50 protein-coding genes are annotated in these 44,591 nt (G+C 31.5%); 27 read left to right on the top strand and 23 right to left on the bottom strand.

Annotation, left to right across the window (positions count from 1 at the left end; all coding sequences use genetic code 11):
* The first annotated feature begins 157 nt into the window (after positions 1-157).
* The 17 genes from QZ260_RS00680 to QZ260_RS00600 all read left to right on the top strand — a co-directional run bounded on the left by QZ260_RS00680 (position 158) and on the right by QZ260_RS00600 (position 12,419).
* Positions 158-343, top strand: a complete 186-nt coding sequence (locus tag QZ260_RS00680) for an aquaporin (RefSeq protein WP_295981601.1) — start codon at positions 158-160, stop codon at positions 341-343.
* A 171-nt stretch (positions 344-514) separates the two neighbouring features.
* On the top strand, positions 515-1,171 hold the full coding sequence (locus QZ260_RS00675) for a TetR family transcriptional regulator C-terminal domain-containing protein (RefSeq protein WP_295981599.1): 657 nt from the start codon (positions 515-517) through the stop codon (positions 1,169-1,171).
* A gap of 6 nt (positions 1,172-1,177) precedes the next feature.
* Entirely contained in the window at positions 1,178-2,488 is a 1,311-nt protein-coding gene (locus QZ260_RS00670) for an AarF/UbiB family protein (protein ID WP_295981596.1), read from the top strand.
* Positions 2,488-3,123, top strand: coding sequence for a flavin reductase (locus QZ260_RS00665; RefSeq protein WP_295981592.1), 636 nt, complete (start codon positions 2,488-2,490; stop codon positions 3,121-3,123). Before QZ260_RS00670 ends, QZ260_RS00665 begins: the two co-directional genes overlap by 1 nt.
* Before the next feature lie 53 nt (positions 3,124-3,176).
* A complete protein-coding gene (locus QZ260_RS00660) occupies positions 3,177-4,604 on the top strand; it encodes an SDR family oxidoreductase (protein ID WP_295981589.1) in 1,428 nt (475 codons plus the stop codon).
* Positions 4,605-4,692: 88 nt separating this feature from the next.
* Positions 4,693-5,121 (top strand): hypothetical protein, encoded by a 429-nt coding sequence (locus QZ260_RS00655; protein WP_295981587.1) that lies wholly within the window; start codon positions 4,693-4,695, stop codon positions 5,119-5,121.
* 226 nt (positions 5,122-5,347) lie between these two features.
* Entirely contained in the window at positions 5,348-6,043 is a 696-nt protein-coding gene (folE, locus tag QZ260_RS00650) for a GTP cyclohydrolase I FolE (RefSeq protein WP_295981585.1), read from the top strand.
* Positions 6,044-6,047: 4 nt separating this feature from the next.
* A complete protein-coding gene (locus QZ260_RS00645; RefSeq protein WP_295981582.1) occupies positions 6,048-6,263 on the top strand; it encodes a hypothetical protein in 216 nt (71 codons plus the stop codon).
* 140 nt (positions 6,264-6,403) lie between these two features.
* Positions 6,404-6,619: a hypothetical protein gene (locus tag QZ260_RS00640; RefSeq protein WP_295981579.1), complete on the top strand. Its 216-nt coding sequence runs from the start codon at positions 6,404-6,406 to the stop codon at positions 6,617-6,619.
* A 21-nt stretch (positions 6,620-6,640) separates the two neighbouring features.
* On the top strand, positions 6,641-7,324 hold the full coding sequence (locus QZ260_RS00635) for an SDR family oxidoreductase (protein ID WP_295981576.1): 684 nt from the start codon (positions 6,641-6,643) through the stop codon (positions 7,322-7,324).
* Between the two features lie 3 nt (positions 7,325-7,327).
* Complete coding sequence (locus QZ260_RS00630; protein ID WP_295981573.1) at positions 7,328-7,867, top strand: glutathione peroxidase; 540 nt, start codon at positions 7,328-7,330, stop codon at positions 7,865-7,867.
* 5 nt (positions 7,868-7,872) lie between these two features.
* Complete coding sequence (locus QZ260_RS00625; protein ID WP_295981571.1) at positions 7,873-8,049, top strand: Lacal_2735 family protein; 177 nt, start codon at positions 7,873-7,875, stop codon at positions 8,047-8,049.
* Positions 8,036-8,497 (top strand): TspO/MBR family protein, encoded by a 462-nt coding sequence (locus tag QZ260_RS00620; RefSeq protein WP_295981569.1) that lies wholly within the window; start codon positions 8,036-8,038, stop codon positions 8,495-8,497. Before QZ260_RS00625 ends, QZ260_RS00620 begins: the two co-directional genes overlap by 14 nt.
* Position 8,498: 1 nt before the next feature.
* Entirely contained in the window at positions 8,499-8,960 is a 462-nt protein-coding gene (locus QZ260_RS00615) for an SRPBCC family protein (RefSeq protein WP_295981568.1), read from the top strand.
* The gene (locus tag QZ260_RS00610) at positions 8,961-10,268 is read left to right on the top strand and encodes a deoxyribodipyrimidine photo-lyase (protein ID WP_295981567.1); all 1,308 of its coding nucleotides are present in this window, start codon (positions 8,961-8,963) and stop codon (positions 10,266-10,268) included.
* Between the two features lie 294 nt (positions 10,269-10,562).
* On the top strand, positions 10,563-12,230 hold the full coding sequence (locus QZ260_RS00605) for a formate--tetrahydrofolate ligase (protein ID WP_295981563.1): 1,668 nt from the start codon (positions 10,563-10,565) through the stop codon (positions 12,228-12,230).
* A 108-nt stretch (positions 12,231-12,338) separates the two neighbouring features.
* The gene (locus tag QZ260_RS00600; RefSeq protein WP_295981611.1) at positions 12,339-12,419 is read left to right on the top strand and encodes a pentapeptide repeat-containing protein; all 81 of its coding nucleotides are present in this window, start codon (positions 12,339-12,341) and stop codon (positions 12,417-12,419) included.
* Between the two features lie 57 nt (positions 12,420-12,476).
* Here QZ260_RS00600 and yajC read toward each other — a convergent pair whose 3' ends face one another.
* The 3 genes from yajC to nusB form a co-directional block, all read right to left on the bottom strand.
* Positions 12,477-12,773, bottom strand: a complete 297-nt coding sequence (yajC, locus tag QZ260_RS00595) for a preprotein translocase subunit YajC (protein WP_271559507.1) — start codon at positions 12,771-12,773, stop codon at positions 12,477-12,479.
* A gap of 11 nt (positions 12,774-12,784) precedes the next feature.
* Positions 12,785-13,267: a DUF1573 domain-containing protein gene (locus QZ260_RS00590; RefSeq protein WP_295981560.1), complete on the bottom strand. Its 483-nt coding sequence runs from the start codon at positions 13,265-13,267 to the stop codon at positions 12,785-12,787.
* A gap of 105 nt (positions 13,268-13,372) precedes the next feature.
* The gene (gene nusB, locus QZ260_RS00585) at positions 13,373-14,320 is read right to left on the bottom strand and encodes a transcription antitermination factor NusB (protein WP_295981558.1); all 948 of its coding nucleotides are present in this window, start codon (positions 14,318-14,320) and stop codon (positions 13,373-13,375) included.
* Between the two features lie 204 nt (positions 14,321-14,524).
* Here nusB and QZ260_RS00580 point away from each other — a divergent pair, with 204 nt between their 5' ends.
* Positions 14,525-16,288, top strand: coding sequence for an ABC transporter ATP-binding protein (locus tag QZ260_RS00580; protein WP_295981555.1), 1,764 nt, complete (start codon positions 14,525-14,527; stop codon positions 16,286-16,288).
* A gap of 153 nt (positions 16,289-16,441) precedes the next feature.
* Positions 16,442-16,831 (top strand): PUR family DNA/RNA-binding protein, encoded by a 390-nt coding sequence (locus tag QZ260_RS00575; RefSeq protein ID WP_271559515.1) that lies wholly within the window; start codon positions 16,442-16,444, stop codon positions 16,829-16,831.
* 52 nt (positions 16,832-16,883) lie between these two features.
* Here QZ260_RS00575 and QZ260_RS00570 read toward each other — a convergent pair whose 3' ends face one another.
* From QZ260_RS00570 to QZ260_RS00560, 3 genes are read right to left on the bottom strand one after another with little or no spacing between them, the layout of a single operon-like run.
* Entirely contained in the window at positions 16,884-17,915 is a 1,032-nt protein-coding gene (locus QZ260_RS00570; RefSeq protein WP_295981546.1) for a lysophospholipid acyltransferase family protein, read from the bottom strand.
* Positions 17,912-18,817, bottom strand: coding sequence for a bile acid:sodium symporter family protein (locus QZ260_RS00565; protein WP_295981543.1), 906 nt, complete (start codon positions 18,815-18,817; stop codon positions 17,912-17,914). Before QZ260_RS00565 ends, QZ260_RS00570 begins: the two co-directional genes overlap by 4 nt.
* 3 nt (positions 18,818-18,820) lie before the next feature.
* Positions 18,821-19,156: a tRNA-binding protein gene (locus tag QZ260_RS00560; protein WP_295981540.1), complete on the bottom strand. Its 336-nt coding sequence runs from the start codon at positions 19,154-19,156 to the stop codon at positions 18,821-18,823.
* 47 nt (positions 19,157-19,203) lie between these two features.
* Between QZ260_RS00560 and QZ260_RS00555 the strand changes: the two genes are divergently transcribed.
* Positions 19,204-19,761: a thioredoxin family protein gene (locus tag QZ260_RS00555; RefSeq protein WP_295981539.1), complete on the top strand. Its 558-nt coding sequence runs from the start codon at positions 19,204-19,206 to the stop codon at positions 19,759-19,761.
* Here the strand turns inward: QZ260_RS00555 and QZ260_RS00550 are convergent.
* From QZ260_RS00550 to QZ260_RS00535, 4 genes are all read right to left on the bottom strand, one after another.
* On the bottom strand, positions 19,758-20,243 hold the full coding sequence (locus tag QZ260_RS00550; RefSeq protein ID WP_295981536.1) for a GNAT family N-acetyltransferase: 486 nt from the start codon (positions 20,241-20,243) through the stop codon (positions 19,758-19,760). The genes QZ260_RS00555 and QZ260_RS00550 overlap by 4 nt on opposite strands.
* A complete protein-coding gene (locus tag QZ260_RS00545; RefSeq protein WP_295981533.1) occupies positions 20,244-20,789 on the bottom strand; it encodes a YfiT family bacillithiol transferase in 546 nt (181 codons plus the stop codon).
* Between the two features lie 224 nt (positions 20,790-21,013).
* Positions 21,014-21,163 carry a hypothetical protein gene (locus tag QZ260_RS00540; protein WP_295981530.1) on the bottom strand — a complete coding sequence of 50 codons (150 nt, stop codon included), beginning with the start codon at positions 21,161-21,163 and terminating at the stop codon, positions 21,014-21,016.
* Between the two features lie 202 nt (positions 21,164-21,365).
* Positions 21,366-22,298, bottom strand: coding sequence for a peptidylprolyl isomerase (locus QZ260_RS00535; RefSeq protein ID WP_295981609.1), 933 nt, complete (start codon positions 22,296-22,298; stop codon positions 21,366-21,368).
* Between the two features lie 189 nt (positions 22,299-22,487).
* Here QZ260_RS00535 and QZ260_RS00530 point away from each other — a divergent pair, with 189 nt between their 5' ends.
* On the top strand, positions 22,488-22,925 hold the full coding sequence (locus QZ260_RS00530) for a hypothetical protein (RefSeq protein WP_295981528.1): 438 nt from the start codon (positions 22,488-22,490) through the stop codon (positions 22,923-22,925).
* 213 nt (positions 22,926-23,138) lie between these two features.
* Here the strand turns inward: QZ260_RS00530 and QZ260_RS00525 are convergent, their stop codons facing one another.
* Positions 23,139-25,343 (bottom strand): ATP-dependent DNA helicase RecQ, encoded by a 2,205-nt coding sequence (locus tag QZ260_RS00525; protein ID WP_295981526.1) that lies wholly within the window; start codon positions 25,341-25,343, stop codon positions 23,139-23,141.
* 196 nt (positions 25,344-25,539) lie between these two features.
* On the opposite strand from QZ260_RS00525, the gene QZ260_RS00520 reads away from it, so the two are divergent.
* The 4 genes from QZ260_RS00520 to lptB all read left to right on the top strand — a co-directional run bounded on the left by QZ260_RS00520 (position 25,540) and on the right by lptB (position 28,483).
* Positions 25,540-26,505 (top strand): KpsF/GutQ family sugar-phosphate isomerase, encoded by a 966-nt coding sequence (locus QZ260_RS00520; protein WP_295981523.1) that lies wholly within the window; start codon positions 25,540-25,542, stop codon positions 26,503-26,505.
* The gene (gene tatC, locus QZ260_RS00515; RefSeq protein ID WP_295981521.1) at positions 26,505-27,332 is read left to right on the top strand and encodes a twin-arginine translocase subunit TatC; all 828 of its coding nucleotides are present in this window, start codon (positions 26,505-26,507) and stop codon (positions 27,330-27,332) included. Before QZ260_RS00520 ends, tatC begins: the two co-directional genes overlap by 1 nt.
* On the top strand, positions 27,325-27,672 hold the full coding sequence (locus QZ260_RS00510; protein WP_295981519.1) for a carboxymuconolactone decarboxylase family protein: 348 nt from the start codon (positions 27,325-27,327) through the stop codon (positions 27,670-27,672). Before tatC ends, QZ260_RS00510 begins: the two co-directional genes overlap by 8 nt.
* Before the next feature lie 70 nt (positions 27,673-27,742).
* On the top strand, positions 27,743-28,483 hold the full coding sequence (gene lptB / locus QZ260_RS00505; RefSeq protein ID WP_295981516.1) for an LPS export ABC transporter ATP-binding protein: 741 nt from the start codon (positions 27,743-27,745) through the stop codon (positions 28,481-28,483).
* Between the two features lie 95 nt (positions 28,484-28,578).
* On the opposite strand, the gene QZ260_RS00500 is transcribed toward lptB, so the two are convergent.
* Positions 28,579-29,475: a DUF808 domain-containing protein gene (locus tag QZ260_RS00500; RefSeq protein WP_295981514.1), complete on the bottom strand. Its 897-nt coding sequence runs from the start codon at positions 29,473-29,475 to the stop codon at positions 28,579-28,581.
* Positions 29,476-29,480: 5 nt separating this feature from the next.
* Positions 29,481-30,227: a CDP-alcohol phosphatidyltransferase family protein gene (locus QZ260_RS00495; RefSeq protein ID WP_295981512.1), complete on the bottom strand. Its 747-nt coding sequence runs from the start codon at positions 30,225-30,227 to the stop codon at positions 29,481-29,483.
* A 200-nt stretch (positions 30,228-30,427) separates the two neighbouring features.
* Between QZ260_RS00495 and QZ260_RS00490 the strand changes: the two genes are divergently transcribed.
* Together QZ260_RS00490 and QZ260_RS00485 are read left to right on the top strand one after the other, a co-directional pair.
* Positions 30,428-31,414: a PorV/PorQ family protein gene (locus QZ260_RS00490; protein ID WP_295981606.1), complete on the top strand. Its 987-nt coding sequence runs from the start codon at positions 30,428-30,430 to the stop codon at positions 31,412-31,414.
* A 10-nt stretch (positions 31,415-31,424) separates the two neighbouring features.
* Entirely contained in the window at positions 31,425-32,600 is a 1,176-nt protein-coding gene (locus QZ260_RS00485) for a DUF4105 domain-containing protein (RefSeq protein ID WP_295981508.1), read from the top strand.
* A gap of 10 nt (positions 32,601-32,610) precedes the next feature.
* Here QZ260_RS00485 and QZ260_RS00480 read toward each other — a convergent pair whose 3' ends face one another.
* The 10 genes from QZ260_RS00480 to QZ260_RS00435 all read right to left on the bottom strand — a co-directional run.
* Positions 32,611-34,002 carry a sugar transferase gene (locus QZ260_RS00480; protein ID WP_295981505.1) on the bottom strand — a complete coding sequence of 464 codons (1,392 nt, stop codon included), beginning with the start codon at positions 34,000-34,002 and terminating at the stop codon, positions 32,611-32,613.
* A 58-nt stretch (positions 34,003-34,060) separates the two neighbouring features.
* Positions 34,061-35,071, bottom strand: coding sequence for a glycosyltransferase family 4 protein (locus QZ260_RS00475; protein WP_295981503.1), 1,011 nt, complete (start codon positions 35,069-35,071; stop codon positions 34,061-34,063).
* Between the two features lie 25 nt (positions 35,072-35,096).
* Positions 35,097-36,464: an O-antigen ligase family protein gene (locus QZ260_RS00470; RefSeq protein WP_295981501.1), complete on the bottom strand. Its 1,368-nt coding sequence runs from the start codon at positions 36,462-36,464 to the stop codon at positions 35,097-35,099.
* Between the two features lie 2 nt (positions 36,465-36,466).
* Positions 36,467-37,543: a glycosyltransferase gene (locus QZ260_RS00465; protein ID WP_295981499.1), complete on the bottom strand. Its 1,077-nt coding sequence runs from the start codon at positions 37,541-37,543 to the stop codon at positions 36,467-36,469.
* A complete protein-coding gene (locus QZ260_RS00460; RefSeq protein ID WP_295981497.1) occupies positions 37,544-38,662 on the bottom strand; it encodes a glycosyltransferase in 1,119 nt (372 codons plus the stop codon).
* A 20-nt stretch (positions 38,663-38,682) separates the two neighbouring features.
* A complete protein-coding gene (locus QZ260_RS00455; RefSeq protein ID WP_295981494.1) occupies positions 38,683-39,633 on the bottom strand; it encodes a hypothetical protein in 951 nt (316 codons plus the stop codon).
* Positions 39,633-40,625 (bottom strand): glycosyltransferase, encoded by a 993-nt coding sequence (locus tag QZ260_RS00450; RefSeq protein ID WP_295981492.1) that lies wholly within the window; start codon positions 40,623-40,625, stop codon positions 39,633-39,635. Before QZ260_RS00450 ends, QZ260_RS00455 begins: the two co-directional genes overlap by 1 nt.
* 2 nt (positions 40,626-40,627) lie before the next feature.
* Positions 40,628-42,157 carry a glycosyltransferase gene (locus QZ260_RS00445; protein WP_295981489.1) on the bottom strand — a complete coding sequence of 510 codons (1,530 nt, stop codon included), beginning with the start codon at positions 42,155-42,157 and terminating at the stop codon, positions 40,628-40,630.
* Positions 42,154-43,326 carry a glycosyltransferase family 4 protein gene (locus tag QZ260_RS00440; RefSeq protein WP_365968940.1) on the bottom strand — a complete coding sequence of 391 codons (1,173 nt, stop codon included), beginning with the start codon at positions 43,324-43,326 and terminating at the stop codon, positions 42,154-42,156. The genes QZ260_RS00445 and QZ260_RS00440 overlap by 4 nt, the downstream gene beginning before the upstream one ends.
* A gap of 62 nt (positions 43,327-43,388) precedes the next feature.
* Positions 43,389-44,591, bottom strand: a 1,203-nt coding sequence (locus QZ260_RS00435; RefSeq protein ID WP_295981486.1) for a CDP-glycerol glycerophosphotransferase family protein, incomplete at its 5' end; no start/stop codon positions are given.

The following is a 44,591-nucleotide window of genomic DNA, read 5'->3' as shown; positions in this document are numbered from 1 at the left end:
TCCGCTATATCTTTTGCTAAATAGCAAAAGGATGCCGATGCTATCCCTAACGCAAAAAACAAACTACAATGAAACCATACATATCCGAAATCATAGGAACATTTGCCTTGGTATTTTGCGGCTAGCTATTTTAGAATTTTTGCTCACCTTCTTTTAAATGATGGCTATTGTAAACGTTTCCAAAGGAAGTAAAGAAATTGGTACTATGCCAGTTATTGCATTTGGTGGTGTCATTTTACTAGATGCTATGTTCGCTGGCCACATGACTAAGGCATCTATGAACCCTAGTCGTTCCATTGCTCCTGTGCTATTTACAGGGAATTTTCAATATCTATGGCTCTAAATTAGCGCCCCTATTTTAGGTGCTATTGCAGCTGTATCTCGTTGTAAATTTGTTAAAAATGAGCCGTGTTGTTAACACTATAAGACCATTCTATGATATTGTCTAAAATTTTGTTTAACTTTTTTTAATTATCGTTAAACATTTTGTATATTTGCTTTAAATGTATTTATTATGGCAAAGGAAAAGTCAGTATCCAAAAACGACATTATCACTTATTACATGGATTATGTGCTTGAGCATGACCATAATCCTAAAACAGTTTTTGCATTCTCCAAAATGAATAACTTTGAAGAAGCTCTATTTTACACGCACTTTTCTTCTTTTCAAGCTATTGAAAAAGGCATCTTCGAAGCTTTTTTTGAGAATTCCATTAACGCCTTAAACGAAAGTGAGGATTATAAAATATTTGATGCTAGAAACAAGTTATTAAGTTTCTATTATACCTATTTTGAAATTCTTACCGCCAACAGAAGCTATGTGAAGCATGTTTTAGACAAATACCAAGGAGACCTTAAAGGCTTAAAAGTATTGTCTGGTTTAAAACAACACTTTACCGCATACATCAATACGCTTGAAATTCAAATGTTAGATATTAAACAAGAACAACTTGAGAAGATTCAAGAAAGAGCTCTTAAAGAATCTGCGTGGTTCCAATTGTTATTGACCATGAAATTTTGGTTAGATGATACGTCTTCTTCTTTTGAAAAGACGGACATATTTATAGAAAAATCAGTCAATACAACCTTTGATGTAATAGACATTGCACCTTTAAAGAGTGTTTTAGATTTGGGTAAATTTTTATTCAAGGAAAAATTTCAAATGAACTAAAGGTTTATGAAAACGATTGATAAAATACCAACATCAAAAATACAACGGGCTACCAAATTGGTTTCTACCGGAGCCAAAGTTGGTGTGAATTATTTAAAATATTTCGGAGATAAAATTGTAAACACTGAGCCGGAAGCAAAAGAGCGTCTTAATAAGAACAATGCAACAGATATTTACGACGGACTAAAACAATTAAAAGGTAGTGCATTAAAAGTGGCGCAAATGCTAAGTATGGAAAAGAGTATTTTACCGCAGGCCTATGTTGAGAAATTCTCACTAGCTCAATTTTCTGTACCACCATTGTCACCACCTTTAGTTATAAAAACATTTAAAAAATATTTTGGAGAACATCCAAACGACATATTTGATACTTTTAACGCAACTTCTGTAAACGCTGCTAGCATCGGTCAGGTGCACATTGCAGAAAAGAATGGGAAAAAACTTGCTGTGAAAATCCAATATCCAGGAGTTGCGGAAAGTATTGCATCAGATTTAGCTATGGTAAAACCTATAGCCATGAGTATGTTTAACATAAAAGGAAAAGATTCTAATAAATACTTCATGGAAGTAGAAAACAAATTAGTTGAGGAAACTAATTATGTTTTAGAAATTGAACAAAGTAAACAAATTGCTAAGGAGTGTGCACACATTCCCAATTTAATCTTTCCTAAATATTATGAAGAATACTCTTCAGAGCGGATCATTACAATGGATTATATGGAAGGCGAACACCTTTCTGAATTCACCGCTTACAACACAAACCAAGAAAAATCTAATACCTTAGGGCAAGCCCTTTGGGACTTCTTCATGTTCCAAATTCATGATTTGAAAAAAGTACATGCAGACCCGCACCCAGGAAATTTTTTGGTAAATAAAAAAGGAGCACTAATAGCCTTAGATTTCGGATGTATGAAAACCATTCCTATGGAATTTTATAAGCCCTATTTCGAATTAGCCAAACCAGAAAACATCAGCAATAAAAATTATTTCGTCAAAAAACTTTACGAACTTGAAATACTCAGGGAAGATGATTCAAAAGAAGAGTTAGCCTTTTTTACAGCGATGTTTCATGAAATGTTAAGCTTATTTACACAACCATTTCACCAAGAATCTTTCGACTTTTCTGATGCTAAATTCTTTGGGAAAATAGCAGAATTAGGAGAGCGCTATGCTAAAAATGCAGATTTAAAAAAGATGAATGGAAGTCGGGGTTCTAAACACTTTATTTACATAAATAGAACGTTTTTTGGACTCTATAATTTAATGTTCGATTTAAAAGCGCAAAACATAAAAATTAATAATTATTTAAAATTGTAATGACATACTTTAACGAGTCAGATATTGATAACCTCCACCTCATTTATAAAATAAATTTAATAAATAGCTGTTCGGGATACAAATCAGCTAATTTAATAGGTTCGAAATCTAAAGACGGTTTTGAAAACGTTGCCGTATTTAGTTCGGTAACACATATTGGTTCAAGCCCTGCCATGTTAGGTTTTTTTCTAAGGCCAACTACAGTTCTTAGAAATACCTATGAAAACCTAAAAAACACAGGATATTACACTATAAATCATATCCATAAAAGCATCATTAAAGATGCACATCATACATCAGCAAAGTATGACGATTCTATTTCAGAATTCGATGCAACAGATTTAGAATCTGAATTTAAAACAGATTTTCATGCTCCATTTGTAAAAGATGCCCCTATTCAATTGGCAATGGAATTTGTAGAAGAATATGAAATCAAAGCAAATAACACTATATTAGTAATTGGTAAAATAGTTGGCTTGTATGTAAACGATAATCTCATTGAAAAAGATGGTTTCATCAACTTGTCAAAAGCGGAGGTCGCTGCCATTAATGGATTAGATGGCTATGCTATTCCTGAGAACAAAACACGGTTTGGTTACCAAAGACCAAAAGTGTTAGAAACTAAAAGCGAATAAACTAATTAGTATTAAAACTTTCTTTTGGAAAAATTCTGAAAGATAAAAGAGCTATGAAAATTCTTGTTACAGGTGCAACCGGATATATAGGTAAACGCCTTATACCCTTTTTACTCAATGAAGGGCATACTGTTGTTTGTGTTGTACGAGATATACTTAGAGCAGATAAAAGTTACTCTGAAGATGAAAATGTTCATGTTATTGAAGTCGACTTTTTAAATCCAGAAACACTAAAAAACATACCAAAAGATATTGATGTTGCGTATTACTTAATACACTCAATGTCCAACTCTTCCAAAGACTTTACGTCTCTAGAAGAACGCTGTGCTATTAATTTTAAAGGTACTATTGAAAACACAGATGCCAATCAAGTTATTTATTTGAGCGGTATTACCAATGAAGATAAACTTTCCAAACATTTACAATCTAGAAAAAATGTAGAAGAAATTCTTGCGTCAAAAAATTATGCGCTTACTGTTTTCAAAGCAGGGATAATAGTAGGTTCGGGTAGTTCTTCTTTCGAAATTATCAGAGATCTAGTAGAAAAGCTACCTTTTATGATAGCTCCAAAATGGTTGAATACAAAAACACAACCACTCGCCGTAAGAGATGTTCTTGCGTTTTTATTGGGGGCTGCAGGGAATGAAACTGTTTTTAATAAAAGTTATGATGTTTTTGGACCCGAAATTCTAACTTATAAAGAGATGCTTTTACAATTTGCGGAAGTTAGAGGACTTAAACGTTATATTTTAACGGTACCAATAATGACTCCAAAACTATCATCATACTGGTTGTATTTTGTAACCTCCACTTCTTATAAATTAGCCACATCTTTGGTGGATAGTATGGGTATTCAAATTGTTGGTAAACCAAGTGATGTCAATGAGGTTCTAAAAGTAAATCCACTGACTTACAAAGAAGCCGTATCATTAGCCTTTGAAAAAATAGAACAAAATAGTATTGTGTCTAGCTGGAAAGACTCTATGGTGAGTAGTGGCAGACTCGGAAATCGATTGCATAAATATATAAATGTTCCAAAATATGGTTGCTTTAAAGATTATAAAGAACGCCCTGTAATAGATACCGAAAGTACTATTAATAAAATTTGGTCTATTGGTGGTCATACAGGTTGGTATTATGGAACAATTTTATGGCGCATTAGAGGCAATGTTGATAAATTGTTTGGAGGTATTGGCTTAAGAAGGGGACGAACAAGTCCAACTGAATTAGATGCTGGTGATGCTTTAGATTTTTGGCGCGTAATTTTTGCAGATAAAACACAAAAAAAACTTTTGTTATATGCAGAAATGCGTTTACCTGGTGAAGCTTGGCTAGAGTTTAAAATTGAAGATAATTTACTCAAACAAACGGCAACGTTTAGACCTCGTGGTCTTTGGGGAAGGCTCTATTGGTATAGTGTACTGCCATTTCATGGGTTTATTTTTAGAGGTATGATAAACAAACTTTCGGACGCCTCATAAATTCTTCTTGTGGTTCTATAAAATATTTTGTTTAACTTATTCTTAAATATGGTAAACATTTTGTATCTTTGAATTATCAAAATTCGTTATGATACTCGATTCAACATACAAGAATAAAGATCACAAGCAACTTCTATTAGATGTTGTTGGCGAGCCATTTACGTTTTTAGAATCTTTAAAAATGAAAGGCATAGGTTCTAAACGCATGATTATAAACGATGTAAGCCCTAATCTAAACACTTACTTGAATACGGTTTCAGATATCAACTATGCCAATATAGAACTACGTAAGAGCGGTATACTCATTTTTATAAATAAAGGGTTACAAAATTTTACATGGGCTATTCCGTATTATCAGTTGGTTATATATAAAACCAATGGTGCAAGCATTCATGCTCAAGGTAAGTTTGTTCATTTTAAAAACAACATAACATTTAAAGAAAATAAACTTTTTTTTAAAAAAATGTTAGATCAGAAAATTAAATACGACGCCGAATATAATTTCCAGCCCTTTTGATATTATTATTTGAAGATAGAGATAGAGTAATTGAAAGGTCTTGGGAAGATCGAACTAAAGAGAAAATGTGTTCAAGGTAAAAAAACGAAACAAAAAAAATTAAGAGGTTTTGAAAAAGGCCGTTCTAAAAGTATTAGACAGATACAAATAACACATAATAAATATCAAAACGCTAACGTGCTTTGATTGATTTTTAATAATCGAGACAGCACATAAAAAAGAATACATGCAAACAGAAAAATTAAAGACGAATAAAAAAGATAATAAATTAAATGGATTTTCTATTGAAGACATTGGTGACGATCATCTTCATACAGGACTAGAAACTCCTATGAAAGCTGATGCTTTCAAATTAAGTGATTCAGAAAAAAAGGAGCGTATTGCTATTTTGTTTGAAGAAATTATGGATGTCATGGGTTTAGACTTAACCGATGACTCTTTACAAGGCACACCTAAGCGTGTTGCTAAAATGTATATAGACGAAATATTTTCTGGATTAAATCCAGAGAACAAACCTAAAGTCGCTTTATTTGATAACAAATACCAGTACAATCAAATGTTGGTAGAAAAGAATATTACATTTTATTCAAACTGCGAGCACCATTTTGTACCTATCATAGGAAAAGCTCATGTTGCTTATATATCATCAGGAAAGGTAATTGGGCTTTCAAAACTAAACAGAATTGTGCAGTATTACGCCAAACGTCCGCAAGTACAAGAACGGTTAACAAACCAAATCGCAAACGAATTAAAATTGATTTTAGATACTGAAGATGTAGCCGTTATTATTGATGCAAAACATCTATGTGTTTCATCCAGAGGTATAAAAGACGATACCTCATCGACGACTACTGTTTACTACGGTGGAAGATTTAATTCTTTAGAAAAAATATCAGAATTACAAAATTATATAAATAGTTAATATTATGGATGTAATTAACAGGGCATTAGAATTTGAGCAAACAAAAATGAGATCATTATCAACTAGTGATCGTGTTAAAATTGTGAGAGAAGCCAAAGCGTTAATCTTAGAGTTAAATGAAGTCTATAAAGTCGAAAAAGATGAGGAAATCATGGATATTATGAAGCGCTTAACAGTTATAAAAAGAAAAGTCGAAAAGCGTCTAAAAGGTAGGCCCTAATAGTAAAATTAAAATAAACAGATATTAAATATTACCTAATAATTCTATATAAAAATAGTTAATCTAGCATAATTTATTATATTGCCAAATTGGTACGCTATTTGTACTAAGTAAGTTAGATTAAAGATTAAAAAAGAATTATGGAAATTATTGATAAAGCTTTAGCATTTGAGCAGCGCAGACACACTTTTAAAACAACAAGTGAGCGTATCGAATCGTCTAGAGAAGTAAAAAGTTTAATATTAGGATTAAATGACGTTTATAAAATAGAAAAGAATCCTGAAATAATGGACCTTATGAAACGTTTGACCGTCATTAAACAAAAAATAGAAAAAAGGCTAAAGGGCAGGCCATAAAAATAAAATGCCCTGAAACCTATGAAGACAATAATAATAGTTGGTGGAAGTAAGGGTATTGGAAAAGCATTAGTTGAAAAACTATTAACGAATTGCAATGTTATAAACATTAGCAGAACTATTCCAGAGATATCGCATAGCAACTTCACTCACCATAATTGCGATGTTACTCAAGATGAATTACCAGAAATTGAAACGGCAGATGGTTTAGTTTACTGTCCAGGAAGTATCAATTTAAAACCTATTTCTAGATTAAGTATTGATGATTTTAAAAATGATTTTGAAATCAACGTCCTAGGTGCTGTAAAAGTGATTCAAAAATACCTTCCAATTCTTAAAAAAAGTGATAAACCCGCCATAGTGCTATTTAGTACTGTAGCTGCAAAATTAGGTATGCCGTTTCATGCAAGTATTGCAGTGGCAAAATCTGGAGTTGAAGGTTTGGTAAAATCTTTGGGTGCAGAATTGGCGCCTACGCTTCGCATTAATGCCATTGCTCCTACAGTTACAGATACAGAATTAGCTTCTAAACTACTTAGAAACGAAAAGATGATTGAAAATATCACCGAAAGGCATCCTTTGAAAAAATTTCTATCTCCAGAAGAAGTTGCAGATATGGCTGAATTTTTACTATCAGATAAAGCTGCATCAATTTCTGGACAGATATTTCCAATGGATTGTGGCATTGTCAGTTTTAAAATTTAAGTTATGAATCCACTAAAAGCGTTTCTGGCTACTTTAAGTTCAAAAAGTAATTCGGCTAAAAAAATGAATGTAGATTCTATTTATGACATAAAAATTAATGCTATAAATGGAAAGCCTATAGAACTATCTCAATTTCAAGGAAAGTACATATTATTTGTAAATGTGGCCTCTAAATGCGGGTTTACACCTCAATATAAAGGGCTACAAGAATTATACAATACGCATCAAGATAAACTTCAAATCATTGGGGTGCCGAGTAATCAATTCGGAGGTCAAGAACCTGGTAATTCAGAAACCATAGCATCATTTTGTGAAGTTAATTACGGCGTTACATTTCTTATTACAGAGAAAATTGATGTGAAAGGCAAAAACCAACATCCACTATATACCTGGTTAACTCAAAAAGTAAATAACGAAAAAAAAGATTCAACTGTAAAGTGGAATTTTCAAAAGTACTTAATTAACCCAAATGGTCACTTTTTAGATTATTACTTATCTACAACTAATCCTTTAAGTTCAAAAATTACGAAACATTTAAAATAAAAGCTATGTTCGGATTATTTAAAAAGAAATCAAAAATAGAAAAATTAGAAGAAAAGTTTAAAAAGCTCATGCAAGAGTGGCATAAATTATCAACGATTAACAGATCCGCTAGCGATCAAAAATACGTTGAAGCTCAATTAGTTGGAGAGCAAATAAATGCATTAAGACATGAGGCTGCTTAAGTATATCAGTATATTCTTAATTATAAATTTTGGTGCATTAGCTATAGGTAGTTTACTTATGGATAATGGCCCACAAACGAATTGGTACATCAATTTAAACCAAGCACCTTGGACACCTGTTGGTTGGGTTTTTGGTGTTGCATGGACAACAATAATGTTCTGCTTTTCAGTTTATATGGCGTATTTATACAAACTAAAACCCACTAATATGGTTATCGCATTATTTACTATTCAATTCGTATTTAATGTGATATGGAACTATGCTTTTTTTAATCAACATTTTATTGGCATCGGATTTATAATAATTTTATTACTCACCTGTATCGTGGCTACTTTTACCTTTCTTTTTAAAAAAGAAATGGGCTTAAAAACAATTTTGATACTGCCCTATTTAATATGGCTTTGTATTGCAACTTCCTTAAACGGTTATATTTTACTAAACAACTAGAATGAAAATTTATACATATCACAAAAAACAGAATTTACCAATTACCCTTGATGAGGCTTGGGATTTTCTGTCGGATCCAAGAAACTTAAAAACTATTACTCCTGAATATATGGGGTTTTATATTTTATCTGGAGCAGATAGACCTATGTTTACTGGTCAAATAATTCAATATATTGTAACGCCTATTTTAGGTATAAAAACCAAATGGGTAACAGAAATAACCCATAAGGTAGACAAGCATTATTTTGTTGACGAACAACGATTTGGTCCTTATACACTATGGCACCATAAACATTTTATAAAAGAAATTGATGGCGGTGTTGAAATGGAAGATATTATTGATTACAAGGTTCCTTTTGGTTGGCTTGGGCAATTAGTTCATCCTATTTTAGTCAAACCTAAATTGGAAGAAATTTTCAATTACAGAACTAAAAAGTTAGAAGAATTATATGGCAAATATTAGATGAAACAACCTGTAACTATTTTTTGGTTTCGCCGCGATTTAAGATTAAACGACAATGTTGGTTTATATGAAGCCTTAAGAGGTGATCATACCGTATTACCTATTTTTATTTTTGATTCTGATATTCTAGAGAAACTTCCTGAAGATGATGCCCGTGTAACTTTTATTCACGATACACTCCAAAATATCCAATCAACGTTAAAAGAGGAGCATAATAGTAGTATTGCTATGTTTCATGGAAAACCAATAGACATCTTTAAACATTTAGTTGATTCATATGATATTGGTGAGGTACATACAAATCATGATTATGAACCTTATGCTAAAGCGCGTGATGAAAAGATTGCCTCTTTTTTGAATGAGAACCATATTGAATTCAAAACTTTTAAAGATCAAGTTGTTTTTGAAAAAAATGAGATAGTTAAAAAGGATGGCAATCCTTATATGGTCTATACGCCATATATGAAACTTTGGAAGTCTACATTTAGAATCCTTGATTTTAAAGATTTTCCGTCAGAAATGATATTAAAAAATTTAATCCCGACTACTAATCTACCTAATTTAAGCTTATCAGATATTGGTTTTATAAAATCACAACAAGAGATAAAACCATATTTAGTGACGTCTAGTTTAATTCAGAATTATGAAGCTACTAGAAACTTCCCTTCGCAAGATAGTACATCCAAATTAGGTCCGCATTTACGTTTTGGAACTGTTAGTATTAGAAAAATGGTTAAAAATGCTATTGCTGAAAAAAATGAAATATTTTGGCAAGAATTGATTTGGCGCGAGTTTTTTACACAAATACTTTGGCACTTTCCGTATACTAAAAATGACAGTTTTAAAGCTAAATACGATAGAATTGAGTGGCGTAATAATGAAACTGAGTTTAAAGCGTGGTGCGAAGGAAAAACGGGTTACCCTCTAGTTGATGCAGGCATGCGCCAACTAAACGAAACTGGGTTTATGCATAATCGTGTACGCATGCTTGTTGGGAGTTTTTTATGCAAACATTTATTGATAGACTGGAGATGGGGTGAAGCCTATTTTGCTGAAAAGTTGCATGATTACGACATGGCGAGCAATGTTGGTAATTGGCAATGGGTTGCCGGGTGTGGTGTAGATGCAGCTCCCTATTTTAGGATTTTTAATCCTACAACACAAATTCAAAAATTTGATAAGGATTTAAACTACATCAAACAATGGGTTCCAGATTTTCAAGAACTTACTTATCCAATGCCTATTGTAGACCACAAGTTCGCAAGAGAACGTTGTTTAGAAACTTACAAAACTGCTTTAAATAGTTAAAAACCCATGCTTTCCTTGGAGTGCTTACTCGTGCGTTTACGATTGTAGCCGCATCCTTTTTTGCCATTAAAAGCAAAAAAGATACAGCGGAAAGCGTGTTAAAATACCCTAATTTTATTCTTTAAAAATTATAAATGCTAATTAAGATTTGTTTTCTATTAAACCTCAGTTTCGATTGAGGTTTTTGCTTTAATAAAATGAAACCTAAGTGTATGATAAAAATCACAATTTCTGAAATCTAAATTTCATACTTTTAAAAATCATTAATAATCCTATAATTAAAATTAATGCTTTATGACTGATTTACAAATTGCTAAAACTGTAACACTTAAACCAATAACTGAAATTGGGAAAAAATTTGGTGTTGATAGTAATAACATTGTAATGTATGGAAAGTATAAAGCGAAATTACCACTGACCTCCATTGATAAAGATAAGGCCAACAAGAGTAACCTCATACTTGTTTCTGCCATCTCACCCACACCCGCGGGTGAAGGAAAAACAACCATGTCGATTGGATTATCTGAAGGTTTAAATCGTTTAAATAAAAAGACTACCGTGGTATTAAGAGAACCTTCATTAGGCCCAGTTTTTGGTATTAAAGGTGGTGCAACGGGTGGAGGTTATTCTCAAGTACTCCCTATGGAAGACATAAATCTTCATTTTACAGGTGATTTTTCGGCTATCGAAAAGGCTCATAATTTATTGGCTGCCATAATTGATAATAATATTCAAAGCAAAACAAATTCTTTACATATTGATCCTAGAACCATTAGCTGGAAACGTGTGGTAGATTTAAATGACAGAGCACTAAGACGTGTTATTGTAGGTTTAGGTGGAACAACATCTGGCGTTCCTAGAGAAACTGGATTTGATATTACGGCGGCTTCTGAAATAATGGCTATTCTTTGTTTAGCAGAAAATTTAATGGATTTAAAAGAACGACTAGGAAATATTTTTGTTGGCTATACTTTTGACAAAATTCCTATTTATGCTAAAGATTTGAAAGCTCAAGGTGCTATGACAGCACTTATGAAGGATGCTATAAAACCCAATTTGGTTCAAACTATAGAAGGAAATCCAGCCATAATACATGGTGGCCCTTTTGCTAATATCGCTCAGGGAACTAATTCCGTAATTGCCACTTTAATGGGTATGACGCATTCTGAATATACCATAACAGAAGCGGGTTTTGGATTCGATCTAGGTGCTGAAAAGTTCTTTGATATTAAATGTCAAAGTGCAGGATTAAAACCTAAAGCTGTAGTTTTAACCACTACCATAAGAGCATTAAAATATCATGGAGGTGCTGACTTAAAATTGCTTACTGAACCAAATTTGGAGGCTTTAGAGAAAGGACTACCAAATTTAGAAAAGCATCTTGAAAATATTGATAAATTTAATGTCGCGCCTATAATAGCCATAAATAAATTCGCTTCTGATAGTGATGGAGAAATTGACTTGATTATAGAATTCGCAAAATCTAAAGGTATTAGAGTTGCCCTAGCTAATGTTTGGGGACAAGGTGGTGGAGGTGCTTTAGAATTAGCAAAGCAGGTCATAGAAGTTGTGGAAGAAAACAAATCAAACTTCAAACCACTATACAAATGGGAATCTAGTGTGAAAGACAAGATTGCTAAGATAGCGACTGAAATTTATGGCGCTGAACATGTCGATTACACTGCTAAAGCAAAAGCCCAATTGAACAAAATAACCAAGCTTGGTTTGGATCATCTTCCAGTCTGTATTGCAAAAACTCAAAAGTCGTTATCAGACAACCCAAAGTTATTAGGGCGTCCTAAAGATTTTATCATAACTGTTAGAGAAATAGAAATTGCATCGGGAGCAGGTTTTTTAATTCCTATTACTGGCGAAATTATGCGTATGCCAGGGTTACCTGCTCATCCATCATCTGAGAATATTGACATTGATAAAAATGGAGAAATTACTGGATTGTTTTAATTATATATAAAGTGAAGTGAAAACTTAATGGCATAAAACTTTACCGTAGAAGAAACATTCGAAAATAAGACGTTCTCTAAACACGAATTTGTAAAAGGTGAATATGAGTTGTGCACTTTTAAAAGCTGTAATTTTACAAATTCAGATTTATCGAACACACGTTTTATTGAGTGTGAATTTTCAACTTAAAGCCATAAAAAAAGCTTCCTAATGGAAGCTTTTTTCTATTGTATTCTAATTAATATTTTATTTCTTAACTGCCGCAGGTGCGTTAAGTTTAGAGCTCATTTCCAAAGAAAGAGCTGATCTATCAAACTTTAGTTTCCCAGCCATAGTTTCTATAACACAACTGTTGTCCTTATCATTTAACTCTGCAATTTTACCGTGTAAACCACTTTTAGTAATTACTTTATCACCACGTTTTATTTCGGCTGCAAATTTCTTTTCCTTTTTTGCACGTTTCATTTGTGGCGCAATCATAAAGAAATACACAACAACAAACATTAATACAAATGGTAATAAACTACCTATTCCTTCTCCCATTATAAATATATTTAGCTTTTAGCTGGTAACACTTTGTTTACTTTATTAGGATCTGGTTTTACAAATGCTGTTATTTTAACAACTTCAGAACCTTTTTCAGTATTAGCAGTAACCGTTATAGTTTTAGTGATTTTATTAGCTCCACTACCGTTAAATTTAACTGAAAATTTTCCAGATTCTCCAGGTGCTAGTGGTAACCTACTCCAATCTTGAGGTACTGTACAGCCACAAGAACTTTTAATATCTGTAATTACTAGAGGCGCATCACCAGTATTTTTATAATTAAATACAGTTTCTACTGCTGTTTTAGCTTCAATTTCTCCAAAATCGTGTTCTTTTTTATCAAACTCAAGCACAGGGAAATTAGATGCAACAGCATCTCTTTCTGCCGCAGCAACAACATTACTTTCTTCAATTTTTTTGGCAGCGTTTTCTTTACAAGATACAAATGCAATTAAGCACATGGCACTAAGTCCTAACATTATTTTCTTCATAATAAATGTATTTAATTTTTTTTGATGAACAAAAATAGTAATTATTTAAACGATTAAAAATTTTTTACTTCTTTCTTAACAGTAATTTGTAATTTTCATTACTATTTACATCAATCCTCTACCTACTTTATTTAATTCCCCAGAAGCTTCATATTCTTTAACGAGCTTATCTAAAATACCGTTAATAAAGATGCTGCTTTTTGGAGTTGAATATTCTTTTGAAATCTCTAAATACTCGTTGATAGTAACTTTTACTGGTATTGACGGGAAGTTTGACAACTCACAAATAGCCATTTGCAACAATACATAATCCACTTTCGCTATACGCTCTGAATCCCAATTTTTTGTTTTCTGAGTAATCTCTGTTTTAATAGCAGTTTGATTTAAAAGTGTTTTCCTAAATAAATCTATAGCAAACTGCTTATCGTCAATATCCTTATATAATTTAGGAGAAAAATAACCTTCAGATGCATTTTCCTTTACTTTTCTAAGCAGCTTTAAAATTGTGGTATTAACCGTTGGAAGATCATCTAACCAAGTTAGATTTTTATCTTCCATATAATCATAAAGCTTATCATTTGGAGCAATAATCTCTTTAAAAACATCAACTATAAAGTCTTTGTCTTCTTTAAAATCCGACACCCTAGTATTCATATAATTTTTATACAAGTCACTAGCAATAATATTCTTAAAAATAATATCAACGTATTCACTATCCAAATCCCAATTGGTAATATTATGGGCTTCGAGTTTTCCTTTTAATTGATCGTTATCCTTTAAAAACTTTAATAACTGATTATTTACAAACTTTCGGTTAGGATCTTTATCCTCTTTAGTGGCAAGATGCTTTTTTTGTTTCTTTTGTAAATCGCTTTCAGCTCTTTTTTGAACTTCTATTAGTAGAGATAATAATAACAAATACAAATTGTACATATTATCAATACTGAAAAGTAAAAATTTTTGATCTTTACTAAAATCATCACTTTCACTACCTTTAAAGGCATACATGGTTTGCATTACTTTCACACGTATATGTCTTCTATTTAGCATCATTACAAAGAACTTTAATTAAAAAGATGAACTATTTTCATTATTTTTAGTGGGACAAAAATAACACTATATTTAAAAAAACAAGAGTTATTCCTTATTTAATTATCAGATGAATCTTTAAGCTATATTTAACAATTAGCTTACAGTATAAATCATCTTAATTAGCATTAATGCGCTATATTTGCTATCCAATTTCTTAGAGATTAAATGAAAGAATTAAGGCATTTAAATAAATACTTTTTTAAATACAGAAGGAATCTTATAATTGGTTCTATCATTACTATTATAGCTCGTTTGTTTTTGCTTTACACCCCCCGTTATGTAAAAAAAATATTCGTTGCTATTGAACAATATTATGATAAATCTATCACCGAAGATGTTTTTAGAGCCGATTTATTAGAAGCTATCTTATATATTATTGGTGCTGCTCTTATAGCCTCGGTTCTTACGTTTTTTATGAGGCAAACTATTATAAATGTATCGCGCTATATAGAGTTTGATTTGAAAAATGAAATTTACGCTCAGTACCAAAAACTTTCATTGAATTTTTACAAAAAGAATAGAACTGGTGATTTAATGAACCGAATTACTGAGGATGTTTCAAGGGTTCGCATGTATGGTGGTCCTGCACTTATGTATAGTATTAACACTGTTGCTTTAATTGTGATCGTTGTTATTTACATGATTAATGCTTCACCAAAACTAACCTTATATACCATTGTACCGCTTCCTATTTTATCAATCATTATTTATAAATTAAGTAAAGAAATACATAAACGAAGCACTATTGTACAAGAATACCTATCAAAACTTTCAACATTTACTCAAGAATCTTTTAGTGGTATTTCTGTAATCAAAGCATATGGTATTGAGCCACAAACTTCAGTGAATTTTAAATCGCTTGCAGCTGAAAGTAAAGAAAAACAAATAAACTTAACCAAAGTACAAGCTTGGTTTTTTCCCATGATGATATTACTTATTGGTACAAGTAATTTATTAGTTATTTACTTTGGTGGCATGCAATATATTAATGGAGAAATTGAAAGTATTGGCACTATTGCAGAGTTTATTATTTATGTAAATATGCTCACATGGCCAGTGGCAACTATTGGCTGGGTGACTTCTATTGTGCAACAAGCTGAGGCTTCGCAAAAGCGAATCAACGAGTTTTTAAAAATTGAGCCTGAAATTAAAAATATCGTAAATAATCATACAGAAATCACAGGAGATATTGTTTTTAAAGATGTTTCTTTTACCTACGATGACACAAATATCCAAGCGCTTAAAAATATAAGTTTCCAAATTAAAGAAGGTGAAACTTTAGCTATTTTAGGAAAAACTGGGTCTGGAAAATCTACGATATTAGATTTAATTGGAAGGCTTTACGATATTGACAAAGGCTCTATTACAATTAATAGCACAGAAATTAATAACCTAAATTTAAACGACTTACGTGATAGTATAGGATACGTTCCGCAGGATGCCTTTTTGTTTTCTGACACTATAAAAACCAATATTAAATTCGGGAAGCAAGATGCTACCGATGATGATGTTATTGATGCAGCAAAAAATGCCCAAGTACACAAAAACATAATCAAGTTTAACAAAAGCTATGAAACAGTTTTAGGAGAACGTGGAATTACATTGTCTGGTGGACAAAAACAACGTGTCTCCATAGCTCGGGCTATTATCAAATCACCGAAAATTTTATTGCTTGATGATTGCTTATCGGCAGTTGATACTGAAACCGAAGAGAAAATTTTAAAAAATCTTAGTAAAATCTCAAAAGACAAAACATCAATTATTGTGAGTCATAGAGTGTCTTCCGCTAAAAATGCTAATAAAATTATAGTATTAGATGATGGAGAAATTGTACAACAAGGAACTCATGATACGCTAATTGGTATAGATGGATATTATAAACACTTATACTTAAAACAACTGAGTGAAACAACATCCAATAATTTATAAATCTAAAAACATCAGTGCATAGAGCGATTTTTCATGCAAATAAATGTAGAGAAGTCTAATGTTTTGAAAAGAAAATTCAGGATTTATTGGTTAGTATCGTTTTTTTTTTAGATTTTTGATAATACAATAAGACAATTAAATTTCAGTATAATTATGTATAATGATAAGATGGAGAAAGAGGAAATTTTCTCAAAAGTATTAAGAGCAGGTAGACGAACCTATTTTTTTGATGTAAGAGCGACTAAAGCTGAAGATTATTACTTAACGATTACAGAGAGTAAAAAATTCACTAATGATGACGGGTCTTTTCATTATAAGAAACACAAAATATACATCTACAAAGAAGACTTTACCGAATTTAAGGAGATTTTAGCTGAAATGACCGATTACATCATCACTGAAAAAGGAGATGAAGTTATAAGTGAGCGTCATCAAAAAGATTTCAAAAAGGAATATGAAGATGATGGATCTAAAGTTACTGAAGCAGACTTAAAAACTCAAACTCCGGAAAGCTTTACCGATATAGATTTTGATGACATCTAATTAATCTTCAAAACAATAAACAAAAACCGCAGCTAACCGTTGCGGTTTTTGTTTATAGCTTAACGGCTAATAGCACTAAGCAAATACTGGTTATTAAATAGCTTGTCGCCACTGCCCAACCTAGCGTAATCACAAATGCTGTAAATAAACTAATTAACCATAATGGACCCAGAGTAATTGCCATGGCAAACCTAAAGGTTGATAGAAATTCTATTTCTTTTATTTTTGGTTTTGCTACAAATTTCCAAATTAAAAAAGGAACAATAAAAGCACAAATTAACAATGCTTTAAAAATTTCCTTAATAAAATTATTGCTTTGTACTTCTTGCAATTTACAGTCTTGAAATTTTGATTTCACGCATGTGTTCGCCACATTAGGATTTAAAAAATCGACATTTAATCGTTCTAATTCGTATAAAGTTTCGTGATAATGCTCTTCAGGTATATCCGTAGTCAATTTAGATATGTCAGATTGAATTTTAGCTTTAAGCCTAACTACATCCTCATTTTTATTTCCAGAAATATAGTCTTTTGCTACTAATGGTGTTCCAAAATAAATTGACGTACTGTCTGGAAACTTTTCAGCATTTGTATAATTCACTCCAACTGATAGTAGCTGTAAATCCATTTCTGGATAGTTTTCTACTGATTCTAGTATTATTCTTGTAAACCCCTTACTTAAAGGCCTAACCATACGTTTAAGGTTATGATTGCCCTCTGGAAATATGACAATACATTCCTTGTTGTTTAGAAGTTTTGAGCAATTCTCAAAAATAGCATTGTTATTCGCTAGATTCCCCCAACCATCTCGTATTCTGTAAATAGGAAGCATCTGTAAACTTTTCAAAATTTTAGAAATAAACGGCTTTTTAAAAACAGCCGCTCTAGTTAAAAAGTAAGAAAGTCTTCCACACTTTGTTGCAATCAACAACGCATCTAAAAGTGCATTTTGATGATTACTTAATAAAAAAACAGGTTTATTTTTTGGAACATTTTTAACATCATAAATTTTTATTCTTCTAAAATAGAAAAACATCCCAACGCTTATATACGTTCTTACAAAGTGTAGCCAAATTAGTTTCAAATTATTATCGTTTTTTTTCTTGACCAAAAGAAAGCTAATAACAAACCAGATACGATATGCCATATTCCCCAAAAGGCGGCTAAAATTGCCATCCCTCCTAACCCATTAAAAAAAGAAAAAATCAACAACAATCCTAATCCTGAATTTTGTATTCCAGTTTCAATTGCTAAAGTTTTTTGATTTTTAAATGATAGCCTAAACATTTTTGCAACAAGAAAGCCCAGCGTTAACGCTATTAAATTATGAGTCACTCCTATAGCAAAAACATAGTGTATATAATTATTAAAAACATCAATGTTATTTGAAAAAGCAATCACTATTATAACAACAAAAACTACGATTGACAAAGGTTTTAATAACTTAGAAAGTTTCAAAGCTAAAGCAGCATTCTTATGCCTTAATAACATGCCAAATAGTAAAGGCACACCCAATATTAAAAGAACAAGTTTTACTAACCCAAAAGAATCAAGTTCTACCGTTTTTATAATTTGAGCGGTAGGTTCGTATAATTCACTATAAAAACTAAAGTTAAAAGGCATCATAAACATAGCCAAAAAAGTAGCAAAAGCAGTGAGACTAACAGATAAAGCTGTATTTCCTTTAGCTAAATGAGTCATGAAATTTGAAATATTCCCTCCAGGGCAAGCAGCCACCATAAACATACCCAAAGCTATACTGGGTTGTGGTTTTATTAAAATTACTAAAAGAAAAGTCACTAGAGGCAAAAGCACAAACTGTAACAAAACACCAATTAAAACCAATTTAGGTTGTTTTAATAATTGTTTAAAATCATCAAAAGTAATTCCTAGTGCAACTCCAAACATAACAACAGCAAGTGCTAGATTTAAAACCCATAAGCTATTGTAATCAAAATTTATTTGAACCTTATCTAATTCTTGCATAAATCAATTTACAGGCGTGCCATTTTTAACTTTATTCTCTGGATTTAAAAGTATAACATCGTTTTCCTTTACAGCACCTAAAACTAAGCATTCACTCATGAATTTGGCAATTTGTTTTTTAGGAAAATTAACTACTGCAACTATCTGTCGTTGTAGTAAGTCTTGTTTTTTATAAAGCGTTGTAATTTGAGCAGACGATTTTTTAATTCCTAATTCTCCGAAATCAATAGTTAATTTATAAGCTGGCTGTCGAGCTTCAGGAAAATCATGAACTTCAATAATAGTTCCTATGCGTAAATCCACTTTATTAAAATCCTCAAAAGATATTGTATTACTCATTTTTTAAAAATACAAATAATTACGAACTTTGAATAAAACTTTTGATTATGGCCATGACGCCCTCAAACATGCTTTTATTAGGAACAAAAGCACCCGATTTTTCTCTTACTGACACCATATCAGATACTGTTTTAAGTCTTAACAAGCTTAAAGGTGACAAAGGTACGGTTATCATGTTTATATGTAACCACTGCCCTTTTGTAATTCATGTAAATTCTGAGTTAGTAGATATGGCAAACGCTTACGCGGAAAAAGGGATTGGTTTTATTGCTATTTCAAGTAATGATGCTATTAATTACCCGCAAGACTCCCCTGAGAAAATGAAAATTCATGCGCATACTGAAAATTATCCTTTTCCTTACTTATATGATGAAACACAAGAGGTAGCTAAAGCTTATGATGCAGCCTGTACTCCTGATTTTTATATTTTTGATGATAATCTAAAACTTGTTTACAGAGGGCAATTGGATAATTCCAGACCAGATAACGGCCAGCCTCTTACAGGCAAAGATTTAAGACAGGCATTAGATTGTCTGATTGTAGGTGAAGAAAACACCAAAACCCAAAAACCGAGTATTGGTTGTAATATTAAATGGAAAACTTAGTCTAGTTTTAATTGCCAAATACCAACATTCTGCCATTCACCAAATTTCAACCCTACTTCTTTTAAGTTAGCAACTTGCTCGAATCCAAATTTCTCATGCAGTTTAATACTCGCCTCATTAGGGATTGTTAAAACACCAAGTACAGTATGTAAGTCCGTTTCTTTGAGTAATTTTATCAATTCAGCATATAATTTTGAGCCTATTTGTTTCCCATGTGCTGTATGCTTAACATAGACTGTAGACTCTGCAACGTAATTATAAGCTGCTCTTGGTCTAAACCTACTTCCGTAAGCATAGCCTAATATTTCATTGTTTTCCTCAAAGACAATAAAAGGGTAATCTGCAGTAATAATATTTAATTTATCTAAAAATGTTTTAAGTGACAAAGGCTCAATATCAAAATTGACCGTCGTATTTATAACATAATAATTATACATCTCAAGTAATTCTTGAGCATCATGTATATGCACTGGTCTTATCATTTAATGCCAACCTTTACGTTTCATCAAACTTTCAATATGCGCGTAGTGATGGTTACTGTGCCACGCATAATTACCAACACTATAACTCAGCGAAAACTCACTATTGGTTTCTGGATGAATAAAACATTTGTTTAAATTATCTTCTGATAGTGTTTTTAATAGATACACCAACTTAATATGAATAACTCTTAAGTGATTTAAAGACATGTCTATAGGTGCTAACTTAGAATCCATTAGTTCTGCCCAACGATCTTCATAATAAGCTTTAATAAGGGGTTTGTCTTCTGTTAACGCCCATTTAAAACGCGTATAACTATGGTGATGGCTATCTGAAACATGATGAACAACTTGCCTAATAGTCCAACCATCTGGTCGGTATTGAGTATCTAATTGCTGATTTGATAAATCTTTAACCAGATTCTCTAAGCGGTTAGGGAAGTGCTCCAAAATAGAAATCCAGCTTTCAATATGTTGTTTAGAAATATTATTGGGACACTCAAATTGGCCGATAGGGTATTTTAATTTTTCTAACTCTTGCTCTGTCATAAGTAAATATAAAAAAAGCACCTTAATTAAGATGCTAAATTCATGTAAATCACAAAGAACTAGTAAAATTATTTCTTAAGCTTACTATCATATTTGTTTACAAATTCTTTCGCTCGATTATTTCTATTATCATAATTGAAAGCCATTTTATAATTATTATACGCTTGTAAACTATCGCCGGACAACAAATATGCTTCAGCTAAATTATCATAAACATTTGAGCTTTAAGGGTACAATGCGACATTGATTTTAAATATTCCCACAGCATCAGTATATTTCTTACCTCTAATGAAATTATAGCCTAAACTATTAAAATACCCTTCTTCCAAAATAGTACTTGTAGAATCTTGTTTTTGTATGTTTAAATACCCCAAAAGTGCTTTATCATAATCTATAAGCTTTATATAAGCACTAGGGATTTTAAAAGAATCTTCAACTTTAATATAATCGTAAGAAATAATGTCTTTGTATTCATTTGGATTGAGTTACATCATTTGAATAAAACACAAAAAAATCGCCTCATTATAAATGAGACGACTATTTCTAATATTTGTTACTTTATTATAGTAACTAACTCTATTTCACATCCATCAACTCTACGTCAAATACAAGCGTAGCATCTGGTGGTATAACACCTCCAGCACCAGCACTGCCATATCCTAAATGACTTGGTATAACGAGTCTTGCTTTATCTCCAACTTTTAATAATTGAATACCTTCGTCCCATCCTGCAATAACCTGACCAACACCTAAAGGAAAATCAATAGGCGCGTTACGTTTGTATGAAGAATCAAAAACAGTTCCGTCTGATAATTGACCTTTGTAATGCACAGAAACCGTTTGTCCTTTTTCTGCTTTTACACCATTTCCTTTTTGAATGATTTGATAACGCAATCCACTTTCAGTTTTATCAAAACCTGTAGCTAATTTATCTAATTCTGCGTTTGCTGCGGCTTTAACTTCTGCTTCTCTTTTTTCTCTTGAACCTTCAAAAGTTCTGAAAGCCTCAACAGCATTGTATGCTTCAGCATCAGCCCCTGCACGAACAATTTCTAAACTTTCAATTTTATCGCCTTGTGCAATGGCATCAACAACCTCTTGACCGTATTCTACTTTTCCAAAAACGGTATGTTTATTATCTAACCAATCAGTTGCAATATGTGTTATATAAAACTGACTTCCATTTGTTCCTGGTCCTGCATTTGCCATAGCTAATACTCCTGGTCCGTCGTGTTTTAAATCTGGATGAAACTCATCATCAAATTTGTATCCTGGATTTCCAGAACCTGAACCTTGTGGGCACCCCCCTTGAACCATAAAATCTGGAATAACTCTATGGAATTTTAAACCATCATAATATGGTGTTCCTTGAGGTTTTACTGAATTTTCTAGGTTTCCTTCTGCTAAAGCTACAAAGTTACCTACTGTTCCAGGTGTTTTTTTGAATTCTAAAGCAACGAGAATTTCTCCTTTTGTTGTATTAAATTTTGCGTATAATCCGTCTTGCATTTTTCTAATTTTATTTGAAGATGCAAATATATGAAACATACATAACTAAAACTTAATACTTAAACAAAATCATAAAATGTATGCCGCATGTGTCATTGTACAATAATAAATACAATCACATGAAATGATTTACGATTATAATTTTGTGCATTCTAATTATAATTCTAGTTTTACAAAAATCATTTCTTTATGAAATTTAAGTTAAATAAAATCTTAAACGCTTTTGGGAATACGCCTTCCTTAGAGCCAACTCATGATGATAATTATATTAAAGATATTATTAAATCTATTGATGAAGAGGCCTTTGCTGTTTCAGAACAAAATGTTCTATTTGCAAAAGTTTCAGAATTGGGAGGTTATTATTATGTAATCACTATAGTTGTAGGCCGGTTTAAAATTAAAACTAAAAATGGTGGCAATCTTAGTATTGAAGGCAAAAAATTTAATTTAATACTAAATTCTGATATGGATGAATTTGAATCCAACCATTCAAGTGTATCAAATAGTTTTATTACAAGAATAGATTTTCAAATTGAAAAGGAAGACGTTTCTAAATTTGACAAAAAGAGTATTACATCTTTAAAGTTATCTGCCAAAAAACAAGAAGTTATCTTTACTACACTATAAGTTAATGGGTTTTTACGGCGTGGCGATCTGTGCTTAGTTAACGTCATTGCGAGAAGTTTTTACTAAATCGCAGTCTGTTTGAAATCCTCGTAATTACGTTTGAAAAACTTAATGGGATACTGAAACAAATTCAGCACAAGTAAGATTGTAACGAAAAACGCAACACTCCGGTAACCATGATACCAGCTGGCTAGCGCCCAAATTACAGCATAATTAGTTAGCTACTTCACTAATAAATTTTATTCGGTATAAGCGAAGTTCTTCGTCATCATAATCGCCATCAAACTCGTCAATTGCTGCGTCAATATCATCAGATTCAGATTCCATAAAGTATTCATGAATTTCCTCTTGTTGGTCTTCATCTAAAATATCATGCAGCCAATAGTCTATATTCAATTTAGTGCCTGAATACACAATAGCTTCCATTTCTTTTATAAAATCTCCCATAGACATCCCCTTCGAGGAAGCAATATCATCAAGTGGTAATTTTCTGTCTACATTTTGAATAATGTATAATTTATTAGCAGAATTAATGCCAGTTGATTTTACAACTAAATCGTCTGGACGAACAATATCATTTTCCTCAACATACTTTTCTATTAGTGCCACGAAATTTTTTCCATATTTCTTAGCTTTCCCTTCTCCTACGCCATGAACATTACTTAATTCGGTTATGTTAATAGGATATTTTAATGCCATATCCTCCAAAGATGGGTCTTGAAAAATAACAAAAGGTGGTACACCTAGTTTTTTAGCACTGCTTTTACGTAGATCTTTCAGCATACTCATTAATACAGTGTCGGCAACTGCGCCCCTTCCTTTTTCAGCAGTAATTATGCTACCATCTTCTTGCTCGCCTTCAAATATGTGATCTTCGGTCATCATAAAAGAAACTGGTTTTTTTATAAAGGCGCTACCCTCATCTTGTAACTTGATAACGCCGTAAGTTTCAATGTCTTTTTTAAGAAAACCAGAAACCAATACTTGCCTTAACAGAGCCATCCAATATTTATTGTCTTTGTGTTTTCCATCCCCAAAAAAGGGTTGTTCGTTCGTTTTATGAGAATTAATCAAGGCATTCTCTTTACCAATTATGACATTTACCAAATCCTTAGACTTGTATTTTTCGTTGGTTTTATCTATCGTTTCAAGAAGTATTTTAACATCGCTTTTGGCTTCAACTTTCTTTTTTGGATACCTAATATTATCATCCATATCGCCACCTTCGCCAGTTTCAGTATCGAACTCTTCACCAAAATAATGAAGAATAAATTTTCTTCTAGAGATAGACGTTTCTGCGAAAGCAACAACCTCTTGCAATAAGGCCTGCCCTATTTCCTGTTCTGCAACAGGTTTACCAGACATAAACTTTTCTAATTTCTCAATGTCTTTATAGGCATAATACGCCAAACAATGGCCTTCGCCTCCATCACGCCCTGCTCTGCCGGTTTCTTGGTAATAACTTTCTATACTTTTAGGAATATCATGATGAATTACAAAACGTACATCGGGTTTATCAATTCCCATACCAAATGCTATAGTAGCTACTACCACATCTACATCTTCCATCAAGAATTTATCTTGATGACTTGAGCGTGTTTTGGCATCTAACCCAGCATGATAAGGCACTGCATTTATGCCGTTTACCTGAAGTACTTGTGCTAACTCTGTAACTCGTTTTCTACTCAAACAATAAACAATACCAGATTTCCCATCATTCTGCTTTATAAAACGAATGATATCAACATCTACATTTGTAGTTTTTGGACGTACTTCATAATATAAATTAGGTCTGTTAAAAGATGCTTTAAATGTTTTAGCATCTCCAATACCCAAATTCTTAATAATATCTTCTTGAACTTTAGGTGTTGCTGTAGCAGTTAAACCAATAATTGGAATGTTATCACCTATACGTTTTATAATATGACGTAAGTTTCTGTATTCTGGTCTAAAATCATGTCCCCATTCGCTTATACAATGCGCCTCATCAATGGCCATAAAGGATACCTTTACAGACCTTAAGAATTCAACATTCTCTTCTTTAGTTAATGATTCTGGAGCTACATAAAGTAATTTTGTAATGCCGTTAACGATATCCTCTTTAACCTGTTTTATTTCTGTTTTGTTTAATGAAGAGTTTAAGACATGCGCAACACCATGCTCCTTAGAAATACCTCTTATGGCATCTACTTGATTTTTCATCAAAGCAATTAAAGGAGAAACTACAATAGCTGTTCCTTCTTGCATAAGTGCAGGTAATTGATAACATAACGATTTACCTCCGCCTGTTGGCATTATTACGAACGTGTGTCTTCCTAATAATAAACTTTCTACGACACTTTCTTGAAGTCCTTTGAATTTACCAAATCCAAAATATTTTTTTAGCGAAGCATGCAAGTCGCTTTTTGTTATTGACATGAATTGTATAAAATTATTGTTTGATTAAATCTCTAGACATGCAAAAATTTTGTTTGATTAATTTCGTTTAGCATTTAGAGAACCCTCATATTTTTTTTCGTTAGTTTTGTAACGAATTTTCAAATTACAACAAAATTCAATTTGATTAACACTAAAGATAACAAAATCTTTAAATATCAACTCAAAAAAACAAACTTTGAAAGACAAAAAATCCATTATTGACATTGCGAAGCATACTATCGAAATGGAAGGTCAAGCCATTTTAAACTTGTCTAGCTTGATAACAGATGATTTTGCAGATGCTACACAACTCATTTACAACTCTAAAGGACGAGTTATCATAACAGGTATTGGAAAAAGCGCCATTATTGCTAACAAAATTGTAGCGACACTAAATTCTACTGGAACACCTGCTATTTTTATGCACGCCGCAGATGCTATTCATGGTGATTTAGGTTTAATTCTTGAAGATGATGTGGTCATTTGTATTTCTAAAAGTGGAAACACACCAGAAATTAAGGTACTTGTTCCTCTTATAAAAAGTGCAAAAAATAAAATGATTGCCATTACTGGTAATACAGAATCTTTTTTAGGACTGCATGCCGATTTTGTTTTAAATGCCTATGTTGAAAAAGAAGCTTGTCCAAATAACCTAGCGCCTACTACAAGCACCACTGCCCAACTTGTTATTGGTGATGCACTTGCTGTATGTTTGTTAGAATTACGTGGTTTTTCTAGCAACGATTTTGCTAAATACCATCCAGGTGGAGCTTTAGGGAAGAAATTATATTTGCGTGTTCTAGATATTTCCTCGGTAAACGAAAAACCAAAAGTGTTGGCAAACACCAGTATTAAAGATGTGATTATCGAAATTACTGAGAAAATGTTAGGTGTTACTGCGGTTATTGAACAGGATAAAATTATTGGTATTATTACAGATGGTGATTTACGTAGAATGTTAAGTCAAGTTGATGATTTTTCTGGATTAACCGCAAAAGATATAATGAGTGCCAACCCAAAACGTATTGAAACTGAAGCTATGGCTATTGATGCTTTGGAGGTTATGGAAACTAATGAGATATCTCAACTACTAGTTGAAGAAAATGGTACATATGCAGGCGTGGTACATTTACACGATTTAATAAAAGAAGGCATTATATAATGGCAAAAAAAGAAATTAATGAGATGTCTTTTTTAGATCATCTTGAAGATTTACGCTGGCATTTGATTAGAATCATAACGGCTGTTGTTATCGTAGGCACATTTGCCTTTATTTTTAGCCGATTTGTTTTTGACGAAATAATTTTCGCACCACTAGACATGGGCTTTCCAACTTATGATATGTTATGTCGAACCGCAAATTTTATTGGCTTAAACACGACATTCTGTGCTGAAGAAATGCCAATGATATTACAAAACAGAACTATGGCAGGACAGTTTTCTGCTGATATTTGGACAGCCATTTTAGGTGGATTTATTATTTCCTTTCCATACGTCATCTATCAACTATGGAAGTTTATTAGTCCTGGTTTACATGGTAATGAGCGTAAACATTCGCGTGGTTTTATTATTATTTCATCGCTTTTATTTTTCATAGGTGTACTATTCGGATATTATATAGTAACGCCCCTGTCTTTAAACTTTTTAGCTAATTATAGCATTTCTACAAAAGTGGACAATCAAATAGATATAAGTTCTTATATAGCGTTGGTAAGATCTTCTGCTTTGGCTTCAGGGTTAATTTTTGAGTTACCAATTATTATTTATTTTTTAACTAAAATAGGATTGGTAACGCCACAAATATTAAGAAAATATAGAAAATATGCTTTGGTAGTTGTGCTTATTCTATCAGCCATTATTACACCACCAGATATTGCAAGTCAAGTCATAGTAGCCATCCCAATTTTAATATTATACCAAGTAAGTATCTATATTTCTAAAGTTGTCATTAAAAACCAAAAAAGAAAAGAAAAAGAACAACATGTCTGATATTGTTAAAGAATTCAACGACTATCGTGCTAAAATGAATAATAACATTTTAGCTGATAACAATAAGGTGATTAAACGTATTTTTAATTTAGATACTAACGCTTTTTCGGAAGGCGCCTTAGATGTTAAAACAAAAGAACTTTTAGGATTAGTCGCGTCAACCGTTTTAAGATGTGATGATTGTGTTAAATACCATTTAGAATCAAGTTATAAGGTTGGATTAAAAAAAGAAGAAGTTGTTGAAGCTTTAAGCATTGCTACTTTAGTTGGCGGCACTATTGTTATTCCGCATTTACGTCGTGCCTACGAATTTTGGGATGCTTTAGAATCTCAAGAGTAAACATAAATTAAAAATTCTGCTATAATAGTGTATATGATTTTACTATTTTTAGCGTTCAGTATATAAAATTATGATTTTAAGAGCCGAAAATTTAATGAAGTCCTATAGCGGACGAAAAGTAGTAAAGGATGTTTCTCTTGAAGTAAATCAGGGTGAAATTGTTGGACTTTTAGGACCTAATGGTGCCGGAAAAACAACGTCTTTCTATATGATTGTAGGTTTAATAAAGCCTAACGGCGGTCATATTTATTTAGATAATACAGAAATCACAAAATACCCGATGTACAAACGTGCGCAAAATGGTATTGGATATTTAGCTCAAGAAGCTTCGGTATTTAGAAAATTAAGTATAGAAGATAATATTTTGAGTGTACTTCAACTTACTAAATTGAGTAAGAAGGAACAGATAGACAAAATGGAATCCTTAATTGAAGAATTTGGTTTAGGTCATATTCGAAAAAGCCGTGGGGATTTATTATCTGGTGGTGAACGTCGTCGTACTGAAATTGCTCGTGCTTTAGCTACCGACCCTAGTTTTATACTTTTAGATGAACCTTTTGCAGGTGTAGATCCAGTTGCTGTTGAAGATATTCAGCGCATAGTAGCGCAACTTACCAAAAAGAATATTGGTATTCTTATTACTGATCATAATGTACAAGAAACACTAGCTATTACTGACAGAACTTACTTAATGTTCGAAGGAGGTATTTTAAAACATGGTACTCCTGAAGAATTAGCTAATGATGAAATGGTACGTAAAGTGTATTTAGGACAAAACTTTGAACTTCGTAAAAAGAAGATTCGCGATTAGACACTTAGCGTCATTTGATTATTTTATTATTGTTTTTGGTTTGTCATTCCTAAAAAGTTAGGATCCACTTTTAAAAACAGGTTTCACTTCTTTTCCTACTGTTTCTTCTTCAATAACTTAGTCTTAATAAAAATAAAGGCTTTTACTAGAAAAAATGCCAGAGACCCAACAATTAAACCTACAACAAAATCTTTAATAAAACTTGGGAGTATTTCTAAAAAATGATGCAAAAAATCTATGTTATGAACAAAAATGCCTCCTGCAACCATCAATAATGCTATCGTACCAATAACAGACAAACTTTTTATAACCCATGGTAAGGTTTTTATCAAGAGATTTCCAACGATATTCGATATGCTTTTTTTATTATCACTTAAACCAACTAATTTCAAACCAAAATCATCCATTCTAACAATAAGAGCTACAATACCGTAGACTCCAATTGTAGCTATAACGGCCACCACAGAAACAACTAAAATTTGAAACAAAATGGGTTTACCAATCACTGTTCCAAGCGCAATGATTACTATTTCTACAGACAGTATAAAATCAGTAAAAATTGCTGATTTAACCTTCATTTTTTCAGTTAAACGCATATCTTCATCAGATAAAATAACATCCTCCTCAGAATGGTTTATTTCAAAGCCTTCATCTTTATGTGGAAAGAAAAAATGATACACTTTTTCAAATCCTTCAAAGGCTAAATAAACACCTCCTAAAATTAAAGCTAAAGTAACTCCCCATGGCGCAAAAGCGCTGAGCAAAAAAGCAACTGGTAAAATAATTAATTTATTAAGCGCAGATCCTTTGCTTATTGCCCATAAAACTGGAAGTTCCCTTGAGGCTAAAAAACCCGTAGCTTTTTCTGCATTTACAGCTAAATCATCACCTAAAATACCTGCTGTTTTTTTGGTGGAAATTTTACTCATCACCACCACGTCGTCCATTAAGCTAGCTATATCGTCTAAGAGCGCAAAAAAACCTGAAGCCATTATATTTATTTTGAAGTTAAATTATCTAAAACAGACATGCTAATATAAAGTAATATGATAATTGGAATGGCAGCGAACTTTAATACGATAAGTAACACCAAACATAAAATGATAAAAATGTAACGGGTTGCATTCCCTTTAAAACTATAATTTTTAAATTTTAATGCGAATAATTTAATCCCTGAATTCAGCAGATAACAACTTAAAAACGTCAACCCAATTAAAAACCATTTATTAAGAATGATGGTGTTTATAGCATCGTTATTCTGAAATTCGATAATTAAGGGTAATGATATAATTAGCAACGTATTTGCTGGTGTTGGCAACCCTTTAAAATAGGTTTGTTGGTCTTCGTCTAAATTGAACTTTGCTAACCTGTAAGCTGAGGCTAAAGTAATTAACAATCCTAAAAGCGGGAGTGTTGGCAAATTAAATTCTATTCCGCTTGAGTTTGACGCCCAACTAGTCACTGATACCATTTCTGACTCAAGGATTAATGCCAATAACTTATACATGATAATTCCTGGGACTAACCCGCTAGTAACCACATCTGCCAACGAATCTAATTGCAATCCTAATTCACTTTGGACCTTTAGTTTTCTAGCTGCAAAACCATCAAAGAAATCAAAAAATATGCCTAAAAACACAAATAAAGCTGCCGTAACAAAATTGCTATTAACAGCAAGAATCACAGCAATACTTCCGCACAATAGATTTAAAAGTGTCAGTGCATTGGGTACGTATTTTTTCATATCGATTTGTTTTGATTTTGTAAAAATAACAAACAATTTCAGTCTAAAGCAATATCTATTATATTTTGAAGTTTTAAAGAATATAAATTATGTGCATCTTTGTAAAAAAATTGCGATTGAGAGTTTACATCACCACATTATTTTGTGTCGTATCTGCTTCTTTATTTAGTCAAACTGTTAGGAAATATTCTAATGAGTTTATGAATATTGGTGTGGACGCTGCTGCATTGGGAATGAGTAGTGCCGTAACATCTCACACTTCTGATGTGAATTCTGGATATTGGAATCCTGCTGGTTTATTAAAACTTGAAGACAATCAACTTGCTTTAATGCACTCTAGTTATTTTGCAAACATTGCAAACTACGATTATGCTGCTTTTGGAATGCCTCTAGATGATAAAAGTGCCGTTGGAATATCTTTAATTCGTTTTGCTGTTGATGATATTTTAAACACCACACAACTTATTGATGCTGAAGGCAACATAAATTACGATAGAATCAGCTTGTTTTCTACTGCCGATTATGGATTAACCTTTTCTTATGCACGGCAATTACCTGTTCAAGGTTTAAACTATGGTGTGAATGCTAAAGTTGTTAGAAGAATAATTGGTGATTTTGCTTCCTCATGGGGTTTTGGTTTAGATGTTGGCGTTCAGTTTGAAACTAACAACAATTGGAAGTTTGGAATCATGGCCAGAGACATTACAACCACTTTTAACGCATGGGCTATTGATGAAGATGAATTTGCTACCATTAGTGATGCTGTTGAAGGTCAAAATCAAGAACTGCCTGAAAGTACTGAAATTACCATCCCAAAATTACAAATTGGGATTTCTAAATTAGTTGATTTTAACTTTGATTATACACTTTTGACATCGGTTAACTTAAATGTTCGTTTTGAAGAAAATAACGATGTCATTTCAACATCTTTTGCTAGTATAAATCCTGCTTTAGGTTTTGAATTTGGTTATATCGATATGGTTTATTTACGTGCTGGCATGGGTAATTTTCAAAATGAAACACAATTTGACAATAGTGAACAACTTAGTTTTCAACCAAGTTTTGGTTTAGGGTTTAAATATAACGGTATTCAAATCGATTACGCCTTTACTGATATTGGAGACCAAAGTGTAGCACTTTATTCCAACGTATTTTCTCTAAAACTTGATTTTAGTATCTTTAGGTAATCTTAATTACATGCAAAAAACATTACTACTCTTAGGTCTCTTTTTATTTATTAAAGTATCTCATGCTCAGCAAATCAGGTTGTCTGAACAAGCCGAAATTAGTGTACTCACTGTAGGGCCTGGAACCACTTTAAATGATGCTTTTGGGCATAGTGCATTTAGAATTAAAGACCCTTCAATTCGTATTGATGTTACTTATGGTTATGGTGAATACGATTTTGATGCTCCTAATTTCTATTTAAAATTTGCACAAGGAAAACTTAATTATTTAATAAGTAAAATTGATTTTAAAATTTTTTATTATGCTTATTCCCAACGTTTTAACAGAACAATAAAAGAGCAAGTTTTAAATCTTTCTCAAACGGAAAAACAAAAGCTTTATGAATACTTAATCAATAATTATAAACCAGAAAATAGGCCTTATTTATATGAGTTTTTTTATGATAATTGTGCAACAAAAATCAAAGATGTAATAAATATAGCTTCAAACAATACGATTACATTTCACAATCCGAAAGATTTTGAAGTCGCCACGTTTAGAACATTAATTCATAACAACTTAAATAAAAATTCTTGGGGAAGTTTGGGTATCGATTTAGCTCTTGGTTCTGTCATTGATAAAAAAGCAACTCCAGAAGACCATATGTTTTTACCAGAAAACATTTACAGCTTCTTTGAAAATGCTACCATTAAAAATACCAATGAGCCAGTGGTTAAAGAAAGCCGTATTTTATATTCTAAAAAGCCCTCTCATCAAGCTAGTCAATTTTTAACAAGCCCACTTTTTATTTTAGGAATTATTGGTTTATTAATCATTTATATTACTTCTAACGATTATAATAAAGAAAAAAGAACTAAATGGCTAGATGTTGCACTTTTTATAGTAACAGGATTACTAGGTATCATGATATTATTGTTATGGTTTGCTACCGATCATAAAGGCACACACCAAAATTACAATCTGCTATGGGCTTTTGCACTCAACATACTTTTTATTGGTCAACTTCTAAGAAAAAAAGCAAGTGGTTGGTTTATAAAGTATATTAAATTTTTAATTATTCTACTTTGTCTTTTAACTTTACACTGGAGTATTGGTGTTCAAGTTTTTGCCATTGGATTAATACCCTTGCTAATCGCTTTATTTATTAGATATGTTTTCTTAATAAAACATTACAATAAGCTTTAGGCTACATCAATTACTGACCTCTGAAGAAAATAACGGTACTCATCGTTTTTATCAAAATATTAATGTCCAGAAAGAAGCCTCTGTGCTTAATATAATATAAATCATATTGCAGTTTAAGCAAACTATCATCAACGGAAGAAGCATATCTTGTTTTTACCTGTGCCCAACCTGTAAGACCTGGTTTTACAATATGTCTGGTTTCGTAAAAAGGCAACATCTGCGATAATTCTTTAACAAAAAAAGGGCGCTCCGGTCTTGGACCGATAAAGCTCATGTCGCTTTTTAAGATATTTATAAATTGAGGTATTTCGTCTAACCTTGAATGTCTTAAAAATTTACCGAAAGGCGTTACTCTAACATCTCCCTTTTTCGCCCACATTGCCCCTGATCTTTCCGCATTTTCTTTCATGGTACGGAATTTAATGATTTTAAAAATTTTTCCGTTTTTCCCTATTCTATCTTGAGTGTAAAAAAGAGGTCCACGGTTAGCGATAGAATTACCTAATAAGATAATTGGCAGGAATACTAAACCTATTAAAATACCTATTAGTGAAAGTAAAACATCAAAAAGGCCGTTAAAAAATAAGTATAGTTTATTTTGATTATTTCTACTAAATGGAAAGTATTTATAGAAATCTTTACCAACAAACTGTACAGGAATACGTTGCATTAAATCTTCATAAACCTGAGTGTATTCGTTAATTGGAAAGCCTTCTTCTAATAATTTTATGAGTGTGAAATAAATTTCTGAAGTAATATTTTCAGAGCTATAACTAGCCACAACAATTTCAGATAAATTTTCTTTTTTAATAACTTCTCTAATCTCCTTAGGACCGTATTCCTTTATAGTATTAAACTTTACCGAAGCCGTTTTATCTACTTCGCAATTGATAAAACCAACTATTTTATAATTAGGATCTGAATCTTTAAAAGCCTCAAAAATGACTTCTATATTAGATGTTTCGCCAATAATTAAAACTTTTTTATAAAATCTTGGAGATACAATAAAAGTTATATACGCTGTACGCCATAAAAACAAAGCAATTAGAATTGCAAAATAAAAGAATAGTATTTGGAATCTATTATCTGGTAAAGCCGGTGTAAAAAATGGTGTTAGAAGGTAAAATAAAACTGTAGTAGAACCTGTAAAAACGATACCTGTTGCAATCTTTTCAATTTTACTGGACTTTTGTAAATCATATAATTCAAAAACGGTTCCAAAAATGGAAACGTATAAAATGAGAACTAACACCCAAGTCCATTTTACTTTTGTTATGGTGAAATAATCAAAATCAAACCAATTGCTAACAATATAAAGCACTAAGAGTATAGAAAGTACATCAAAAATACGCAAGAGTACTTTACGCTCAGAAATATTGAAATGAATACCGCTATTAGACATTTTCAGGGGATAAATTGAGAGAGTATAAATATAGGAAGTAAAATCTATTAAGCGTGAATTATTTTAAGACATTAATCCACTGTTTTTTAACAACTTCCCAATCCAAGTTTTCTACATAATCCCGGGCCTCTGCCATTATTTTATGGGTTTTACTTGGCGAATCAATAATGCCCTCTATAGATTCAACAAATGAAACTACCGAATGAGGCTCCACTAAGAATCCGGTTTTATCTTGCTCTATTAAAAAAGGCAACCCTCCAACATTGGTTGACACCACTGGCAACCCTAATGCCATAGCTTCAATGACACTAACGGGCATATTATCAATATTTGTAGTATTTATAAAAATATTATAGTCTTCTGAAAGCTTAATCCACTCCGGTTTTGATAATTTCCCTGTAAAAGTAACCTCAAGACCTAATTGATATGCGTATTTTTTAGCTTCGAGTAAACTACCGTCACTATCTGGACCTGCCATACAAAGCTCGGCATCCATATTTTTATTCTTCAATGCGTGCAGGACATCAATAGCTAATAATGGGTTATAAATTTTCGAAAATGAACGTACCCAAAGTAATCTTATATTATCAAAAGTTCTTTTCTTGAAAGCATAATTTTTAAGTTTTATGGAATTAGGAATACAGGTTATATTACTAAATCCGAACCTTTCAAAACTAGCTTGAGTATATTTCGAAGGAGCGACATTTACTAAAGCATTTTTAAATATCGCTTTTGTTAATTTCGGAGATTGCTTTAGTCTGTTAGGCAAGTCTCCTCCGTGTAAAATTGGAATATATTTTAATTTAAGTAATCTACACAACTGACTTACAAAATAAGCGAAATAGAAATTAAATGTGCTGTATGTGTCAATCAAAACATAGTCCGCTTGCTTTCTGTAATTAATCACATGAAACAACATATCAAACAAACGTAAAAACTTGTTGTTCTTTTTTGAGGCTGTAAAAACGTTAAACCCTTCCTGTCTTAATAATTGACTTAAAGAATCTATAGTTGTTACTGTTCTACCGTTTTGTGATAATTGGTTTCCTATGTAGATTATTTTTTTCACTGAATATATTTAAAACATCACCAAACTATATTTGTTTAACAAGTTTAGCTTTTTTCATGATCGGTTTTCTTTTATTTCTATATTGAACATCCAACATGCATAAACCATATATAAATGCAGGAGCTGCTATACGCATTGAGGAATGATTTATGGTTAAGAACCAGAAAATATAGCAAGAAAAAAAGAAAATATTTGATCTGTTTTTCATCCGATAAACTAATGGAGTAATTATTAGAATTAACATGGCTAAAACTCCAAATAAACCATGTTCAGACAAAATTCGACTGACTTCATTATGTGAAGCAGCGTAAATACCTTCACTAGCTAGCCTAAGTTCTTTTATTTTCCCAACTCCAACACCTAAAACTGGGTTTTTTAAAAATTCACCTATTTCAAAAGAAACTAAATCTGATCTTCCTGTAGATAAATCAGCTTTCTCTCTTCCTAAGGCATCTTGATTGGCATATCTTTTATCAATTAAGCCAGTTGTTTGAATAGATGAAAACAACCAAATCAATAACCCAATACCTGCGAAGAGAAAAAACATTCTACTAATTCTAAATTTAGCTTTGGTATTCACTTTATTAAAATAAAAATAAAGGAAAGCTACTATCATAATTAAAGCTGTTATAATACCGCCACGACTAAATGTTACAATACCTCTAAAACTCATTACAGCAATTAGAAAAGCATTTAATAATTTAAGCATTAATGACGACGACATCATAAAAAATCTAACACTAAACACAAACATGCCTATCCCTAATACTGTAGACACTTGATTTGGACCAAAACCGCCTGAAGCCGCAAAATTTGATCCAGTACCTGTTATTGTATCCCTAATGACAGGAGTAAAGAAAAATAAATAAGTAACTGTAGACACCAATGGTAAGGCCATTGAAAACAAAATTTTATGAATATTTTGATAACTAATTTTACGCTTATAACAGAAAACGGCAACTATTCCTAAACACACTGGGCCACTTAAATTAAAAGCTATGGCTGTTCTAATATTAGTTTGCTCAGACATATTAAACCCTGCTATTAATATACCTGGAATAAGTAAAAAGATATAGAAGATGTAAGAAATTGGTTGTTTATTATGTGGCACTTTAAAAATACCTATTAAACAAAAAAGAATAACTAGATATTTAGAAGCTTCATATAAAAAGTTTCCATTTGTCATTCTTAAAAAAACCTCTGCCCCTACAACGTAACTACACCCTATTAAAACTTTTAATGCGCGTTGGGATGGCTTTGCTTCAAAAATCGCATGTGTATAAAAAACAAATATTCCTATAAAGTAAACTTTAGATAAAACTGGTAAGACAAAAATTGCAAAACCAATTAAAACATGTAACCCAATTATCTTTATATATTTTATATTTTTCAATGCTAATTAATACTGTTGGTATAGATTTTATTAATAGTTTGTAATTGGGCGTTCATTGAATAATTCTCTAGAATATGTTTATTAAATCTACTTGCATGTGTTATTCTTAATTCCCTATTTTCTAGATAGATTCTTAAAGCTCGACCTAATTGATTGGCATTACAAGGTTCAATTAATAAACCATTGTTTTCGTTTGAAATAACGGTTTCACATTCTCCCACTTTTGTTGCTATAACCGCTAAATTGGATAATCCATATTCTAATAAAGCGATAGGTAATCCTTCTGACTTTGAGGACAACACACCGATTTCACATTGCTTTAAAAAATAAGCAACATCCGGTTTACTATCATATAAAAAAACAGATTTCTCCAAATGTAATTCTTCTATTTTAGATTTAACCTCTTTAGAATATTTATCATTAAAATCCTTTCCAACACAATGCAATGTCCATTCTGGGAATAAGTCAACAGTACTTTTAAAGGCATTAATTAATGTAAAATGATCTTTTTGTGATCTTAAATTTGCTAAGCATATTATTCGTTTTCCTAAAATACCTTCCAAAGACGTTATTTTAGTGTCTTCGTTTAAAACAGCAACATTTGGTAAGTATGTAATATTCTTGATTTTCAGGTTTTCATGTGCCCAAACCTCTAAAGATTTATTTACACTAAAAATATGCGAAAAATACCTTGAACAAAACTTTAAAATTCTAAACTTTCTTTTTTCCAAAAATGCACTGTTGCCATAATGATCATGCCAAATAATAGAGATATTATAGTTTAAAAATTTCACAATAGTTGCCAAAAAAAAAGAAGATGAATGGGCATGAATAATTTGTATATCATTTGCTTTTACAAAATGACTAAGCCGCTTTATAGCTCCTACGTCAAAAACATTACGTTTATCTAAAAACAAATATTCTACATCATTAAATAAACTTTCTTTTAGAGGGCCTTCTTTTCTTGTTGTACATAAAAACGTTCTTTCTTTATTTAATGATAAAGCATTCGCTAAATTCACTGCAACACGCTCGGTGCCACCTCCTTCTAAAGAATCAATAAGTTGAAGAACTTTCATTTAGAGTTTTATTAATTTAGTTATTTTGGATTCAAAAAAGTCTAAAGTATAATTTTGAGACCAATCAGCGGCCTTCTTACTCATCATTTTTAAATTCTCTTGAGCTACTAATTGTATATTAATTACATGTAAAGCATCTTCCAAATTTGACTTAATTATAATGCCACGTTTTCCATAATCTAACATAAAAGCCACGCATGATACACTCGTTGCAATTGGAATAACCCCAAAAAACATAGCTTCTGCTATTGCTTTTGGCCAACCTTCAGATTTTGATGCTAGAATTAAAAAATGAGCTTCTTTCAAAACATCTTTAATTACCTCATTTTTCTGATTTCCAAATAGTTTCACTTTAGATCCTAAATTATTTTTCTTTACGTAAGTTTCTAAATCTGTCTTCAAAACGCCATCTCCATATAAATCTATTACAACATCATAACCCAGCGTATTCAACTTCTCAATAATTTGAATAGCAAACAAAGGACGTTTTCCTTCAACTAAGCTTCCAACAAAAACAAACTTTAGGCTAGCGGAATAATTTCTGGTTTTTGGGATTTGACGATCTTCATGGTTATAAGTAGCAGTAAAAAAAGATTTTATGTTTTTAGTTTGATTTTTCCAATTACCATAAACTAAAACTGTTATATTTTTAGTAAAAAAAGTATTTGATAATAACCATTTTTGAAATTTATAAGTTAACGGTTGTTTTGCTCTTGGATCCCAATTACCTGCATATTTAGCTGTTTTTATTTTTTTTGGAAAACATATTTGTACCAAGCATCCTATTAGACCAATGTTTCCTGGACAACGTAAATGTATGTGATCTGCTTTTTTGCAAGCTTTAAAAATTACACTACATATAAAAGGTAGTTTAAAAAGGGATGATAATATTTTTTTTGTGTTGGTAAATTCTATTGAAGGGATTTCATTAAAATTTAAAGTCTTATGTTCATAATCTAAGTCTATATCATTTTTAATTTCTGATGTTTTTGGAGCTACAATACTAACCTCATCAACATGTTTTAACCAAATATTCATTTCTTTAACATAAGGTGCATAGGCAGATACACTTCCGTCTGTTAATTTATGTTGAACATGTGTTAGTATTAAAAATTTCATTTAGTCTTATACAAATAACCCTAATTTAATAGAGTTTTTACAATATATTTTGCTTGTGCCTGAGGCGTACAATATTTTGAAAAATATGTCTTTCCGTTTGTGGCCATATTTCTATGATAATTTGGGTTACCCAGAACTTTATCAAATACCTTTTTATAGTCGCTTATATGCTCTATTGTACAAACTTCTTCTTCATGATTTAAAGGAACAGGTAGTTCTATTTTAAATGGAAAAGATAACACAAATAAACTTTGATTTAGATATTCTGCAAGTCTCCAACTTACCGCACCCCAAACAGCAGCATTATTTAAAGCTATTTTTGATTGTTTGCTTAGTTTAGAAAAAACTTTTGGTGGATATTTTGTTTGATTTAACTCTGCTTGAAAATCAAAATTGTTACCATCAGATCTTGGTATAAAACCGCCTTCAAAAACTAAGCGATCATCTGTCTTGCAATAGCGTATAAATTCTGCACGTATATTATTTGTTTCAACTTCATCTTTCCAAATACTCGAGGAGAAAAAAATATAGTTCTCTTTCTCAGTTTTCAAATTATAGTTCTTGTATAATGGCCTTCTTAATAAAATATAAATCTCTCTAGCTAATGACTTAATTTTAAAATATTTAATTAATCTAAAATTGAATAACCTTAAATACAACGGTAATATATTGATTGGATAATGTGGAAATAGTGGTTTTACATTTTCTTGGTTAAAAGATGGGTTATCAATAAGTTTATTTGTGACAAAATATGAATCTGAAAGATCATACAAATTTTGATCAAAATACACTGGATCATCATTATTAATAACACCTAATTTATCTTTTAGTCTGAAAATTAATGTTGGTTTGTTATTATATTTTAAAAATGCTTTATCCATTTTAAATTTAACATTAAACTCCTCATTGAGTCCGTACAAATAATATGAAGAATAAAAATTAGGTATGTTTAATATGTAAATGGTATCCATTAATTAATTTTTGGGCTGTTAAATATAATAGAAAACCAACCAAATATTCGACCTAAGCTTTCACTTAATATTTCTTTTTTTTGTTTACTATTAAAGATGTTACTAAAACGAATTATGGTTAGCAAAAAAGCTGTGGCGTGCCATTTAAGTTTTGTTTTAAATATTGGTTTAGGATATTTAACGCGCCATACATACCAGCCATTTCTAACTACCATTTTACCGTACTTAAATTTATTTGGCCGCCCAGAAGCATCATGATGATGAGATAACTGTGCGCTAGTATTAACATATAAGGCACCTAATTTTGCTATTCTAAGTGAAAAATCTGCATCTTCATAAAGTCCGTAACCTTCAAAATAAGTTGAAAACACTATTTTTTTAAATACTTCTTTTTTGTAGCTGGAAACACCCCCCATAATTTGTTCTACTTTATATGTTTTACCAGAAGGTGGTAAAAACCCAATTGACCTGCCATGGGCAAATGTTGGCAAAAAACCTGGAGGCGTATCAGGCTGTAAGCCGAATTTTCGTCTAAGTTTAAATCTAGATGGTTCTTTACGCTCCCATCCATCAAAATAAAATTTATCACCAGTTTTTATATCTGAAATCTTTTTCCATTCTACTTCATTTGTAATATACCCTCCAACGGATAAAGCATCTGTATGTATGCTATAGCTCTGTATTAAATTTTTAAAATAATCCGGGGTTAAAATAATATCATCATCTAAAAAACAAATAATTTCTGATTCCTTTGAGACTAAACTAATTCCATAATTACGCTGCTTCGTAAGCCCTCTTTGATTTTCTTTAACTTTAAAATATTTTAATTTATCAAACTTATTTTTTTTTAATAACAATTGTGTCTTGTTATCAGTTGACCCATCAATAATTAATATTTCATTCGGATACCTAGTTTGCCTTTTTACCGAATTCAATAATTTCAGCAAAGGCTTATCTCTCATATAAGTACATATAATTAAGGAAAAATTCATAACTATAAAGGTTTATTTAAACGATTAGCCCATGTTTCACTCACTAGCCATTGTTTTTTAAATCTTGAAAAATATTTAAATGGATTTTTTATTTTTTGCTGCTTGTAAAACTTTAAAAACAAAGTCGTTCTATACCCTAATAATTGGCAATTTGTAGAATTTAACTTTCTATTCAGCATAATAGTTGGAGAAGGTTTTGGTTGTAAATTGTCTTTTTCCCATGGATGCACAAACTTGGTTCTAAATCCCCCAATTGGTGCTTTTAAATGTATTATTTCTGGATAGGGCAGATAAATAATATCTGTTCCGTTATTTCTTAATTGCATACCAAAATCAACATCTTCTCCATAACCAAATTCATACCTCATATCAAACTTTATGTCCTTAAGTTTTTTAGTTTCAACAACACTACAACCTGAACCAAAAGCAGTCCATTGTATAGGTTTATCAAATTTTTTAATATCGTTTTTTCCCAAACAACTCAAAGTTACCGCTTGTAATTTATAACTTTTCATCGTTTGTAATGTCGAAGCAATAAAGTCTGATGATACATTAATATCATCGTCAGCAAAAAAAACGTAATCTGAAGCTATCAAACTTAGCCCAATATTTCTGGCATTGCAAGCACCAGTTTTATATATAAATTTATGAATGATTTTAAATGGCCATGTTTCTTTTGAAATAAAATCTAAATCAGAAATACTGTTTTTATTTTCATTTTGTTCAACAATGATAACTTGATTAGGCAAATGCTTTTGATTCGCTAAATCCTTCATAAAATTATAAATATGTTTTTTCCTGCCCAAAGTTGGCACTATAATATCGATGGTTGAATTTCTATAAGTGGATTCCGTTGATAGGAGTTCAAAATCAAACTCTAATGCGGGGTTTGTTTTTCTTAAAAAAATAGTTCTTAAAAAAGATGTAAAAGGAAATTTATGTTCATTGATTATAAAATTAATAAGCAACAATAAACTCCAAACACTTCTGTAATGGAGTTTTACAAATTTGAAGAGTTCAAGTGTTGAGGCACTTTCTTTTTTGATAGAATTAAAAGTGCGTAATAATCTAGGTTCAGAATAACATAATAAACCTTTTGATATACCCAATTTAGCAATTGAGTTTAATGCAAAATTAAAAGTATCATTCTTATATATTTTAATATTAAATTTTAATAATTGAGACGCGTAAATAGCACCTACAAAACTACTAACTAGCCATGTAGGGTATTTTACTTTTTTATTTATTTTAAGAAATAGAGAGTCTTCAACATAACCAATTTGTTCTGGCAAATACTGATAAACTGAATATGAAAGCATCAAGTTATTCAGATAAAAAGCGCTCTTAATTTCTTCGAAATTTAAATTTGGTTGAAGGGTTTCATGGCACCAAATCAATATACGGTTTTGGTATTCACTTGCTATATTAAATAAAGCATTAATTGGGTTTTCATCGCTAATTTCCAATAACTCGTTTGATTCTAAATCAGTGATTTTTGTAACCTTCTCATCTTTATGTACCAGCAGAATCATCTGTTTATAATAGATTTATAAAAATCAAAGTTAATATCTACATTTTTTTCAATATCAAAAAGCGTTTCCACCTTTAATCTGGCAGCCTTACCTATTTGATTGCATAACGTATCATTATTTAGTAACTTAATTATTTGATCTGCATAATCATCAATTTTTGATGGATGTACTAAAAACCCATTAACGCCGTCATCTATTAATTCTTGCGCCCAACCAATACTGGTATTAACAACTGGTTTTTGCATCGCCATAGACTCAATGGTTACCATACCTAAAGTTTCAGCAAAAGATGGATATGTACAAACATGGGCCTTCTTGATGTGTTCTTTTATTGCTTCATAAGGGATTTTCCCTAAATAGTTTACTTGTTTTTTTGCTTTCGTTGAAAAAATTTGCTCCATCAACTTGTAAGTAGAACTTTCGCCTGTTTTAATATCAGAAGAGTCTCCTCCTATTAAAATTAATTGTGTATTAGGTTTTTTTACAAGAACTTTATTAAAGATTTGAGCTAATTCTAAAACGCCTTTTTTTCTAATAATAGTACCAATATATAAAATGGTATTTCTGTTGTATACATTTGGGTTTTCATTTACAAAATACTCTAACTGCAAGCCATAATGTATGGTTTTAATTTTCTTTTTATTTAATCCAAATATCTTTTGCGTTTCTAAACCTGCATAAGTTGTTGGAGCAATGTAAGCTGAAGCCTTTTTTATGGCTAACTTTTCAAACATAAAATTTTTAAACTTTTGTTTCCGTCCATCTAATTTACAGAAATAAGCATCACTACCATGAAATCTAATAACTAATGGTACTTTAAACTTCATAAAAGCTGTAATTCCGGTCCAATCGGGCGCCTCTAATATATCAATAGCTTTTTCCTGAACCACATAACTTACATATTTCTGAACATGTTTTCTATAAAAATACCATGTAAAAAATTTATAAGTTTGTTTTTTTATAAGATGAATTTCAACACCTTCATCATAAACGATTTCTGACTCTCTTTGATGATATACAAAAACAGTAACATCTACTCCTTTTTTAACCAATGCTAAGGCTAAGTTTCTAATACTAGTAGCTATACCCGCAGCGAATTTAACCTTTGGATGTGGATACTCTGGTGTTATAAAACCTATTTTCACTTGTTTATTTTTATTGTTTTTCAATGGTCACATGTAACATCCAAAAATCATTCCTAGGTCTAAATAAATTTTTAATCACGGATGTTTCATTTCAATATTGAATCAATGGTATTCCAAATGGTTTGAGAAGCTATAGTTGGTGTTTTTCCAACCACGTTTTTATACCACGTTTTGCACTCTTGAACGTTAGATAATTTCCCAACTAATATCTGTTTTACTAAACCTTCTAAATCATTTTTATCTGCACAAAAAACGGCTGCTTCTTGACTTGGCATAGATCTAAAATGTACATATTTGTAATTCTGACCAATATCACGAATGCCTTTTTTTAATTGTGGTTGTTCATAGTTATAGTAAATACAGGGTTTATTATGCGCCACAAAATCAAATACTGTTGAAGAACAGACATTAGTTACAAACTCACTATGTTCACATACATTATATAGCATTTTAAAATCTTCGGGTGTTGGTAGTACTTGGTTCCATTGGTTCCCTACTTGTTTCCAGATAGGATCTAGAACCTCTATAATATCCTTATTAGCGTCAATAACTTCATCGTATCTTGATGTAAAATCTACAGGGCATTTTCTGTATATAATGCCTAAATTTTCACCTTTTTCATTTAAACCCCTAACAGCATTTGCTAAATCTTCTAAGTAATATTGATCTAAAGGCGAGGTCGTTTCATCATCACCAGAATAACAAATATACCTCTTAGCCAAATCCAAATTGTTTTCTTTGAAGAAAGCTTCTCTAGTTTGTTTGAATGATTCATTATAGTGAGGCTCAAACTGCGGTGTCCCTGTTACAAATACTTGATGCTCTTTTACAAACGGATAGTATTGTAATACTTGCTGTTTCATTAAATCGCTCCAAACAAAATAGTAATCAGTTTCCACCACTTGCATCGCTTTAGGTACATTATCCCAAGAATATACGAAAGCAACGGTAGGTATCCCTAAATCTTTCGCTGCCAATAAGGCGCTTATAGATTGTGTAGCACGTTGCGTTGTACAAAACACTAAGTCCGGTTTATGCTTTTCTAATTGCGCTTTACAATACTCGAATTTGGAAGTTGAATGTTCTAATTTATTTATTTTCTCTCTTAACTTAACTACTCCTTTTTCAGAATCATAAAAACCTATTAACAATTTGGTAAATAAACTTTTAAGAGTGTTTTTTAATCCTTTATAGTTGAAAGGAAATTTGTAAGTTGGATAGACCTTATCATTAAATTTATCTCTAGAAATATTTAATTCTACACGTTTTCGGGCTCTAGAATAAAGAGG

The sequence above is a fragment of the uncultured Algibacter sp. genome, assembly GCF_905480415.1.
Classification (GTDB): domain Bacteria; phylum Bacteroidota; class Bacteroidia; order Flavobacteriales; family Flavobacteriaceae; genus Algibacter_B.
Note: the sequence above shows the minus strand (reverse complement) of the source record. Positions and strands in the feature narration are given on the sequence as shown.

Coding starts and splice junctions, on each gene's coding strand:
- QZ260_RS00525 (WP_295981526.1), bottom strand. CDS start 25,343: ATGTCAATAACAAAAAGCGACTTGCATGCTTCGCTAAAAAAATATTTT.
- QZ260_RS00670 (WP_295981596.1), top strand. CDS start 1,178: ATGAAAACGATTGATAAAATACCAACATCAAAAATACAACGGGCTACC.
- QZ260_RS00655 (WP_295981587.1), top strand. CDS start 4,693: ATGATACTCGATTCAACATACAAGAATAAAGATCACAAGCAACTTCTA.
- QZ260_RS00450 (WP_295981492.1), bottom strand. CDS start 40,625: ATGAATTTTTCCTTAATTATATGTACTTATATGAGAGATAAGCCTTTG.
- QZ260_RS00490 (WP_295981606.1), top strand. CDS start 30,428: ATGAATATTGGTGTGGACGCTGCTGCATTGGGAATGAGTAGTGCCGTA.
- QZ260_RS00665 (WP_295981592.1), top strand. CDS start 2,488: ATGACATACTTTAACGAGTCAGATATTGATAACCTCCACCTCATTTAT.
- QZ260_RS00610 (WP_295981567.1), top strand. CDS start 8,961: ATGAAACAACCTGTAACTATTTTTTGGTTTCGCCGCGATTTAAGATTA.
- QZ260_RS00500 (WP_295981514.1), bottom strand. CDS start 29,475: ATGGCTTCAGGTTTTTTTGCGCTCTTAGACGATATAGCTAGCTTAATG.
- QZ260_RS00510 (WP_295981519.1), top strand. CDS start 27,325: ATGTCTGATATTGTTAAAGAATTCAACGACTATCGTGCTAAAATGAAT.
- QZ260_RS00565 (WP_295981543.1), bottom strand. CDS start 18,817: ATGCAAGAATTAGATAAGGTTCAAATAAATTTTGATTACAATAGCTTA.
- QZ260_RS00530 (WP_295981528.1), top strand. CDS start 22,488: ATGAAATTTAAGTTAAATAAAATCTTAAACGCTTTTGGGAATACGCCT.
- QZ260_RS00630 (WP_295981573.1), top strand. CDS start 7,328: ATGAATCCACTAAAAGCGTTTCTGGCTACTTTAAGTTCAAAAAGTAAT.
- QZ260_RS00605 (WP_295981563.1), top strand. CDS start 10,563: ATGACTGATTTACAAATTGCTAAAACTGTAACACTTAAACCAATAACT.
- tatC (WP_295981521.1), top strand. CDS start 26,505: ATGGCAAAAAAAGAAATTAATGAGATGTCTTTTTTAGATCATCTTGAA.
- QZ260_RS00640 (WP_295981579.1), top strand. CDS start 6,404: ATGGAAATTATTGATAAAGCTTTAGCATTTGAGCAGCGCAGACACACT.
- QZ260_RS00465 (WP_295981499.1), bottom strand. CDS start 37,543: ATGAAAGTTCTTCAACTTATTGATTCTTTAGAAGGAGGTGGCACCGAG.
- QZ260_RS00460 (WP_295981497.1), bottom strand. CDS start 38,662: ATGAAATTTTTAATACTAACACATGTTCAACATAAATTAACAGACGGA.
- QZ260_RS00550 (WP_295981536.1), bottom strand. CDS start 20,243: ATGATAAGACCAGTGCATATACATGATGCTCAAGAATTACTTGAGATG.
- QZ260_RS00615 (WP_295981568.1), top strand. CDS start 8,499: ATGAAAATTTATACATATCACAAAAAACAGAATTTACCAATTACCCTT.
- QZ260_RS00660 (WP_295981589.1), top strand. CDS start 3,177: ATGAAAATTCTTGTTACAGGTGCAACCGGATATATAGGTAAACGCCTT.
- lptB (WP_295981516.1), top strand. CDS start 27,743: ATGATTTTAAGAGCCGAAAATTTAATGAAGTCCTATAGCGGACGAAAA.
- QZ260_RS00645 (WP_295981582.1), top strand. CDS start 6,048: ATGGATGTAATTAACAGGGCATTAGAATTTGAGCAAACAAAAATGAGA.
- QZ260_RS00635 (WP_295981576.1), top strand. CDS start 6,641: ATGAAGACAATAATAATAGTTGGTGGAAGTAAGGGTATTGGAAAAGCA.
- QZ260_RS00535 (WP_295981609.1), bottom strand. CDS start 22,298: ATGCAAGACGGATTATACGCAAAATTTAATACAACAAAAGGAGAAATT.
- QZ260_RS00545 (WP_295981533.1), bottom strand. CDS start 20,789: ATGACAGAGCAAGAGTTAGAAAAATTAAAATACCCTATCGGCCAATTT.
- QZ260_RS00620 (WP_295981569.1), top strand. CDS start 8,036: ATGAGGCTGCTTAAGTATATCAGTATATTCTTAATTATAAATTTTGGT.
- QZ260_RS00680 (WP_295981601.1), top strand. CDS start 158: ATGATGGCTATTGTAAACGTTTCCAAAGGAAGTAAAGAAATTGGTACT.
- QZ260_RS00445 (WP_295981489.1), bottom strand. CDS start 42,157: ATGATTCTGCTGGTACATAAAGATGAGAAGGTTACAAAAATCACTGAT.
- nusB (WP_295981558.1), bottom strand. CDS start 14,320: ATGATGCTAAATAGAAGACATATACGTGTGAAAGTAATGCAAACCATG.
- QZ260_RS00495 (WP_295981512.1), bottom strand. CDS start 30,227: ATGAAAAAATACGTACCCAATGCACTGACACTTTTAAATCTATTGTGC.
- QZ260_RS00575 (WP_271559515.1), top strand. CDS start 16,442: ATGTATAATGATAAGATGGAGAAAGAGGAAATTTTCTCAAAAGTATTA.
- QZ260_RS00580 (WP_295981555.1), top strand. CDS start 14,525: ATGAAAGAATTAAGGCATTTAAATAAATACTTTTTTAAATACAGAAGG.
- QZ260_RS00555 (WP_295981539.1), top strand. CDS start 19,204: ATGGCCATGACGCCCTCAAACATGCTTTTATTAGGAACAAAAGCACCC.
- QZ260_RS00625 (WP_295981571.1), top strand. CDS start 7,873: ATGTTCGGATTATTTAAAAAGAAATCAAAAATAGAAAAATTAGAAGAA.
- folE (WP_295981585.1), top strand. CDS start 5,348: ATGCAAACAGAAAAATTAAAGACGAATAAAAAAGATAATAAATTAAAT.
- QZ260_RS00455 (WP_295981494.1), bottom strand. CDS start 39,633: ATGGATACCATTTACATATTAAACATACCTAATTTTTATTCTTCATAT.
- QZ260_RS00675 (WP_295981599.1), top strand. CDS start 515: ATGGCAAAGGAAAAGTCAGTATCCAAAAACGACATTATCACTTATTAC.
- yajC (WP_271559507.1), bottom strand. CDS start 12,773: ATGGGAGAAGGAATAGGTAGTTTATTACCATTTGTATTAATGTTTGTT.
- QZ260_RS00560 (WP_295981540.1), bottom strand. CDS start 19,156: ATGAGTAATACAATATCTTTTGAGGATTTTAATAAAGTGGATTTACGC.
- QZ260_RS00590 (WP_295981560.1), bottom strand. CDS start 13,267: ATGAAGAAAATAATGTTAGGACTTAGTGCCATGTGCTTAATTGCATTT.
- QZ260_RS00480 (WP_295981505.1), bottom strand. CDS start 34,002: ATGTCTAATAGCGGTATTCATTTCAATATTTCTGAGCGTAAAGTACTC.
- QZ260_RS00485 (WP_295981508.1), top strand. CDS start 31,425: ATGCAAAAAACATTACTACTCTTAGGTCTCTTTTTATTTATTAAAGTA.